Annotated in this window: 56 protein-coding genes and 1 tRNA gene (1 of these 57 running past the window's edge); 29 read left to right on the top strand and 28 right to left on the bottom strand. The window is 63.8% G+C overall.

All coding sequences use genetic code 11. The features are described 5' to 3' along the window. From HV823_RS00285 to argH, 4 genes are all read right to left on the bottom strand, one after another. Window positions 1-1,272 carry the beginning of a TIGR02302 family protein gene (locus HV823_RS00285; protein ID WP_425487617.1) on the bottom strand. It extends 1,356 nt beyond the left edge of the window, so the window shows 1,272 of its 2,628 coding nt (coding positions 1-1,272); it begins with the start codon at window positions 1,270-1,272; the stop codon falls past the left edge of the window. A gap of 188 nt (window positions 1,273-1,460) precedes the next feature. Next, window positions 1,461-2,729, bottom strand: coding sequence for a diaminopimelate decarboxylase (gene lysA / locus HV823_RS00280; protein WP_176947752.1), 1,269 nt, complete (start codon window positions 2,727-2,729; stop codon window positions 1,461-1,463). A gap of 12 nt (window positions 2,730-2,741) precedes the next feature. After that, complete coding sequence (gene lptM, locus HV823_RS00275) at window positions 2,742-2,921, bottom strand: LPS translocon maturation chaperone LptM (RefSeq protein WP_176947751.1); 180 nt, start codon at window positions 2,919-2,921, stop codon at window positions 2,742-2,744. A 116-nt stretch (window positions 2,922-3,037) separates the two neighbouring features. Next, window positions 3,038-4,441: an argininosuccinate lyase gene (gene argH, locus HV823_RS00270; protein WP_176947750.1), complete on the bottom strand. Its 1,404-nt coding sequence runs from the start codon at window positions 4,439-4,441 to the stop codon at window positions 3,038-3,040. 25 nt (window positions 4,442-4,466) lie between these two features. On the opposite strand from argH, the gene tlpA reads away from it, so the two are divergent. After that, window positions 4,467-5,153, top strand: a complete 687-nt coding sequence (tlpA, locus tag HV823_RS00265; protein ID WP_176947749.1) for a thiol:disulfide interchange protein TlpA — start codon at window positions 4,467-4,469, stop codon at window positions 5,151-5,153. A gap of 24 nt (window positions 5,154-5,177) precedes the next feature. On the opposite strand, the gene HV823_RS00260 is transcribed toward tlpA, so the two are convergent. The 11 genes from HV823_RS00260 to HV823_RS00210 form a co-directional block, all read right to left on the bottom strand. Continuing rightward, on the bottom strand, window positions 5,178-6,200 hold the full coding sequence (locus HV823_RS00260) for a sulfate/molybdate ABC transporter ATP-binding protein (protein ID WP_176947748.1): 1,023 nt from the start codon (window positions 6,198-6,200) through the stop codon (window positions 5,178-5,180). Then, the gene (gene cysW, locus HV823_RS00255) at window positions 6,197-7,093 is read right to left on the bottom strand and encodes a sulfate ABC transporter permease subunit CysW (RefSeq protein ID WP_176947747.1); all 897 of its coding nucleotides are present in this window, start codon (window positions 7,091-7,093) and stop codon (window positions 6,197-6,199) included. The genes HV823_RS00260 and cysW overlap by 4 nt, the downstream gene beginning before the upstream one ends. Window positions 7,094-7,097: 4 nt before the next feature. Further along, window positions 7,098-7,925, bottom strand: a complete 828-nt coding sequence (cysT, locus tag HV823_RS00250; protein ID WP_176947746.1) for a sulfate ABC transporter permease subunit CysT — start codon at window positions 7,923-7,925, stop codon at window positions 7,098-7,100. A gap of 67 nt (window positions 7,926-7,992) precedes the next feature. Then, window positions 7,993-8,976: a thiosulfate ABC transporter substrate-binding protein CysP gene (gene cysP, locus HV823_RS00245; protein WP_176947745.1), complete on the bottom strand. Its 984-nt coding sequence runs from the start codon at window positions 8,974-8,976 to the stop codon at window positions 7,993-7,995. A gap of 159 nt (window positions 8,977-9,135) precedes the next feature. Next, window positions 9,136-10,014 carry a 3-hydroxybutyryl-CoA dehydrogenase gene (locus HV823_RS00240; protein ID WP_176947744.1) on the bottom strand — a complete coding sequence of 293 codons (879 nt, stop codon included), beginning with the start codon at window positions 10,012-10,014 and terminating at the stop codon, window positions 9,136-9,138. Window positions 10,015-10,145: 131 nt separating this feature from the next. After that, the gene (locus HV823_RS00235; protein WP_176947743.1) at window positions 10,146-11,075 is read right to left on the bottom strand and encodes an electron transfer flavoprotein subunit alpha/FixB family protein; all 930 of its coding nucleotides are present in this window, start codon (window positions 11,073-11,075) and stop codon (window positions 10,146-10,148) included. 189 nt (window positions 11,076-11,264) lie between these two features. Next, window positions 11,265-12,014: an electron transfer flavoprotein subunit beta/FixA family protein gene (locus HV823_RS00230; protein WP_176947742.1), complete on the bottom strand. Its 750-nt coding sequence runs from the start codon at window positions 12,012-12,014 to the stop codon at window positions 11,265-11,267. A 188-nt stretch (window positions 12,015-12,202) separates the two neighbouring features. Further along, a complete protein-coding gene (locus HV823_RS00225) occupies window positions 12,203-12,988 on the bottom strand; it encodes a rhomboid family intramembrane serine protease (protein ID WP_176947741.1) in 786 nt (261 codons plus the stop codon). Window positions 12,989-13,019: 31 nt separating this feature from the next. Continuing rightward, complete coding sequence (locus tag HV823_RS00220; protein WP_176947740.1) at window positions 13,020-13,598, bottom strand: cob(I)yrinic acid a,c-diamide adenosyltransferase; 579 nt, start codon at window positions 13,596-13,598, stop codon at window positions 13,020-13,022. 10 nt (window positions 13,599-13,608) lie between these two features. Continuing rightward, a complete protein-coding gene (locus HV823_RS00215) occupies window positions 13,609-13,812 on the bottom strand; it encodes a twin transmembrane helix small protein (RefSeq protein WP_176947739.1) in 204 nt (67 codons plus the stop codon). Between the two features lie 82 nt (window positions 13,813-13,894). Further along, a complete protein-coding gene (locus HV823_RS00210) occupies window positions 13,895-14,740 on the bottom strand; it encodes an SDR family oxidoreductase (RefSeq protein ID WP_425487616.1) in 846 nt (281 codons plus the stop codon). 106 nt (window positions 14,741-14,846) lie between these two features. Between HV823_RS00210 and HV823_RS00205 the strand changes: the two genes are divergently transcribed. Next, window positions 14,847-15,788 (top strand): YihY/virulence factor BrkB family protein, encoded by a 942-nt coding sequence (locus tag HV823_RS00205; protein WP_176947737.1) that lies wholly within the window; start codon window positions 14,847-14,849, stop codon window positions 15,786-15,788. Here the strand turns inward: HV823_RS00205 and gluQRS are convergent. Continuing rightward, window positions 15,735-16,658, bottom strand: coding sequence for a tRNA glutamyl-Q(34) synthetase GluQRS (gluQRS, locus tag HV823_RS00200; protein WP_176947736.1), 924 nt, complete (start codon window positions 16,656-16,658; stop codon window positions 15,735-15,737). The genes HV823_RS00205 and gluQRS overlap by 54 nt on opposite strands. A gap of 85 nt (window positions 16,659-16,743) precedes the next feature. On the opposite strand from gluQRS, the gene HV823_RS00195 reads away from it, so the two are divergent. Together HV823_RS00195 and HV823_RS00190 are read left to right on the top strand one after the other, a co-directional pair. After that, window positions 16,744-17,388: a DNA-3-methyladenine glycosylase family protein gene (locus tag HV823_RS00195; RefSeq protein WP_176948163.1), complete on the top strand. Its 645-nt coding sequence runs from the start codon at window positions 16,744-16,746 to the stop codon at window positions 17,386-17,388. A gap of 121 nt (window positions 17,389-17,509) precedes the next feature. Next, the gene (locus HV823_RS00190) at window positions 17,510-18,067 is read left to right on the top strand and encodes an HNH endonuclease (RefSeq protein WP_097141320.1); all 558 of its coding nucleotides are present in this window, start codon (window positions 17,510-17,512) and stop codon (window positions 18,065-18,067) included. 63 nt (window positions 18,068-18,130) lie between these two features. Here HV823_RS00190 and HV823_RS00185 read toward each other — a convergent pair whose 3' ends face one another. Next, entirely contained in the window at window positions 18,131-18,643 is a 513-nt protein-coding gene (locus HV823_RS00185; protein ID WP_176947735.1) for a disulfide bond formation protein B, read from the bottom strand. Between the two features lie 15 nt (window positions 18,644-18,658). Beyond that, window positions 18,659-19,246 (bottom strand): YqaA family protein, encoded by a 588-nt coding sequence (locus HV823_RS00180; protein WP_176947734.1) that lies wholly within the window; start codon window positions 19,244-19,246, stop codon window positions 18,659-18,661. Between the two features lie 215 nt (window positions 19,247-19,461). Between HV823_RS00180 and HV823_RS00175 the strand changes: the two genes are divergently transcribed. Next, window positions 19,462-19,546, top strand: a tRNA-Leu gene (locus tag HV823_RS00175). An 87-nt stretch (window positions 19,547-19,633) separates the two neighbouring features. Here HV823_RS00175 and HV823_RS00170 read toward each other — a convergent pair. Further along, a complete protein-coding gene (locus HV823_RS00170) occupies window positions 19,634-20,563 on the bottom strand; it encodes a LysR family transcriptional regulator (RefSeq protein ID WP_176947733.1) in 930 nt (309 codons plus the stop codon). A gap of 110 nt (window positions 20,564-20,673) precedes the next feature. On the opposite strand from HV823_RS00170, the gene HV823_RS00165 reads away from it, so the two are divergent. From HV823_RS00165 to HV823_RS00150, 4 genes are all read left to right on the top strand, one after another. Next, window positions 20,674-21,426, top strand: coding sequence for a 3-oxoacyl-ACP reductase family protein (locus HV823_RS00165; protein ID WP_176947732.1), 753 nt, complete (start codon window positions 20,674-20,676; stop codon window positions 21,424-21,426). A gap of 26 nt (window positions 21,427-21,452) precedes the next feature. Further along, window positions 21,453-22,049 (top strand): NADPH-dependent F420 reductase, encoded by a 597-nt coding sequence (locus tag HV823_RS00160; RefSeq protein WP_176947731.1) that lies wholly within the window; start codon window positions 21,453-21,455, stop codon window positions 22,047-22,049. Window positions 22,050-22,328: 279 nt separating this feature from the next. After that, window positions 22,329-22,820, top strand: coding sequence for an ion channel (locus HV823_RS00155; RefSeq protein WP_176947730.1), 492 nt, complete (start codon window positions 22,329-22,331; stop codon window positions 22,818-22,820). Between the two features lie 164 nt (window positions 22,821-22,984). Further along, on the top strand, window positions 22,985-23,608 hold the full coding sequence (locus HV823_RS00150) for a YjbE family putative metal transport protein (protein ID WP_176947729.1): 624 nt from the start codon (window positions 22,985-22,987) through the stop codon (window positions 23,606-23,608). A 40-nt stretch (window positions 23,609-23,648) separates the two neighbouring features. On the opposite strand, the gene HV823_RS00145 is transcribed toward HV823_RS00150, so the two are convergent. Continuing rightward, entirely contained in the window at window positions 23,649-24,863 is a 1,215-nt protein-coding gene (locus HV823_RS00145; protein WP_176947728.1) for an adenylate/guanylate cyclase domain-containing protein, read from the bottom strand. 157 nt (window positions 24,864-25,020) lie between these two features. On the opposite strand from HV823_RS00145, the gene HV823_RS00140 reads away from it, so the two are divergent. Together HV823_RS00140 and HV823_RS00135 are read left to right on the top strand one after the other, a co-directional pair. Beyond that, window positions 25,021-25,284 carry a BON domain-containing protein gene (locus HV823_RS00140; RefSeq protein WP_176947727.1) on the top strand — a complete coding sequence of 88 codons (264 nt, stop codon included), beginning with the start codon at window positions 25,021-25,023 and terminating at the stop codon, window positions 25,282-25,284. An 82-nt stretch (window positions 25,285-25,366) separates the two neighbouring features. After that, window positions 25,367-27,010: an AMP-binding protein gene (locus HV823_RS00135; protein ID WP_176947726.1), complete on the top strand. Its 1,644-nt coding sequence runs from the start codon at window positions 25,367-25,369 to the stop codon at window positions 27,008-27,010. Window positions 27,011-27,032: 22 nt separating this feature from the next. Here the strand turns inward: HV823_RS00135 and HV823_RS00130 are convergent, their stop codons facing one another. The 3 genes from HV823_RS00130 to secA form a co-directional block, all read right to left on the bottom strand. Then, entirely contained in the window at window positions 27,033-28,295 is a 1,263-nt protein-coding gene (locus HV823_RS00130; protein WP_176947725.1) for a GNAT family N-acetyltransferase, read from the bottom strand. 1 nt (window position 28,296) lies between these two features. Then, window positions 28,297-29,715, bottom strand: coding sequence for a lipopolysaccharide biosynthesis protein (locus HV823_RS00125; protein WP_176947724.1), 1,419 nt, complete (start codon window positions 29,713-29,715; stop codon window positions 28,297-28,299). A gap of 199 nt (window positions 29,716-29,914) precedes the next feature. Continuing rightward, complete coding sequence (secA, locus tag HV823_RS00120) at window positions 29,915-32,632, bottom strand: preprotein translocase subunit SecA (protein WP_176947723.1); 2,718 nt, start codon at window positions 32,630-32,632, stop codon at window positions 29,915-29,917. A 233-nt stretch (window positions 32,633-32,865) separates the two neighbouring features. Here secA and HV823_RS00115 point away from each other — a divergent pair, with 233 nt between their 5' ends. From HV823_RS00115 to HV823_RS00090, 6 genes are all read left to right on the top strand, one after another. Next, on the top strand, window positions 32,866-33,750 hold the full coding sequence (locus HV823_RS00115; RefSeq protein ID WP_176947722.1) for a peptidylprolyl isomerase: 885 nt from the start codon (window positions 32,866-32,868) through the stop codon (window positions 33,748-33,750). Between the two features lie 54 nt (window positions 33,751-33,804). After that, window positions 33,805-35,046, top strand: coding sequence for a bifunctional glutamate N-acetyltransferase/amino-acid acetyltransferase ArgJ (gene argJ / locus HV823_RS00110; RefSeq protein ID WP_176947721.1), 1,242 nt, complete (start codon window positions 33,805-33,807; stop codon window positions 35,044-35,046). Between the two features lie 13 nt (window positions 35,047-35,059). After that, complete coding sequence (locus HV823_RS00105; protein ID WP_246300583.1) at window positions 35,060-35,869, top strand: GNAT family N-acetyltransferase; 810 nt, start codon at window positions 35,060-35,062, stop codon at window positions 35,867-35,869. Beyond that, complete coding sequence (gene mutT / locus HV823_RS00100) at window positions 35,869-36,285, top strand: 8-oxo-dGTP diphosphatase MutT (protein ID WP_176947720.1); 417 nt, start codon at window positions 35,869-35,871, stop codon at window positions 36,283-36,285. The genes HV823_RS00105 and mutT overlap by 1 nt, the downstream gene beginning before the upstream one ends. Before the next feature lie 179 nt (window positions 36,286-36,464). Next, entirely contained in the window at window positions 36,465-36,776 is a 312-nt protein-coding gene (locus tag HV823_RS00095) for a hypothetical protein (protein ID WP_176947719.1), read from the top strand. A 68-nt stretch (window positions 36,777-36,844) separates the two neighbouring features. After that, window positions 36,845-37,015, top strand: coding sequence for a Flp family type IVb pilin (locus tag HV823_RS00090; protein WP_176947718.1), 171 nt, complete (start codon window positions 36,845-36,847; stop codon window positions 37,013-37,015). Window positions 37,016-37,045: 30 nt separating this feature from the next. Here HV823_RS00090 and HV823_RS00085 read toward each other — a convergent pair whose 3' ends face one another. Continuing rightward, window positions 37,046-37,921, bottom strand: a complete 876-nt coding sequence (locus tag HV823_RS00085) for a methyltransferase domain-containing protein (protein ID WP_176947717.1) — start codon at window positions 37,919-37,921, stop codon at window positions 37,046-37,048. A 114-nt stretch (window positions 37,922-38,035) separates the two neighbouring features. Between HV823_RS00085 and HV823_RS00080 the strand changes: the two genes are divergently transcribed. Genes HV823_RS00080 through HV823_RS00060 form a run of 5 tightly spaced genes read left to right on the top strand, consistent with a single transcriptional unit; the run spans window position 38,036 to window position 40,971 of the window. Then, window positions 38,036-38,776 carry a ComF family protein gene (locus HV823_RS00080; RefSeq protein ID WP_176948161.1) on the top strand — a complete coding sequence of 247 codons (741 nt, stop codon included), beginning with the start codon at window positions 38,036-38,038 and terminating at the stop codon, window positions 38,774-38,776. Between the two features lie 41 nt (window positions 38,777-38,817). Next, window positions 38,818-39,075, top strand: a complete 258-nt coding sequence (gene grxC, locus HV823_RS00075; RefSeq protein WP_176947716.1) for a glutaredoxin 3 — start codon at window positions 38,818-38,820, stop codon at window positions 39,073-39,075. 14 nt (window positions 39,076-39,089) lie between these two features. Further along, the gene (locus HV823_RS00070; RefSeq protein WP_176947715.1) at window positions 39,090-39,947 is read left to right on the top strand and encodes a carbon-nitrogen hydrolase family protein; all 858 of its coding nucleotides are present in this window, start codon (window positions 39,090-39,092) and stop codon (window positions 39,945-39,947) included. After that, entirely contained in the window at window positions 39,944-40,372 is a 429-nt protein-coding gene (locus tag HV823_RS00065; RefSeq protein WP_176947714.1) for a DUF1178 family protein, read from the top strand. The genes HV823_RS00070 and HV823_RS00065 overlap by 4 nt, the downstream gene beginning before the upstream one ends. 2 nt (window positions 40,373-40,374) lie before the next feature. After that, window positions 40,375-40,971 (top strand): DUF3291 domain-containing protein, encoded by a 597-nt coding sequence (locus HV823_RS00060; protein WP_246300582.1) that lies wholly within the window; start codon window positions 40,375-40,377, stop codon window positions 40,969-40,971. 38 nt (window positions 40,972-41,009) lie between these two features. On the opposite strand, the gene ubiG is transcribed toward HV823_RS00060, so the two are convergent. From ubiG to HV823_RS00045, 3 genes are all read right to left on the bottom strand, one after another. Beyond that, window positions 41,010-41,759: a bifunctional 2-polyprenyl-6-hydroxyphenol methylase/3-demethylubiquinol 3-O-methyltransferase UbiG gene (gene ubiG, locus HV823_RS00055; RefSeq protein WP_176947713.1), complete on the bottom strand. Its 750-nt coding sequence runs from the start codon at window positions 41,757-41,759 to the stop codon at window positions 41,010-41,012. Between the two features lie 139 nt (window positions 41,760-41,898). Continuing rightward, window positions 41,899-42,300 carry a YybH family protein gene (locus tag HV823_RS00050; protein ID WP_176947712.1) on the bottom strand — a complete coding sequence of 134 codons (402 nt, stop codon included), beginning with the start codon at window positions 42,298-42,300 and terminating at the stop codon, window positions 41,899-41,901. Window positions 42,301-42,444: 144 nt separating this feature from the next. Next, window positions 42,445-43,311 (bottom strand): LysR family transcriptional regulator, encoded by an 867-nt coding sequence (locus tag HV823_RS00045; protein ID WP_176947711.1) that lies wholly within the window; start codon window positions 43,309-43,311, stop codon window positions 42,445-42,447. Window positions 43,312-43,413: 102 nt separating this feature from the next. Between HV823_RS00045 and HV823_RS00040 the strand changes: the two genes are divergently transcribed. The 7 genes from HV823_RS00040 to clpB all read left to right on the top strand — a co-directional run bounded on the left by HV823_RS00040 (window position 43,414) and on the right by clpB (window position 53,388). Next, a complete protein-coding gene (locus tag HV823_RS00040; RefSeq protein ID WP_176947710.1) occupies window positions 43,414-43,656 on the top strand; it encodes a hypothetical protein in 243 nt (80 codons plus the stop codon). 119 nt (window positions 43,657-43,775) lie between these two features. Then, window positions 43,776-45,050 carry an aspartate kinase gene (locus tag HV823_RS00035; protein WP_176947709.1) on the top strand — a complete coding sequence of 425 codons (1,275 nt, stop codon included), beginning with the start codon at window positions 43,776-43,778 and terminating at the stop codon, window positions 45,048-45,050. 69 nt (window positions 45,051-45,119) lie between these two features. Further along, window positions 45,120-47,387 carry a phosphoenolpyruvate--protein phosphotransferase gene (gene ptsP / locus HV823_RS00030; protein ID WP_176947708.1) on the top strand — a complete coding sequence of 756 codons (2,268 nt, stop codon included), beginning with the start codon at window positions 45,120-45,122 and terminating at the stop codon, window positions 47,385-47,387. A gap of 124 nt (window positions 47,388-47,511) precedes the next feature. Next, entirely contained in the window at window positions 47,512-48,594 is a 1,083-nt protein-coding gene (gene prfA, locus HV823_RS00025; protein WP_176947707.1) for a peptide chain release factor 1, read from the top strand. Between the two features lie 3 nt (window positions 48,595-48,597). Then, entirely contained in the window at window positions 48,598-49,461 is an 864-nt protein-coding gene (prmC, locus tag HV823_RS00020; RefSeq protein ID WP_176947706.1) for a peptide chain release factor N(5)-glutamine methyltransferase, read from the top strand. A gap of 344 nt (window positions 49,462-49,805) precedes the next feature. Then, on the top strand, window positions 49,806-50,471 hold the full coding sequence (locus HV823_RS00015; protein WP_176947705.1) for a DUF4167 domain-containing protein: 666 nt from the start codon (window positions 49,806-49,808) through the stop codon (window positions 50,469-50,471). A 313-nt stretch (window positions 50,472-50,784) separates the two neighbouring features. After that, complete coding sequence (clpB, locus tag HV823_RS00010; RefSeq protein ID WP_176947704.1) at window positions 50,785-53,388, top strand: ATP-dependent chaperone ClpB; 2,604 nt, start codon at window positions 50,785-50,787, stop codon at window positions 53,386-53,388. Between the two features lie 94 nt (window positions 53,389-53,482). Here the strand turns inward: clpB and HV823_RS00005 are convergent, their stop codons facing one another. Then, on the bottom strand, window positions 53,483-55,420 hold the full coding sequence (locus tag HV823_RS00005; RefSeq protein ID WP_176948159.1) for a M23 family metallopeptidase: 1,938 nt from the start codon (window positions 55,418-55,420) through the stop codon (window positions 53,483-53,485). Window positions 55,421-55,847 lie beyond the last annotated feature (427 nt).

Genomic DNA, 55,847 nt, shown 5'->3' with positions numbered 1-55,847 from the left:
TCCGGCGGCATCTTGTGCAACGAGCGTGATGCGGACGCGCTTGCCGGCCAGCGGGTGCTCACTCAGGTTGCGGCTCGTCGTACCCTTCGCGTCACGCGCGTTGCGGCGAGGAAGGTCGAGGCGATATTCCGGCGCCGGGTACAGGGGGCGCGCGTCCTTCGCCGGCTCGTCAACCGGCACGATTTCCGCACGGGCTTGCTGAATGCCGTAATCGTCCTTGGCGATGAAGCTGATCTCGAGCGCCGAGGCGACCGTCCTGCGGGGCACGCCGTCAAAGGCGATCTCGGGGACGTGGTCGGGTATGACGCTGAAGGCCCATTCCCGGCCGTCGAGCGACAGGGTGCCGTCCCTCAGGATCTTGTAGCGCAGGGTCTTGGGCTGGTTGTCCACAGCTTGCGGCGGCTCGGCGTTTGCGGGAGCGGCGGTCGTGGTCTTGCCGCCGGCCTCGGGCTTCTCGCCGTTGGTCTCCGGCTGTTCGGGGCGGATGACGGCTGCCTCTTCGCCGTCCGGCCGATAGATGACGTCGCCCGTAAGGTCGCCGCCGGTTACCCGCACGGTCAACTCGCTGAATTGCGGTATCCGCAACGGTCCTTCCGCCGGTTCCGCGGTGCCGGTCAGGAACATCGGCGCACGACCGGTATGGGCCGGCGGAGTGACCCAGGCGTCGATGCGGACGTCAGGCCTGTCCTCTGTCGGCTGGTGCAGGTGGACGACGTCGGTCAGAAGGCCGGCACGGTTGGAGTACGAGAACGCGAAGGCGATGACGACCAGCAGGACCGGGATCGCGCGGAGACCGTACCGGTCGAAGCGCGCAATATCGGGGCGCGGCAGGCCGGACTGGAGCGATCCGATCGTCCGGGCCATGCGGATCCGGTGCTCGCGCCAAAGCGCGTCGGCGACGGGCCCGCCGCCGGCGGGATGATCCGCCTGCACCTGGATCGCCTGATGGGAGAGGCCGTTTCGCTGCTCAAGCATCCGGTCCGCTTGATCGGACTGCGGCCAGGCGGCGTGCCGCAGCCGGGCGGCCAGCACTGCGAGCGCGAGTGCAAAGCCGCCGAGCGTCGCAAGATGCAGCCATGCCGGCACGTAGCGGAAATAGCCGAACCAGGTCAGCGCAAGGAAAGTCGCGACGAGAAGTGCCACCGGCAGCAGTTTCGGCAGGAGGCGTTCAGTGAACAAGACCGCACGCGCCAGCGCGCGCTTGCGGCGAAGGCGTGCCGCAAGGCTGCCGCTATGATCCATGCCGGAGGCGTTTTCGGCGTCTTCGTGCATTCATCCTCGATTCGCGCAGGCTTGCAGACGGCACGCTACGCGGCCATTGAACCCCAAGGATAACATCCTTTGTGGCGAAGGCGAGGGCGCGCGCAAAATCGTGATCACTTTGCGGAGAGGGGACGGAGGATATGCGATCCGCCCGGCCGGAGCGGTCGCCCGGCCTGACGCCCTCCTCACACCCTGCCTCAGGCGAGCCAGTCCGGCACGGAATCGAGGCCGATAAGCTCTTCGTAGGTCCGGCGCGGGCGGATGACGTGGAATTCGCCGCCCCTGACCAGGACCTCGGGCACGAGGAGACGCGAATTGTAGGTGCCGGCCTGGACTGCGCCATAGGCGCCGGCCGAACCGACCGCGATGAGTTCGCCCGGCTTGGGCATCGCCATCTCGCGGTCGAGCGCGAGATAGTCGCCCGTCTCGCACACGGGGCCGACGACGTCGGCGCGGATACGCGGTGCGTTGGCGGCGGAAATCACGACCGGGCGGATCTCGTGCCAGGCCTCGTAGAGCGTCGGCCGGATCAGGTCGTTCATTGCACCGTCGACGATGACGAAGGTCTTCTCGCCGCCGTCCTTCACATAGATGACTTCCGTCACGAGAATGCCGGCATTGCCGACGATCAGGCGGCCGGGCTCGGTGACGATCCGGCAATCCAGGCCCTGAAGCTCGTTCTTGACGATCTGCGCATAGGCATCGGGGAGCGGCGGGGGAGAATTATCGCTCCTGTAGGGAATGCCGAGGCCGCCGCCGACATCGACGTGATCGATCGTGTGGCCGTCGGCACGCAGCGTCTGCACCAGTTCCCGCAGAAGCCGGAAGGCATCCTCGAAGGGCTGCAACTCGGTGATCTGGCTGCCGATGTGCATGTCGATGCCGGTCACCTTGATGCCCGGCAATTCGGCGGCGCGGGCATAGACGGCACGCGCCCGTTCCCAGGTGATGCCGAACTTGTTTTCCTTCTTGCCGGTCGAGATCTTGGCGTGGGTACGCGCATCGACGTCGGGATTGATGCGGAAGGAAACATGGGCCTTTTTGCCGGCCTTCACCGCGCGGGCGTTCAGAACCTCCAGTTCAGGTTCCGATTCCACGTTGAAGCAGTAGATGCCGGCTTCCAGCGCAAGGTCCATTTCCCGCGGGGTCTTGCCGACGCCGGAAAACATGATGCGCTGCGCCGGCACGCCGGCTGCGAGCGCGCGCCGCAGTTCCCCTTCGGAGACCACGTCTACGCCGGCGCCGAGGCGGGCAAGCGTCTTCAGCACCGCCTGGTTGGAATTGGCCTTCATGGCGTAGCAGACCAGTGCATCCACGCCTTCGAAAGCCTTGGAGAACACCTTGAAATGGCGCTCCAGCGTCGCGGTCGAGTAGCAGTAGAAGGGCGTGCCGACCGCCTTGGCGATTTCCGGAACGGGCACGTCCTCCGCATAGAGAACGCCGTCGCGATATTCGAAATGGTTCACGTGTCTGTTCCGTCAGAGAAGCGGGTCGAGCAGGAAGGGCCTGTCCTCGACCTGCTGTTTCTTGCCCTTTTCGGCCGGCTTGCTGGATGCCGCGCCGGGCACTTCGAGATCACCCTTGCGGCCGCAGGCCGAAATCACCGTCGCCGAAAGAACAAGGACGAAGGCCAGCCTGGCAGTGGTCTTGAATGTCATGCGGTTCGCGGCTCCGAAAGCGGTCTCGATTGGGTGTGCAACACTTAGCAGAAGCGGGATGCGTTTGTGCACCCTGATTCTTCTCATGAATCGCACAAGCGGTGATCCGTCGCCGTTCAGTTGCGCTCGCGCCACCAGGCGATCTGCTGGCGGACGTTTGCCGGCGCGGTTCCGCCGAACGAGGTGCGGCTTGCGACAGACGCCTCGACGGTCAGCACGTCATAGACCTTTTCGGTGATTGCGGGATTGATCGCCTGCAACTCGTCGAGCGAGAGCGCGGATAGCTCGCACCCCTTCTGCTCGGCCAACGCCACTGCGCGGCCGGTGACGTGGTGAGCATCGCGGAAGGGAAGGCCGGCCTCGCGCACCAGCCAGTCGGCCAGATCGGTCGCCGTCGAGTAGCCCGAACCGGCGGCTGCCTTCATCCGGTCGGTGCGGACCGTCATGTCGCGAACCATGCCCGTCATGGCGGCGATCGCAAGCTCCAAGTTCTCGGCGGCATCGAAGACCTGCTCCTTGTCCTCCTGCATGTCCTTGGAATAGGCGAGCGGTAGGCCCTTCATCACCGTCAGGAGAGCGACCAGCGAGCCGTTGATGCGACCGGTCTTGGCGCGCACCAGTTCGGCTGCGTCCGGGTTCTTCTTCTGCGGCATGATCGAGGAACCGGTCGAGAACGCGTCCGACAGGCGGATGAAGCCGAACTGCGGAGTCGACCAGATGACGATCTCCTCGGCGAGGCGCGACAGGTGCGTGGCGGCGATCGCGGCGATGGAGAGGAATTCCAGCGCGAAGTCGCGGTCGGACACGGTGTCGATCGAGTTGCGGGTCGGTTCGCGGAAGCCGAGCGCCTTGGCGGTCATGTGGCGGTCGATCGGGAAGCCGGTGCCGGCAAGGGCGGCCGCGCCGATCGGGCTCTCGTCCATGTGTTCGATCGCATGGCGCACGCGGGCCCGGTCGCGCCCGAACATCTCCACATAGGCCATGCAGTGGTGACCGAAGGTCACGGGCTGGGCGGTCTGCAGGTGGGTGAAGCCGGGCATGACGGTCTCGGCATGCTCTTCGGCGCGGTCGAGGAAGGCGGCGATCAGCGCCGACAGCATCTTCTCCGTCTTCTGCAGCTCTTCCTTCACCCAGAGGCGGAAATCGAGCGCCACCTGGTCGTTGCGCGAGCGGGCGGTATGCAGACGACCGGCGGCGGGGCCGATCAGGGTCGCGAGCCGCGCCTCGACATTCATGTGGATGTCTTCCAGCTTGCGGGAGAATTCGAACGCGCCGCTTTCGATCTCCGACAGGATCTGCTGAAGCCCTGCGACGATCTTGTCCTTGTCATCGGCGGAAATGATGCCTTTATGGGCGAGCATGGTCGCATGCGCGATCGAGCCGCGGATGTCCTGGGCATAGAGCTTCTTGTCGAAGCCGATCGAGGCATTTATCTCCTCCATGATCGCATCCGGGCCCGAAGCGAAACGGCCACCCCACATCTGGTTCGAGGACTGGGTCTCAGATTTTTCGTCAGCCATGGGATTGCCTATCCTGGAGAATGAAATGACAGTCGAGAAGAAGCCTGGCCGCCCGGCCAGAAAATTAATCGCGGTGGCCGCGCTTGCCGGAATCCTCGCCGGTGCGGCAGCGGTATACGTGATGGAGAGCGGGTCTGGCAATGCCGGGCAGGATGCGACGGCTGCGGCCGGCGGCAAGCAGTGCCCCCTGGCGCGGGACACGGCTGCGGCACTGACGCCGCTGTTTGCCGGACAGGTCGCCGCGATGATGGCGGTGGACGAACCCCGCCCGCTGCCGGCACTCACCTTCGAGGGTCCCGACGGGCAGAAGCGCACGATCGAAGACTTCGCCGGCAAGACGCTGCTGGTCAATCTGTGGGCGACCTGGTGCGTGCCGTGCCGCGAGGAGATGCCGGCGCTGAACGCGCTGCAGAAGGAGCTCGGAAGCGATCGCTTCGAGGTCGTGGCGATCAACATCGACACCGGGACCGACGAGAAGCCGAAGGCCTTCCTCGATGAAACGGGGGTGCACGACCTTGGCTACTATCGCGATAGCTCGATGGGCGTCTTCAATGCGCTGAAGAAGGAAGGGCTCGCCTTCGGCCTGCCTGTGACGCTGCTGATGGACGAGAAGGGCTGCCTCGTCTCCGCGATGAACGGTCCCGCCGCCTGGGACAGCGACGATGCCAAGGCGTTGATCCGGGCCGCCGTCGCTGCGTCCCCGGACGCCTGACACCTGCCGCCTGACGGGTGGCAATCAGCCGTTCTTGTAGATGCGCGGCCGGCGGATGTCGATGAAGCCGGCCTCGCCCTTGCGGTGGGGGAATTCCGGCGCGGTATCGAACTCGATCGACTGGCCGCCGGTGGTCTTGGCCAGCACGCGGCGTGAATCCGGCCGGTCCAGAACGCGGACGATTTGCGCCGGCACGCCGTGGCCGTCCTCGCGCCAGGCCACGTCGGCTGGGCGAAACAACACTTCCGCCGTTCCGTCTGCCATACCCGCCGCATCATAGGCCACGTCCTGCACGTAGGCCATGCCGTCGCGTATGGTCGCCGGCAGGCTGTTGGCGTCGCCCAGAAAACGCATGACGAAGGCGTTTTCCGGATTTCGGCAGACCTCCTCGGGCGTGCCCTGCTGGACGATCGTCCCCTTGTCGAGAATGACGACGCGGTCGGCAAGGTCGAGCGCTTCTTCCTGGTCGTGGGTGACGAAGAGCGTGGTAATGCCCAGTTCGTCGTGGATCTTGCGCAGCCAGCGGCGAAGGTCGCGGCGGACATTGGCGTCGAGCGCGCCGAAGGGCTCGTCGAGCAGGAGCACACGCGGATCGACGGCAAGTGCGCGCGCGAGTGCGACGCGCTGGCGCTGGCCACCGGAGATCTGGCCCGGGAAACGCTCGCCGAGACCGGAAAGCTGCACCAGCGCCAGAAGCTCCTCGACCCGTTTGCGGATGGCCTCGGGCGAGCGCTTTACCTTCGAGACCTTCATGCCGAAGGCGATGTTTTCCGAAACGGTCATATGCGGGAACAGCGCGTAGTGCTGAAACACGAAGCCGACGCCGCGCTCGCGCACGGGAATGTCGGTCGCGTCCTCGGTCCCGAAATAGATATGGCCGCCATCGGCATATTCGAGGCCGGCGACCATGCGCAGGATCGTCGTCTTGCCGGAGCCGGACGGGCCGAGCAGGGCGAGCAGTTCGCCGCTTTCGATGTCGAGCGACACGCCATGGACGGCGCGGAAGGTGTCGAAGGTCTTGACGACGTTGTCGAGGCGGATTTTCAAGGCTTGACCTCCGAAAGGCTATCGTTGCCGGCAAGGGAAGCCGGGCGGCTGCGGCGACCCGCACCCTGCCGCTCCAGGGCCACCTTCACCACCAGGGTGATGACGGCGAGCGTGGCGAGGATCGAGGCCGCGGCGAAGGCGCCGACGGCGTCGTAGTCATGATAGAGAAGTTCGATGTGCAGCGGCAGCGTGTTCGTCTGGCCGCGAATATTGCCCGAAACCACCGAGACGGCGCCGAACTCGCCCATCACGCGCGAGTTGCAGAGCACGACGCCGTAGAGCAGCGCCCACTTTATGTTGGGCAGCGTCACCGTGAAGAAGGTGCGCCAGCCGCTTGCGCCGAGCGAGGTTGCCGCTTCCTCCAGGTCGCGTCCCTGCGCCTGCATCAGCGGGATCAGTTCGCGCGCGACGAAGGGGGCGGTTACGAACATGCTGGCAAGCACGATCCCCGGCAGCGCAAACATGATCTTCAGTTCGGCTGCTTCCAGCACCGGGCCGAACAGGCCCTGCAGGCCGTAGACGAAGAGATAGGAGACGCCTGCGACGATCGGAGAGATCGAGAAGGGGATTTCGATGACGATCAGAAGCAGCCGCCGGCCGGGAAAGTCGTGCTTGGTGATCGCCCATGCGGCGGCAATGCCAAAGGCGGTGTTGATCGGCACGGCGATCAGGGCGGTCATCACCGTCAGCATGATCGCGTGCCGCGTATCCGGCTCGGCGATCGCGGCGGCAAAATAGGGCAGGCCCTTGGAAAATGCGTGGGACGCGATCACGGCCAACGGTGCGATGACGACGACCGCCACGAAGAAGAGAACGATGCCGATGAGTGCGCGGCGGAAATTCGGGGCATCGCCGATACGCGGCGGGCGGCGGCCGGAGAGGTGCTTTGCCATCAGGTCAGTTTCTCACGGTATAGCGAAGGGCGCGCGCCTGCAGCAGGTTCGTCACGGCGAGCATGACGAAGGCTGCGATCAGCATGACGGAAGCGATCGCGGCGGAGGCCGGGTAGTCGTATTCTTCCAGGCGGATGAAGGCCAGAAGGGCGGTGATCTCCGTCTCGAACGGCTGGTTGCCGGCGATGAAGATGATGGCGCCAAACTCGCCGAGGCTGCGGGCGAAGGAAAGTGATACGCCGGCGAGGAGGGCAGGCGTCAGAAGCGGCAGGACGACGCGGGCGAAGATCGAGAGATCGCTGCCGCCCAGCGTCTGCGCGGCTTCCTCCAGTGTCGGGTCGAGTTCCTCCAGCACGGGCTGGACGGTGCGGACGACGAAGGGAAGGCTGGTAAAGGCCATGGCGATCATGATGCCGAGCGGTGTATAGGCGACCTTGATGCCGAGCGCGGACAGTGGCCCGCCGAACCAGCCATTGACGGCAAAAAGCGTGGTCAGAGAAATGCCGGCGACGGCGGTCGGCAGGGCGAAGGGCAAGTCGACCAGCGCATCGATGATGCGCCGGCCGGGGAAACGGTAGCGCACCAGCACCCAGGCCAGCGCCAGACCGAAGACGAGGTTGAAGACGGTCGCGACGAAAGCGCAGGAGATCGTCACGACATAGCTCGCCACCGCCCGGTCCGACGAGATGATGCGCCAGTAGTCGGCCGGGCCGAGGCTGGCTGCCTTGAAGACGAGTGCTATCAGCGGCAGGACGATGATGATCGCCGCATAGACAAGCGTGATTCCCAGCGAGAGTGGCAGGCCGGGCAGAACGCGCCGTTTCACTATCATCGTCCTTTCGCAAACGAAGGACCGGCGGGTTTTCGCCCGCCGGCCCGGATCGACACTGATGTGGTGTTTATCGGTTGCCGTAGATGCTGTCGAGGATTCCGCCTTCGGAGAAATGCTCCTTGGAAACCTCCGGCCAGCCGCCGAAAACGTCTTCAACCTTCACGAGGCGAATCTCCGGAAACTGGTCCTTGAATTCGGCTGCGACCTTTTCGTCCAGGACGCGGTGGCCGAACTCCGCGGCAATCTTCTGGCCTTCCGGCGCATAGAGGAAGTCGAGATAGTTCTTTGCCAGTTCCTGCGTGCCGTGCTTCTCGGCGACCTTGTCGACGATGGCGACGGGGAACTCGGCGAGCAGGCTGACGGAGGGAACCACCTGCTGGAAATTGTCGGTACCGTACTGCTTGGCGATCGCCTTCGTCTCGGCCTCGAAGGTGATGATGACGTCACCGATCTCGCGCTCGACGAAAGTGGTGGTGGCGGCGCGTCCGCCGGTGTCGAAGACCGGGACGTTGTCGAAGATCTTGGTGACGAATTCCTTCACCTTTGCCTCGTCGCCGCCGAACTTCTCTTTCGCGTAGGCGGTGGCGGCGAGATAGGTGTAGCGGGCGTTTCCGGAGGTCTTCGGGTTGGGGAAGATCACCTTCACATCGTCACGGGCGAGGTCATCCCAGTCCTTGATGTTCTTAGGGTTGCCGGCGCGAACGAGGAAGGACGGGAAGGAATAGAACGGCGAGGCATTGTTCGGGAATTTCTTCTGCCAGTCCTCGGCGACGAAGCCGTTCTTGACGAGGAAGTCGATGTCGGTGACCTGGTTGAAGGTGACGACGTCGGCCTCGAGGCCTTCGACGATCGCGCGCGCCTGCTTCGACGTGCCGCCATGCGACTGATCGACGGTGACGCCGGGATGCTGCTTGACGAAGGCCTCGTTCTCCGCGGCAAACAACTCGCGGGCGATGTCGTAGGAGGCGTTGAGGAGCTTGTCTGCAGCGTTTGCCGAAAGCGGGGCCGCCAGGGCCGCGAGCGCGGCACCGATCAGAAGAAGGCGCTTCATTGTGATGTTTCTCCGGAAGGCATGTGCGTTGTCTGTCAGCAAACTAGCGGGGAGAACGCGGGCTTCCGAGAAATCAGTCACCAATCACGGGCGCATACGGCGAAAATCTTTTCGCTCCAGGCGTGCCGGCGAAAATGCGCGACGTAAACGGAGCGGGTATCAGCGGGTGGGGACGGGCACTTCGCCGCGGTAGTCGTAGAAGCCGCGCCCGGACTTGCGTCCGAGCCAGCCGGCCTCGACATACTTCACAAGCAGCGGACAGGGTCGGTACTTGGAGTCCGCCAAGCCTTCATAGAGCACCTGCATGATCGAGAGGCAGGTGTCGAGGCCGATGAAGTCCGCAAGCTGGAGGGGACCCATCGGGTGGTTGGCGCCGAGCTTCATGGCGGTATCGATAGCATCCACCGTTCCCACACCCTCGTAGAGCGTATAGATCGCCTCGTTGATCATCGGCAGCAGGATGCGGTTGACGATGAATGCCGGGAAGTCTTCGGCAACGGTAACCGTCTTGTCGAGGCTCGCCACGAATTCCTTGGCGGTCTTGAAGGTCTCCTCTTCGGTGGCGATGCCGCGAACCAGTTCCACCAGCTTCATGACGGGGACCGGGTTCATGAAGTGGATGCCCATGAAACGCTCGGCACGGTCGGTCGCGGAGGCAAGCCGGGTGATGGAAAGCGAGGAGGTGTTGGTGGCGAGGATCGCGTCGGCCTTCAGGACCGGGCAGACCTGTCCGTAGATCTTGCGCTTGACGGTTTCGTCTTCGGTCGCGGCCTCGATGACGAGGTCGGCCTGGGAGAGGTCATTGACGTCGTTGGAGCCCTTGATATGCGACAGCGCGCTCTTGCGCTGCTCGTCGGTCATCTTGCCGGAGGATACCTGCCTTGCCAGATTGCCGTGGATCGTCGCAAGGCCCGCCTCGATGCGCTCCATCGAAAGATCGTACATCTGGACCTTGTAGCCGGCAGAGGCGCAGACATGTGCGATGCCGCAGCCCATCTGGCCCGCTCCGACGATACCGACATTCCTGATCGTGCTCATTTTCCGCTCACCGACTGGCCGAAGCCCAAAAGAAAACCGGGCCGACGAATGTCGACCCGGTGAAGTGATAATGGGGTGCGACGTTTTTTGCCAGCGATTATTCGTCGCCGGTGCCGCAGTCGCGCAACCGCTCAGAGTGCCTTTTCGAGTTCCGGCAGGGCCTCGAAGAGGTCTGCGACGAGGCCGTAGTCGGCGACCTGGAAGATCGGCGCCTCCTCGTCCTTGTTGATGGCGACGATGACCTTCGAATCCTTCATGCCGGCGAGATGCTGGATGGCGCCGGAAATGCCACAGGCGATGTAGAGCTGCGGGGCGACGACCTTGCCGGTCTGGCCGACCTGCCAGTCGTTCGGCGCGTAGCCTGCGTCGACGGCAGCGCGCGAGGCGCCGACGGCGGCACCGAGCTTGTCGGCCACGGGCAGGATCACTTCCTTGAACTTCTCCGCCGAGCCGAGCGCGCGGCCGCCAGAGATGATGATCTTGGCCGACGTCAGCTCGGGGCGGTCCGACGAGGACAGCGCATCGCCGACATGGCTGGACAGGCCCGGATCGGCGGCGGCCGAAACGGTCTCGATGGCAGCCGAGCCGCCTTCGGACGCGGCGGCGAAGCTTGCCGTGCGCACGGTGATCACCTTCTTTGTATCGGTCGACTGCACCGTCTGGATGGCGTTGCCGGCATAGATCGGCCGCTTGAAGGTATCGGGCGAAACCACCTCGACGATCTCCGAGACCTGGGCGACGTCGAGCAGCGCTGCCACGCGCGGCATCACGTTCTTGCCGACCGAGGTGGCGGCGGCGAGGATCGCGTCATAGGCGCCGGACAGCTGGACGATCAGGGCCGCCAGCGGTTCGGCGAGGTTGTTTTCGAGGCTTGCGTCCTCGGCGACGAGCACCTTGGAGACCCCGGCAAGCTTGGCCGCCTGGTCGGCCGCAGCCTTTGCGCCTGCACCGGCGACGAGGACATGCACGTCGGAACCGATTTTCGTTGCCGCCGTCAGCGCCTTGGCGGTCTGGTCGGAAAGATGGGCGTTGTCGTGATCAGCCAGAAGAAGAATGGCCATGATGATGTCTCCCTATCTGTTTGCGCTCAACGGTTCCCTTCGGACCGGCGCGCGACAATCTTGTTCATCCCGTCATGCCGGACTTGATCCGGCATCCAGCGCGCGCAAGTCCTTGCGCGCAGAGGGTTCCCTCGCGCCGCCGACGCGGCGCGGCTGGATCCCGGCGCAAGGCCGGGATGACGGAGGGTGTCAAAGCACGCCGGCTTCGGTCTTCAGCTTCTCGACCAGTTCGGCCACCGACTTGACCTTGACGCCCGCCTTGCGGCCCGAAGGTTCCTCGGTCTTGAGCACCTTCAGCCGCGGCGCGGTGTCGACGCCGAAGTCGGCCGGGCTCTTCTTGTCGAGCGGCTTCTTCTTCGCCTTCATGATGTTGGGCAGCGAGGCGTAGCGCGGCTCGTTCAGGCGCAGGTCGGTGGTGACGACTGCGGGAAGCTTGACCTCGATCGTCTGCAGGCCGCCATCGACCTCGCGGGTGACCTTGGCCTTGCCCTCGCCGAGCTCGATCTTCGAGGCAAAGGTGCCCTGGGCCCAGCCGAGCAGCGCCGACAGCATCTGGCCGGTCTGGTTCGAATCGTCGTCGATCGCCTGCTTGCCGACGATGATCAGGCCGGGCTTTTCGGCTTCGGCCACACCTTTCAGGATCTTCGCCACGGCGAGCGGCTCGACGGCGTCGTCCGTCTCGACCAGCACGGCGCGGTCCGCCCCCATGGCAAGGGCCGTGCGCAGCGTCTCCTCGGCCTTGGCCGGGCCGATCGATACGACCACCACTTCCGCAGCCTTGCCGGCTTCCTTCAGCCGAAGCGCTTCTTCAACGGAAATCTCGTCGAACGGGTTCATCGACATCTTCACGTTCGCAAGCTCGACGCCCGAACCATCCGCCTTCACGCGGATCTTCACGTTGTAGTCGACGACCCGCTTCACGGGGACCAGAATTTTCATGGCTTCTCCTTCCAATGCCCGGGTGGGAAATTGCGCCATCCCGTCGCGGTCCGATTGTCGGTTGGCGACATCGATACGCGTTTTTTGCCCAAGTTCAATTCTTTCGACGGGCTCTTGCGGAGAAACCTGTGCCATTGATTGACGTGCACATCAACGTCAATCAATGGCACATATCCCACGCAAGGGAATCATCTGCCCCAGCGGATGGGCGGGACGGAGGAGGTTTGGCGCTTCTCCAACGCCCGTGTCGGGGTCGCTTCCTTATGTTGCACCGCGTTGGGCGTCACGACGGTACGGTCGAACAGCGGCACGCCGCGCCGCCTCAGGAAGACCACGAGAACCCCGCCGGCAATGATGCCGCCGACATGGGCGCCCCAGGACACGCCGCCGCTCGGATCGAGGAACAGCATGTAGAACTGCTGTCCGACCCAAAGGACCAGGGGAACGGCTGCCGGCAGCGGCAGGGGAAAGCGGAAGAAGACGAGCACCCAGACGCGTACCTTCGGATGCAGCAGTAGATAGGCTGCCACCACGCCGGAAATCGCCCCCGACGCGCCAATCAGTGGCGCTTCCGAGGCGGGCTGGATCAGCCCGTGGACGAGCGCGCCGGCTGCAGCGCAGGCGAGGTAGAAGACGAGAAAGCGGAAGTGGCCGAGTGCGTCCTCAACATTGTCCCCGAAGACCCAGAGAAACAGCATGTTGGAGGCGAGGTGCAGGAAATCGGTATGGATGAAGGCATAGGTGATATAGGTCGCGTCTTCCGGTACGAGCACGAGTCCCGGCTCAAGGTTGGCATAGCCGAAGACGACGGCCGGGATGTATCCGAGCCCGACCACGGTTTCGTCGGAAAACGCCTGGCTTGCCGCAAGGCCCGCCACCAGCCACACCGCCACCTTGACCAGGATCAGGCCGATCGTGACGTATTGCGCCTTTATGTACTTCAGCGAGTTCCTGTCATGCAACGGTATGAACATGCGGCCCCATCCCCTCGGCTTGCTTCAGCCCCTACCTGTTCTGGCCCGGCACCCAGAGAACGTCGATCGCACCCTTGTCATTGATCCAGCGGGCGGCGACGAAGAGAAAATCGGACAGACGGTTGATGTAGGCAATAGCCTCCGGTGAGACAGTCTCGCCGTCGATCGCATCGAGCTCGACGATCCGCCGCTCCGCGCGCCGGGCAACCGTCCTTGCCACGTGCAGCGCCGCGGCACCTGCCGTTCCGCCGGGAAGCACGAAGGAGCGCAACGGCGACAGGTCCGCATTCAGCGCGTCGATCTCGTTTTCGAGCCTCTCGACCTGTGTCTTGACGATGCGCAACGGCTCGTATTGCAGCACCTCGCCGGTGTCGGGCGTCGCCAGGTCGGCGCCGAGATCGAAGAGGTCGTTCTGGATCCGCATCAGCATGCGGTCCAGATCGGAAAAGCCTGCGGTATGCTGGCGTGCAGCGCCCACCAGCGAATTGGTCTCGTCGACCTCGCCATAGGCCTCGACGCGCGCGTCGTATTTCTTGCGGCGCGGGCCGGCGACCAGGCCCGTCGTGCCGTCGTCGCCCGTGCGGGTGTAGATCTTGTTCAGCTTGACCATGGAGCAAACCTCAGGACGGCCGGCCGCCGCCGGTCACCCACAGCGTCAGCATGATGAGCACGATGGCGACCGCCTGCAGGACGATTCGCATCTGCATGAGCTTGTTGGATTTGTTGCCGCTGCCGCCCTTGAGCATGTTCGCCAGGCCGCGAATCAGCACGATTGCAACAAGGCCCATGACGAAGAGCGTGAGATAGGTAAGAATTGTTGACATCTGTCGAGAATCCGCTGTTGCGAGAGTTATGTCCAGAAATTGTTTTGTGTGCTCGGAAGCTGTTTGGTTGGCCGTGTGCCACTCATCCGAGCCTGCCGATAATGCGATAGAACAACGCCGCCGGTAGCAGCTTCTTCAGAAGCGCCCCTTTTTTCGCGGGCGAGGTGACGATGTAGTGCGGACGCGCCGTTCTGGCTTCGAGTGCATGTCTGAGGACGCGATAGACCGCGTCCGGACCGAGCTTGCCGGGCGAAGGCCTGCTTTCGCCGCGCAGACGGCGCATCTGCCGTCGGTATTCCTCGGCGTGGACCGAGTGTTCCAGATCTATGTTTCGCTCGATGTGGGCGACGGCATTCGCGGTGAAACGAGATTCGATCGGGCCCGGTTCGATCAGGCTGACCTGGATCCCGGAGCCTGCAAGCTCCATTCGCAGCGTCAGCGACAGACCCTCGAGTGCGAACTTCGATGCATTGTAGGCGCCGCGCCAGCGATAGGGCACGATGCCCAGAATGGAGGAGCACTGCACGATGCGGCCGTGGCCCTGTCGGCGCATTGCCGGGATGACGCGGCGCGTCAGGTCATGCCAGCCGAAGACGTTGGTCTCGAACTGCTGGCGCAGTGCCTGAACGGGCAGGTCTTCCACGGCGCCTGCCTGCCCGTAGGCGCCGTTATTGAACAGCGCGTCGATCCGTCCACCAGTGCGCTCAAGGACCGAATCGACGAGCGCTTCGATCGAGCCGCCATCGGTATAGTCCATGATGAAGGTCTCGATGCCTTCGGCTTCCAAAGGGGAGCGGTCCGCTTCGTTGCGGACCGTGGCGAAAACGCGCCACCCGTCCGCCTTGAGCGCGCGTGCGCAATGGGCACCGATGCCGGAGGAACACCCCGTGACGATGATCGTTCTAGCCGTGGAAACGAGTTCTGCCATTTGCATTTCCTGTACAAATTCAGTTTCGTTTCCCATATTCACCGGGCGCTGACAATTGCGCCAAAAAGACCGTCCCGATCGGGAGGGCCAGCAAACGGGATGAGAAATGCCGACCGCTCTACGCCTCGTCTACAAGGTCGTGTTCGATGCGATCTGGCATTTCACCGAAGACGACGGCTGGGCAATGGCGAGCCACGTGGCCTTGTCGACGCTTCTTGCCATATTTCCTTTCCTGATTTTCGGCACGGCGCTTGGCACCTTTCTGGGCGCCGACCAGTTTGCCGACACCGCCGTCCACCTCATCTTCGATACCTGGCCGGCGTCGATCGCCGATCCGATCTCGCGCGAGGTCGTTGCCGTGCTGACGATCCCGCGCGGCGGACTGGCGACGGTGTCGGTGCTGGCGGCGGCGTATTTCGCGTCCAATGGCGTCGAGGCGCTTCGGGTGTCCCTGAACCGGGCCTACCGTGTCACCGAAACGCGCTGGTGGTATGTGACGCGCCTGGCAAGTCTCGGCTTCGTCGTGCTCGGGGTGGTCGCGCTGGCGGCGATCAGCATCGTGCTCGTCGCGGCGCCGCTGGCCGTGCGCGCGACGGACCAATGGATTCCCTGGCTCGGCTATGTTTACTCGCTGGTCCTGGAATGGGGTCTGTTCGGCACCCTGATGGTGCTTTTCGTCGGACTTCTGATCGCGCATCTGTGGCTTCCCGCCGGCCATCGCCGGATTGCCGACGTGCTGCCCGGGATCGTACTGACGCTCGCGGCCTGGACGATCGGCGCCTATGTATTCGCCTCCTACCTCGCCGCCTTCTCGACCTATGTAAAGACCTATGCGGGCCTGGCGTCGATCATGATCGCATTGGTCTTCCTCTATATCGTCGGGGTGATCTTCATCCTCGGGGCTGAGATTAACGCCGCGCTTCTGAAGTACCGCGTCAAGCACCTCATCCTCGATCGCATTCGCGGCAGGAAAGCTGTCGGGGACGAGCCGGCCTCAATCGAGGACGAGGCCATCGCGCGCGAGCAGCAGGCAGAGGTCCGCCGGTAGCAGCCCCTTCTCGCGATAGGCGGCAATCCCGGTGTCGCGGTTGCTTTTCGAAAGCTTCCGCCCGTCTTCGCCCAGTACCAGCCCGTGATGACGGTAGACGGGCTGGGGCAGGCCGAGCAGCACCTGCAGCAGCCTGTGGACCGACGTTGCATGGAAGAGGTCCTGGCCGCGCACCACATGGGTGACGTGCTGCGCCGCGTCGTCGAGCGAGACGGAGAGGTGGTAGCTCGAAGGGGCGTCCGGTCGCGACAGGATGACGTCGCCCCAGCGCTGCGGTTGCGCCATCACCTGCCCGGTCTCCCCCTCGGGGCCGGCACCGGTCTCCTGCCATTGCAGCGGGTGATCGCCGAGCCGGGCTTCGGCTGCAGCAATCGCGGCATCCATGTTGAGCCGCCAGGCGTGCTGCCGCCCGTCTTCGATCCACTGCCGCGCAAGGGCCGGATCGAGATCGCGCTGTTCGATCGGATAGCATGGCGCGCCGTCCGGATCGCGCGGCCAAGGCCTTCCCGAAGCCTCGCTGGCGGCGACGCGCTCTCGCACTTCGCCACGGCTGAGAAAGGCGGGATAGGCGAGCCCGCGGCCGATCAAGTCCTCCAGCGCATGCTGATAGAAGGGGAAGTGGTCCGACTGGCGCCGGACCGGACGCTCCCAGTCGATCCCGAGCCAATGCAGGTCTCTATAAATCGCGTCTTCATATTCTGGCCTGCAACGCACGGTATCGATATCCTCGATGCGCAGCAGGAGGCGCCCGTCGCAAGCCGCGGCCATGTTGCGGTTGAGGATGGCGGAATAGGCGTGGCCGAGATGCAGGAGCCCGTTCGGGCTCGGGGCAAAACGAAAGACGGCTTGCTTTGACAACGGCGAATCCATCAGATTTTCATGCACGAAACCGGCGCGGCCGCCAATGGGGCGGCAGGGGCGAAACGCGGTTCGACGCGATGGGAATGCCATGCAACTGCACATGATCCGAACGCAGGCGGACGTTGCCGCCGGCCTGGTCGACCTGGCGCTGCTCGATGCGCGCCTGTTCCAGGTCATCGACAAGGCAGGCCCGGTGCCGCTTCGCCGGCAAGATCCCGGCTACCGCGGGCTTGCAGGCATCATCGTGTCGCAGATGGTCTCGCGCGCCAGCGCGGACGCCATCTGGCGCAAGCTCGAACAGATAGCTGGCGACATCACCCCGCATCACGTGCTCAGCCTGACGGAGGCGGACAACCGCGCGGCCGGGCTGTCGCGTGCCAAGGCGGAGACGCTGCGGCGGGTGGCGGAAGCCGTCGACCGCGGCGACGTCGACCTCGATGCCATCTGCCACATGGATGCGATGGCCGCGATCCGCTCGCTAACCTCGATCAAGGGAATCGGGCGGTGGACGGCGGAGGTCTATCTGCTCTTCTGCGCCGGTCATCCGGATATCTTTCCATCTGGCGATATTGCGCTTCAGAATGCGGTCGCGCACGCGCTTGGCCTGCCGGTGCGGCCTTCGCAGGTCGAACTCGACGAAATTGCGCAGCTCTGGTCGCCCTGGCGGGGGGTCTCGGCGCGGCTTTTCTGGGCCTATTATGCGCGCGAAATGCGCCGCGACGGCGCTCCGATCGGCTGAGCCTTCCCGAAAGGGTTGCAAAGGGCTAAAAGCGTCCGGCGCTTTTTCTTTCCGGCTTCACAATGCTGTAACAACGGGCCTAATATAGAGGTGCAGATGCCGAATCGGTCAGGAGAATCACTTGACGATTTCAGTTTCCCCACAGGCCCTGCCGGCGCTCGTTTTGAACGCTGACTACAGGCCTTTGAGCTATTACCCCTTGTCGCTGTGGTCCTGGCAGGACGCGATCAAGGCGGTCTTTCTTGACCGTGTGAACATTATTGCCGAATACGAGCACTCGGTGTCCTCGCCGAGCTTCACGATGCGCCTGCCGAGTGTCGTCAGCCTCAAGACCTACGTGCAGCCTTCGCGCCATCCGGCGTTTACCCGCTTCAACGTGTTTCTGCGGGACAAGTTCGAGTGCCAGTATTGCAGTTCGCCTGATGACCTGACCTTCGACCACGTCATCCCGCGCGCCCACGGCGGTGAGACGACCTGGTGCAACGTGGTCGCCGCCTGCTCGCCGTGCAACCTGCGCAAGGGCAGCAAGCTCCCGAAGCAGGCGGGGATGTTCCCACACCAGCGGCCCTATCAGCCGACGGTTCAGGATCTCCACAACAACGGCCGGCTGTTTCCGCCCAACTACCTGCACGAAAGCTGGATGGACTATCTCTACTGGGATGTCGAGCTGCAGCCCTGAACAGGGCTGGCATCCGTTCACCGATCTGGCTTCACCTTCATGGCGCCAGGTTGCGGCTTTGGCTTAGCTCTTCTTCGTCGAAATACCCTTGAAGGCGATCGCGGCCAGGATCAGGCTCGCGATGACGTTCCAGCCGGCGAAGGAAAGGCCGAGGAAGCGGAGCGATGCCTCGGTGCAGGACGGCGGCTTCTTGGCGTCGAGATCGCCGAGCAGGTCACCGGCATTCTGCGTGACCCCTTGCGCGGTGGTGGCGCAGGTCGAGGGCCCTTCCCAGAAGCCCCATTCCGCTCCGGCGTGATAGACGCCGAGCCCGGCGCCGACCAGCATCATGACGCCGGCGACGAGGAGCAGCGCGCGGGTCAGCCAGGGCGGGCCGCCGAGCGCGGCGGACAGGGTCGCAAGCAGCGCAACGGGGATACCGTAGTAGTAGGGCAGCCGCTGCAGCAGGCACAGCGCGCAGGGAATATAGCCGCCGATATGCTCGAAGCCGAGCGCGCCGCCAACCGTCGCCGCCATGCCGACGGTCAGGAGAAGGGCGAAGGGAAGGGCGGAGCGGTTGGCGAGGGCGATGGACATGATTTGGGTCTCGGTTCAGGCAACGTAGCGGTATGCTGCATAGAGTGCGATCAGCAGGCCGGCGCCGACGCCCGCGATGAGGCCGAGCTGCTTCTCGATGAAATCGCGAATCGGTTCGCCGTAGCGCCGCAGCAGCCAGGCGAGGAAAAAGAAGCGGGCGCCGCGCGCCAGGATCGCAGATACGATGAAGAGGCCGAGATTGATGTTGGCCGCCCCAGACAGGATAGTGACCACCTTGATCGGAGGCAGGTGCGCCAGCCCCGAGGTGACCAAAAGGAGCACTAGCGTCTCGTAGCCGACCGAGGCGCGCAGCGCGTCGAAGGCGTCGAGCTTGCCGTAGAACTCCAGCACCGGCTTTGCCACCGCCTCGAAGGCGTAGTGACCGAGATACCAGCCGGCGATGCCGCCCAGCACGGATGCGACGGTTGCGACGAAGGCGTAGCGCCACAGGCGTTCCGGCCGGGCGAGGCCCATCGGCAGGAACAGGACGTCGGCGGGAATGAGAAAGACCGAGCTTTCAACGAAGGCAATGACGGCGAGCCATGCCTCTGCCGATTTGCGTGCGGCGAGCGACATGGTCCAGTCGTAAAGGCGGCGAAGCATGAACGGGTCCCGGTTCGAGGATATGCGTTTTTACCAAGTCCGCCTCCTTTGTAAATGACTGTGCGGCCGGAGTGTGGCCGAGATGGCGGTCGGCGGTGGATGAGCTCATGCGCATGAAGCGTCGCGTATGGCGATCCTTCCCGCACAGTTGCACGTTACCGGCTTGCGCGGCACGGCGCCCGCGTGGTAGACGCGCTTTCGTCACCTGCTGCGATGCCCCATTGGCGGAACTGGTAGACGCGCTCGACTCAAAATCGAGTTCCGAAAGGAGTGCTGGTTCGATTCCGGCATGGGGCACCAAAGACCGAAAGCGCCATTGATAGGCGGCATCGGGCCAGGAGCAGGTCGTTCCCTTGGTTGTGTGGAATGTGCCGCCACAAGCGGGCGTCAACCCAGCGTCCCTGCAAATCGCTCTGCCCACTTCTCGCGTTGAAAGACGGCGCTTATGAAATCGATGAACACGCGCGTTTTTGCGGGTAGCAAGGTCCGGTTCGCATAGTAGATCGAAATGGGGCCAGCATCGGCGTACCAAGCGGGTATCAGCCGGACAAGCTCGCCGCTCTCCAGATACGACAGGGCGTCAGGCTTGGCGATCATGGCGACACCAAGACCCAGAACCGCGGCGGAGCGCATTGCGGCCGGGTCGTTGACGACGATCCTTTCCTTCAGCGCCGCTGGCTGCTCTTCGCCTGCAAAGTTTCGCATCTGCCATTGTCGAATTCGACCTGTCCGCGTCGAACGCATGACGATCCCGTCCAGCTCAATCAGGCCGGATGGGTCGTGAGGCGGAACGCGGTCCTGCATGTATGACGGCGAGGCAACCGCGATGATGTGGGCCGAGGCCAGCGTCTTTGCGATGATGCCCGGTGTCAGTTCGAAGCCGCCACCGATCGCCGCGTCGTATCCTTCTGCGATCAGGTCCACCTGACGGTTCTCGAACGTCCATTCCGGCCGGATAAGCGGGTATCGGCGCATGAACTCGGGCAAGGTAGGGAGAATATACTCAACTCCGAAGGCCGGACTCATGCTGAGCCTCAGCACGCCTGCGGGTTCGGCCTGCTCGTTGGACGCCTCGGCAATCGCACCTTGAAGGCTCTCCAGGTGATCACGGACCGAATGAAGGAAGCGCTCGCCCGCCTCCGTAAGCGTCAGGCTCCGCGTACTGCGCTGGAACAGTCGGAGCTTCAAATTGGATTCGAGCGTGGCGACGTTCCTGCTGACCGCCGCCGGCGTCAATCCCAGTCTGCGGGCTGCCGAAGAGAAGCTTCCAAGTTCCGCGCTGCGGACGAAGGACTCCAGATTTGCCAGTGTTTCCATGACCCATCTTTCAATGATTGCTTGAAATTAATAACAATCAATTATGTCTAATAATAGAGTAATAGAAGGCGATATTCACTCCATAGAAACGAAGCAATGGAGTGATCGCAATGACCAACACCTCTCTGAAACTCGCCGGGAAGACCGCTCTCGTCACCGGCGGCTCGCGCTCTATCGGCGCAGCCATCGCAACGCGCCTTGCGGCAGATGGAGCCGCAGTCGCCATCACCTACAGCGCCTCGCCGGAAAAGGCAGCCGCAGTCGTAAAGGAAATCGAACAGGCAGGCGGTCGCGCCATCGCCATCCATGCAGACTCCGGAAACCCTGAATCCGTACGGGTCGCGGTGGCCAAGACAGAGGAGACGTTCGGCTCCATCGATATCCTCGTCAATAATGCCGGCATCGCACTTGGTGGTCCGATCGAGGACATAAAGTTCGAGGACTACGAGCGCATGATCGCGGTCAACGTGACGGGTGTCTTCGTCGGCACGCAGGAAGCTGCACGCCGCATGAAGTCGGGCGGTCGCATCATTCATATCGGTTCGTCCATGGTCCGCTATGCGGCTTTCCCGACGGCCTCGCTCTACACCCTGACGAAGGGAGCGGTCGCCGGTTTCAATCGCAGCCTGGTCCGCGATCTCGGTCCCAAGGGCATCACCGTGAACACCGTGCATCCCGGTCCGACCGACACCGACATGAATCCCGACGGAGGACCCGTCTCGAAGATCGTCGGCCCCGGCATGGCGATTGGCCGCTACGGCAAGGACTATGAGGTCGCCAGCGTCGTGGCCTATCTGGCCAGCCCGGAGGCTGCCTTCGTGACCGGCGCTGACATCGTCGCCGACGGCGGCTTCACCGCCTGATTAGCAATCCAACCTGGAGACTACCAATGTCTATCGGCATCATTGGAGCTGGCGAGATCGGCTCCGCAATCGCCCGCGCGCTTGCCCAAAATGGCATCGCCGCGACGATCTCCAACAGTCGTGGTCCCGACACGCTTCGGGACTTCGCACGCGAACTGACACCACACATCACGGCAGGCACCATCGAGGATGCGGCCAAGGCCGATCTCGTGCTGGTCGCCGTGCCGTGGTCGAAGTTGCCCAAGGCATTGGCGGGTCTTCCTGATTGGGCCGGGCGCATCGTGATCGACGCCAATAACCCGATCGAGCGTCCGCTCTTCCGGCCGGCCGAACTTGACGGCCGTCTGTCAACGGAAGTGTTCGCTGACCTGGTGCCCGGCGCTCGTGTCGTAAAGGCGTTCAACCATCTCCCTCCGCATCTGCTCTCCGGTGATCCGCGCGCCGAGGGTGGAAGCCGCGTCCTCTTCTACTCGGGGGACGATGCGAGGTCGAAGGCCGAAGTTGGTGCACTGATCGCCAAACTGGGCTTCGCGGGGATCGATCTCGGTCCGGTCTCGGTCGGTGGAAAGCTCGTGCAGTTCCCGGGCGGTCCGCTCCCCGCGCTCAACCTCGTGAAGTTCTAATGAAGAGAAAATTGCCGGGAGCGATAACCCTTGCTTCCGGCAGCCCCGTAAGCCGCTTCGGGCGAGGCCGGTGGCGGACGGCAGGAAGCATTAGATATTAGCTGGACGCGAGCCGTTCGGGCCGGTGACTGAGACCTGTTCCGGCCCGTTGATTTCGAAGGAGAGCCTGCGGATGCATCAGTCACGGCACCATTACGCCGCACGAGGACGGCTCGTCTTGAAGACATGATCGGGGACACGCTATCGTCCCCGCGAGTTTGGACCGAAGGAATTCAGACGATGGACGCGCTTTCAACCCCCAATCCGATCCTGGAGGTCATCCTGGGAACCTTGACGATGATTGTCGTCATCTTCGTACACGGGGCCGGCATCCGAACGATAAACCGACGATTCAACAGGGCGTGGGTTCACGTCACCGGCACCACTGCCCTCTGGCGGCTCGATCTGCTGCTCGCCATCGCCATCGGATCCCTCGCCACCCTGCATTTTGCGGAAACGTTGCTCTGGGCCACTCCGCTGGTGTTGCTGGGCATCGTTCCGAACCTTCGAGACAGCTACTATTTCGTTCTCCAGAGCTATACGACGCTCGGCGACGGGACGGTCAGATTGCCCGACGACTGGCGGCTGATCGGTCCGATCGTCGCCATGTCGGGCCTGTTCACCTTCGGATGGACGGTGAGCGTGCTGGTAAACATCATGACTGCTTTCGGCAAGGCAGACAGGGAACGGGCCGAACGGCAAAAAGGCGTGGTTCCTGTGGAAGTCGAATAGCGGCCGCAGAAAGGTAGTAGCCGGTCAAGCGGGGCGATGGCGATGAAGCAGACCCTTGCCCGCCGAACCTCACGTCAACAGACGGGTCGTTGCACAAGCTTACTTGCGCCGGATTCCTCGCGGTTCTACTGCTTGCGCGGGGCATTCCTCATAAGGCATCCTCCATGGAAATCTTTACGTCCGCAGGCCTTCTGGCGCTCCTGCAGGTCATCATGATCGATCTGGTGCTCGCGGGGGACAACGCGGTCGTGATCGGACTTGCCGCCGCCGGCCTTCCCGCAGCACAGCGCAAGAAGGCGATTTTCGTCGGCATCATTGCCGCCACGGTCCTGCGCATCGGGCTCGCCAGCGTTACGGTCCAGCTGCTCGACATCATCGGCCTGCTTCTCGCGGGTGGGATTCTGCTGTTGTGGGTCTGCTGGAAGATGTGGCGGGAACTGCGTGCCGTGGTTGGCGGCGACGGCGAGAGCGCGGTGGCGGATACGGTGTCCGCGCCAAAGAAGTCGTTTCTGCAGGCGGCCACGCAGATCGTCGTCGCCGACGTTTCGATGTCGCTCGACAACGTGCTGGCCGTGGCGGGAGCGTCGCACGAACATCCGACCGTACTCGTGATCGGGCTGGTCCTTTCGATCGCCATGATGGGTATTGCGGCGAACTACATTGCCCGCCTTCTCAGCCGCCACCACTGGATCGCCTATGTCGGCCTCGCCCTCATCCTCTACGTCGCCCTGCACATGATCTATCGCGGAGCGGAGGAAGTGTGGCCGCATGTGGCCGCAGCACTCTGAAGCGGCTGCGTCAAGCAAGGCGGTGCTGCCGAATTTTCGATCAGCGTCGCTCCGGGTCGATGGTGAACAGTTCGGTTGCGCGGCCGACGCCGCGCAGCGCATAACGGCCGAGGGAGACCATGTCGGCCGACCGCTCCGGCGGGCAGGCGTCGACGAAATCGCGCGACATCAGGACGTCCCGATCGACTGAGGTGCAGAGCGACGAAATGCGGCTGACCTGGTTGACGCAGGGCCCGACCACGGTGAAATCCAGCCGGCCGCGGCTGCCGATGTTGCCATAGAGGACGTCGCCGACGTGGAGGCCGAGATAGACCTCGGTTGCGGGCATGCCCGCGGCAAGGCGCCTGGCGTTGAGTTCGGAAAGGTTGCGGTGCACGGCGCGCTCGGCGTCGAGCGCTGCCACGCAATCGGCCTGCCGGTCGCCGGAACGGAAGATCGCCAGCACACCGTCGCCGATCAGCTTCAGTACGCTGCCGCCGTGGTCGTGGATGGCACCGACCACGAGTTCGGCATAGTCGTTCAGGAACGGAATGATGTGCTCGGGCTCCGTCCGGTCGGAAATGCTCGTGTAATTGTGCAGGTCGGAAAACCAGATGACGGCCTCGATCTTCTCGACCTCGCCGCGGTTGATGCGGCCGCTGACGACCTTCTCGCCCGCATCGCGCCCGAGATAGACCTCCGCGAGCGTGCTGATGATGCGGATCGACGAGGCGCATTTGATCGCAAGCGCCAGCGTCGGCACGAGAATGCGCAGGGCGCGCAGGTCGTCGTCGCTGAACCCTTCCGCCGCGCGGGTCGACCAGCTGGAAAAGAACGCGTCCATTTCGCCAACGCGGCCACCTTCTGTGAAGCGGTGGATCATCGCCAGGTAATCCGTGTGCCCGGCCGCCTTGAGTTCCGGCATGTTTGCGTAGTCCGTCGCCGCGCCCCTGGCAAAGGGGCGGTGGACTTCGTCGACGTCCGTCGTCATGAGATGGTAGAAGACCGAAGACTGCCAGGCCTGCCGGCCATGGTCGTCGCTGATCGTCTCGTATTCGCGCACCGGCTCCATTTCCAGATCGGCGCTGTCCCAATGAAAGGACCGTCCCTCGAAATCGGGGTGCAGCGTGTCGATGATCGCCAGCGCGCGACCGATCCGAAGGCCCTTGTCGTTGCAGCGTTCGCAGAAGCCGGCGATCAGTGCGCCCTCGTCTGTGCCCTGATAGCCCTCCCGGGAAAGCCAGAGGGTGATTTCGTGCAGGTCGCGATCTTTCATGAGGCTTTGCTATGCTTGAAGTGTGGGAATGCCCTTGACGTGGCAGGATTACAGGAAAAATCCCGATTGTATATCTGCTCCCGGCTGCTCTGCGGGGCGAATGCCGCGGGTAGTGCCCTGCTGGAACCGGTCGCAACGGCAAACGACGGAGGAACACATGGTGTTCAAGGAAGGTACGTTTCACGGCGAGGTGCCCGAGCACTTCGACGGGCCGCATCCGGCTCTTCTCGAAACGGCGGTGGCCGATGCACTCGCCGCAGCCGGCACCATCGATCCCTCCGACGTGGCCGTGACCTGCGAGAACGGGACGGTGTTTCTGACCGGGCGCGTCGGTTCGTTGGAGGAAATCGAGCGCGCCGTCGCCATTGCCGCCTCGGTCGCAGGCGTCAGGGCCGTGGAATCTAAGCTCTCCGCCGGCTGAGGTGTCGCGCCGGTCGTGCGCGCCATTGCCGCCCGGTGGGGTGAAATGCTAGTGCAATGCAGCGAGGGAGACGCATTGCACCATGCTTGCCGAACGGTCGACATACGAGGAGCTTTGCCGCGATTTCCGCTGGCAGATGCCGGAACGCTTCAATATCGGCACTGCGGTTGCCGACGTTTGGGCCGCGAGGGAGCCGAACCGGGTTTGCCTTCAGCATTTCTCGCCGGACGGCAAGCACCTCAGCATGACCTATGGCGCGCTTGCGGCGCGCTCGTCGGCGTTCGCGCGCGGGCTCGCTGAAAAAGGCATAAGACCCGGAGACCGGGTGGCGATCCTGCTTCCGCAGGGCTTCGAAACGGTGATCGCGCATCTTGCCATCTACAAGCTCGGGGCGATCGTGCTGCCATTGGCCCTGTTGTTCGGCGCCGATGCGCTGGCGTTCCGTCTTCGCGATGCGGGCGCGCGCGCCGTGGTCACCAACGCCTTCGGCTTCGAGCGCCTGACGGGCATTCGCGACAGTCTCGAGGCGCTGTCCCTTGTCGTCGTGACCGAGGGCGAGGTGCAGGCCGGCGCGATTTCCCTTGCCGCGATGGAGACGGTGACCGGTGAACCTTTCGTCCCGGTGGACAGCGGGCCGGACGACCCGGCACTGATGATCTACACGTCAGGCACCACCGGGCCACCCAAGGGGGCGCTGCATGGCCATCGCGTGCTTCTGGGCCACGTGCCGGGCTTCCAGATGCACCACGAGTTCCTGCCGCAGCCGGACGATCGGATATGGACTCCCGCGGACTGGGCCTGGGCAGGCGGTCTCCTGAACGTGCTCCTGCCTGCGCTGCTGCTCGGCGTGCCGGTGGTCTCGTCTCCGGGGCAGAAGTTCGATCCGCACATGGCCTACCGGATCATGGCCGAGATGGGGGTGCGCAACGCCTTCATCCCGCCGACCGCGCTGCGCCTGATGAAGAGCGTCGAGGATCCGCGCCAGCGCTACGACCTGAAGCTGCGGACCATCGGCACCGCGGGCGAGGCGCTCGGACGGGAGACGTGGGACTGGGTGCGCCGGACGCTCGGGATCACCATCAACGAGTTCTACGGCCAGACCGAGTGCAACATCGTCATCGGCTCGATCGGCAAGCTTGGCGTGTCGCGGCCGGGGCCGATCGGCAAGCCCGTGCCCGGGCATGTGGTCGCCATCATCGACGCGGAGGGCCGGGAACTGCCGCGCAATACTGCCGGGCAGATCGCGGTGCGGCGGCCGGATCCCGTCATGTTCCTGCGCTACTGGAACGACGAGGGCGCCACCGAGCGGAAATTCATCGGAGACTGGATGACAACCGGTGACCTCGGACACATGGACGACGAGGGCTACATCACCTTCATCAGCCGCGACGACGACGTCATCACCTCGTCCGGCTACCGCATCGGCCCGAGCGAGGTGGAGGATTGTCTCGCAAGCCACCCCGCGGTGCAGCTTGCGGCCGTGGTCGGAAAGCCAGACCCGGTGCGAACCGAGATCGTCAAGGCCTACGTCCTGCTCCGCCAGGGATTTGCCGCCAGCGAGACGCTGGCGGCCGAAATCAGTGGTTGGGTCAAGACGCGGCTGTCGATGCACGAGTATCCGCGCGAAGTGGCCTTCGTCGACACGCTGCCGCTGACGACGTCAGGTAAGGTCATCCGGCGGTTTCTGCGCGAGCAAGCCATGGCCGAGGCGCAAGCCGGAGCCTGATCGCTCCCTGATCCCGCAGGTTCTAACGTTTGGCCAGCGCGCGGATCTTGTCGCGCAACAGACGGGCGACGTTGCGGGTGTTGCGATAGAGGTGCAGTTGCGTTGCGACCTGGCGCACGTCGCGGTCGCGGTTCTGTTGAAGGCCGATGACGAGCGTTCCCATCTCCTCGCGCTCCTCCCAGAACCGGCTCATGACGGGATGGTCCGGTACGGCGCAGGAATCGGAGCGGACGATGTTGGCGTCGTCCAGATGCCACTCGGTCAATTGCGCGACCAGCAGCTTGCCCGGCGAGAAGCGGGCGAAGCTCTCGTCATAGGCCGTCTTCCAGGTGTAGGCCTCGCCGCCGGCGAGGAAGACGATCATCGAGGCGATGGCCTTGCCATCGAAGTCGAGGGTGTGGATGCGGACGCTGTCGGTCTCGGCGAGATTGGTTATGGCCTCGCGCGCAAACGCCGCGCGGTAGCGATCATTGATCATCGCGGTGCGGCCGCGGCCCTTCCAGCCGGCGGCTTCGAGCAGCAGGAACTGTTCCATCCGCAGGCGGATTTCGGCAGGCTGGCGTGCGACGTGGTAGCTGACGTTGCCGGTCATCTCCAGCTTGCGCCATTGGCGCTGCAACTCGCGGAAATGCTGTGGCGATATCGCACGCTTGAGATAGGTCTGACCGTCGAGCAGGCTTTCGAGCATCGGCCGGCGGTAGGTGTTGGCGACCGTCAGGGGCAGGTTGCGCCCGATCGCGACGGCACGGGCAAGGGCTGCGAACGGGCCGTTGAGGCGCAGGTCTGGCAGGACGAGGATCGGTGGCAGGCCGTTGCCGGCCTCCGCCAGTCCCTCGTAGAGGTTGTCGATCGTTTCCGCCGCCTCTTCGGCATCGACGAGCGGAGTGCCGAGCGGGCCGAACGGATTGGACCAGGCCCGGATGATGCCCGTTCCAACGGAAAAGCCGGGACGCTCCACCGAGAACGGCATCAGGAAGCGTATCCGGCTGCGGCGCGCGTCCTCGTCGCGGATCAGCGACAGGCGTACCGTGCGGTCCTCCAGCCGTGGCATGGCGGGAGCGAGGAAGCGACCGGTGAAGAAGACGTTCGGCTCCAGCGCGCGATTGGCGAGAAAGTCTAGCTCCTGCTGCAGTTCATAGCCGGCGATCGCCGGATAGAACGAGAGCGAGCGGCCGGGGCGGCCGATGGGGATGCGATGGTCGGCTGCCGGCGCCTGTGGTGCGGCGGCGGGAATGGCGCCGTGCGCTCCCAGTGCCTCGTTTCCGGATCCCGAGATGAAGGTCATGTCATTCCGTCCTGTCTCGTCGTGCCGCAACCGTTGCCGGACTTGCAAACGCGAAGATGGTTATGCCGAGCATGCGCCGCACGGCGGCATAGAGAAGGGCCGCTTCGATCGCCATGGCGCCCGCCGTGGCAATCGCCGCCCCGTCGATACCGAAGGGCGGGATCAAGGCGACGTTGAGGCCGATATTCGCCGCGAGCGCCACGGCATAAAGCACCATGCAAAGCTTCTGCTGCCCTGCCATCATCAGAAGCACCTCGCCGGGGCCGACCGAGGCCTTGGCGAGGATGCCGACCAGCAGGATGACCATGACCTCGTAGCCGGCCGTAAATGCGGGGCCGAACAGCGAAAGCAGGAAATGCCCGACCAGCAGGACCCCGAGGCCGACGGCAAGCGAGGGCCAGAAGCTCCAGCGCACCGTCTCGCCGGCGAAGGCGGCAAGGCCCTCGCGGTCGCCCTGTCCGTAGAGGGAGGCAAATCGCGGTGCGGCGGCGGCCTTCACGGCGAACAGTACGAAATGGACGAGCGCCATCGTCTTGGCCGCCGCATAGTAGATTGCGACACTTTCCGGATCGAGGACGAGGCCGACGACGACGACGTCGGAATTGGTCAGAAGGAAGCCGAAGCCCTCGATCAGGAAGATCGGCAGCGACATCCTGATCCAGGTGGAGAACTCGACCCGCCGTGGCCCGTGGCTGTAGGTGCGATGGAGGCGGCGGCCAACGTCGAAGAACTGGACGAGCGAGGTCAGGTAGGTCGCTGCCAGCGCGGCCGCCATTGCCGTCTGCGCGATGTGTTCGGCGCCTGCCGTCACCGCAGCCACCATGAACACTAGGATGAGGAGCGGGCGGACGATGTAGGTCGGGCTGAGTGCTGCGATCGCCCAGCTGTGCGCCCGAGCGGTTCCCTCCAGCACGTCGCCGAGCGCGATCATCGGCAGGCAGAAGATGCCGAGGAAGACCGGGACGACATAGAAGCTCTCGATGCGATCCTGCAAAAGCCACAGGGCGAGAAGCCCGACGGTTGCGAGCGCGGTGGCCGAGAGCATCGAGAAGGTGCGCGCCGCCGACGTCAGTCCTCGGATCTCCGGATGCGCATTCTGCGCGCTGTAATGCGGCAGGAAGCGGATGACGGTCGAGTGAAATCCGAGGCAGGAGAGATTGCCGAAGATGATCACCAGAACCCAGACGAAGACGAAGATGCCGTATTCGAACTCGCCCATCATGCGCGCCATGATGATCTGCGAGATGAAGGCGATTGCAGCACTCGCCACGCGGATGGCAAAGGCGATCAGGGCCATTCGCTGGGCGAGGTTGTGGGGTTCGTTGCCGGAAAATGCCTCGGCAAGCTGTCGCGTGACGGGGGCAACCCTGCGGCGCAGACCGTTTGGCAGCAGTTTTTCCGCCGACTGAATCACCGCCATGAACACAGGAACCCGCACACTACGCAAAACAAAAAATACAGGCGTAGTCATGCCAGATCACGGTTAACAAACCGTGGGCGAGTGCTGCGAGAGATCGCGTCGGGCGAGGATATCCACCGCCGACCACTGTGCGGCGGGCAGGTGGAAACAATGATGCCGCCCGAAGGCGGCATCGAAACTTTCAATCAAGCGGGACGCCTCAGACCTGTTCGAAGGCGCCGTGGCAGTGCTTGTACTTCTTGCCCGAACCGCAGGGGCACGGCTCGTTGCGGGCCACCTTGCCCCAGGTCGTGGGGTTCTGCGGGTCGCGATCCTGCGGGTCGACGCCGACAGCAAGGAAGCCGCCCTCGTTGAAATCGTCCTCGCCGGTCGAGCCGTCGATATGATGGCCTTCCATTTCCGGAAGTGCCGGGGCGGGGGCCTCTGCGGCCTCGCGGACCAGTTCGACACGCATCAGTTGCGCGGTGACGGTCTGGCGCAGGTTGGCCAGAAGCGCCTGGAAGAGCTCGAACGCCTCGCCCTTGTACTCCTGCAACGGGTCGCGCTGGGCGTAGCCGCGGAAGCCGATGACCGAGCGCAGGTGGTCGAGGTTGACGATGTGCTCGCGCCAGAGGTGGTCGATTGTCTGCAGCACGACCGACTTTTCGACATAGGCCATGATCTGGGGGCCGAAGCGCTCGGCACGCTCGGCAGCGGCCTGGTCGGCGGCTTCCATGACGCGCTTGAGGATGTCGGCCTCGTCGATGCCTTCCTCGGCAGCCCACTGTTCGACAGGCAGGTCGAGATTGAGATACTGGCCAACGCCGTTCTTCAGGCCGGCGACATCCCACTGCTCGGCATAGGCGTTTGCGGGGATATGCAGCTTGACGAGGTTTTCGATCACCTCGTGGCGCATGTCCTCGACGATCTCGGCGATGCTCTCGGCATCCATCAGCTCGAGCCGCTGCTCGAAGATCACCTTGCGCTGGTCGTTCAGAACGTCGTCGTACTTCAGAAGGTTCTTGCGGATGTCGAAGTTACGCGCCTCGACCTTCTTCTGTGCACGTTCCAGTGCCTTGTTGATCCAGGGATGGACGATCGCCTCGCCTTCCTTCAGGCCAAGCTTCTGCAGCATTCCGTCCATGCGGTCGGAACCGAAAATGCGCATCAGATCATCTTGCAGCGACAGGTAGAACTTCGAACGGCCGGGGTCGCCCTGGCGGCCGGAGCGGCCGCGCAGCTGGTTGTCGATGCGGCGGCTTTCGTGACGCTCGGTAGCCAGCACGTAGAGGCCGCCGGCAGCGAGCGCCTGTTCCTTCAGCTGCTTGATCTCTTCGACGATCGCCTGCTTCTTCGCATCGCGCTCGGGGCCTGCCTCCATGTCGGCGAGCTCGCGCTCCAGCCGCATTTCGACGTTGCCGCCGAGCTGGATGTCGGTGCCGCGGCCGGCCATGTTCGTGGCGATCGTGACGGCGCCGGGCACGCCCGCCTGGCTGACGATATAGGCTTCCTGCTCGTGATAGCGGGCGTTGAGGACCTGGAAGTCCTTCACGCCCGACATCTTCAGCCGCTCGGCGAGGTATTCCGACTTCTCGATCGAGGTCGTGCCGACGAGGATCGGCTGGCCGCGCTTCTGCGCGTCCTTGATCTCCTCGATAATCGCCTTGTACTTCTCCTCGACGGTCCGGTAGACCTCGTCGTCCTCGTCCTTGCGCTTGATCGGCAGGTTGGTCGGGACTTCGACCACTTCGAGGCCGTAGATGTTGCCGAACTCTTCGGCTTCCGTCGAAGCCGTGCCGGTCATGCCGCCCAGCTTCTCGTACATGCGGAAGTAGTTCTGGAAGGTGATGGAGGCCAGCGTCTGGTTCTCCGGCTGGATCTGCACCTTTTCCTTGGCTTCCAACGCCTGGTGCTGGCCTTCCGAATAGCGGCGGCCCGGCATCATGCGCCCGGTGAACTCGTCGATGATGACGATCTCGTCGTTGCGGACGATGTAGTCCTTGTCACGCGTGAAGAGCTTGTGGGCCTTCAGCGCGTTGTTGATGTGGTGGACGATCGCGACGTTCTCGACGTCGTAGAGCGACTCGCCCTTCAGCAGGCCGGCGGTGCGAAGCAGGCCTTCCAGCTTCTCGGTGCCGACTTCGGAGAAGTTCGCCGAGCGCTGCTTCTCGTCGATCTCGTAGTCCTCTTCCGACAGCATCGGGATGAAGGCGTCGATGGTAATGTAGAGATCGGAACGGTCGTCGAGCGGGCCGGAGATGATCAGCGGCGTGCGGGCTTCGTCGACGAGGATCGAGTCGACTTCGTCGACGATCGCGTAGAAGTGGCCGCGCTGGACCATCTGGGCGCGATCGTACTTCATGTTGTCGCGCAGGTAGTCAAATCCGAGTTCGTTGTTCGTCGCGTAGGTGATGTCGCAGCCATAGGCGGCCCGACGCTGGTCGTCGTCGAGGCCGTGTACGATCACGCCGGTCGTCAGGCCGAGGAAGCCGTAGATCTTGCCCATCAGGCCCGCATCGCGGGTCGCCAGGTAGTCGTTGACGGTGACGACGTGGACGCCCTTGCCGGCAAGGGCGTTGAGATACACCGGCAGTGTCGCGACAAGCGTCTTGCCTTCACCGGTCTTCATTTCGGCGATGGACTTCTCGTGCAGGATCATGCCGCCGATCAGCTGCACGTCGAAGGGGCGAAGGCCGAGCACGCGGATCGCCGCCTCGCGCACCACCGCGAAGGCGGGGATCAAAAGATCGTCCAGCGTCTTGCCGTCTGCGAGCTGCTTGCGGAACTCGACGGTCTTTGCGGCGAGCTGCTCGTCCGACAAAGCCTTGGTTTCGGCTTCGAGAGCGTTGATTGCGTTGACTCTGTCCTTGTAGGAACGGACACGGCGCTCGTTGGACGAGCCGAACAGTTTGCGGGCGAGGCCGCCGAGGCTGACCATCGGGATGGTCCTTTCTTCTCTGTCGAAGGCGCTTCGTTGGGCCGACGATGGTGCGTGCAAACCACTTGAAACGCCCGGAAACGTTCTGGACGCAGGATTGCGTGACAGATAAGAGGGGGGTCGAATGATGTCAACGGCGCATTCGGTTACACAACCGCCACATTCCGGTGCTGTTGAACCGATTGAGAGCCGATTTCGATCCGAGATTGGTGGACCCTGAAAGGTTTATGAGAATGTTCAAATATAACAAGCTCGCAGCCGTTGCGCTGATTGCGATCGCGGCGGCTCATGGCGCGGCCTCGGCACAGGACGCCACTGATCCGGTCGTGGCGAAGGTCGGCGGCGTCGAAGTCCGCCAGTCCGAAATCGACCTCGCGACCGCAGGCCTCGATCCGCAGCTGGCAAACCTGCCGCCGGAGCAGAAGAAGGTCGCCGCGCTCTCCGCAATCATCGACGTGAAGGTGCTTGCAGCCGGCGCCACCAAGGAAGGCCTTGAGAACGACGAGCAGTTCAAGCAGCGCGTTGCCTTCCTGACGGAGCGCGAACTGCACAACGCCTACTTCAAGAAGCACGTCGTCGATGCCATCACCCCGGAAGAGGTGAAGGCGCGTTACGAAAAGGAAATCGCAGCGATCGAGCCGCAGGAAGAAGTGAAGGCGCGCCATATCCTGGTCAAGACCGAGCAGGAAGCCAAGGACGTCATCGCGGCACTGGACGGCGGCAAGGACTTTGCCGAGCTCGCCAAGGAAAAGTCGACCGATGCGGCCGCCGAGGGCGGCGATCTCGGCTATTTCACCAAGGGCCGGATGGTGCCGGAATTCGAGGTGGCGGCGTTCGCACTCGAAAAGGGCGCCTATACCAAGGAGCCGGTCAAGACGCAGTTCGGCTACCACGTCATTCTCGTCGAGGACAAGCGCAAGCAGGCGCCCCCGACGCTGGAGCAGGTCGAGCCGCAGGTCCGCCAGCTTCTGATGCGTGACAAGTACGTCGCGCTTCTCGACGCTGCCAAGGCTGCTTCGAGCGTGGAAATCGAAGACCCGGCCCTGAAGAAGGCCTACGACGAGATCAACAATCCTCAGCCGGCGGCAGAGACCCAGCCCGCCGAAGAGAACAAGTAGTCCTGCCAATGACCCGCCCTCGTGGCGGGTCTTCCATTGCTTACGGGAAGTCTCATGTCCGGTTCCATCTCTCCGCTCGCTCCCAAATCCTATGCCGAGATGCTGCCCGTCCGCGGCGTGCGCATGGCGACCGCCGCCGCCGGCATCAAGTATATGGGACGCACCGATGTCCTGATGATGGTGTTCGACGAGCCGGCCTCGGTCGCCGGCGTGTTCACGCGTTCCAAGTGCCCGTCGGCGCCGGTGGATTTCTGCCGGGCCAATCTTCCGGCGGGCAGGGCGCGTGCGGTCGTGGTCAATTCCGGCAACGCGAACGCGTTCACCGGCAAAAAGGGACGCGAATCGACGGCGATGACTGCGGCTGCTGCCGCCAGCGCGGTTGGCTGCAGCGAAAGCGAGGTTTTCCTCGCTTCCACCGGGGTCATCGGCGAGCCGCTGGATGCGACCAAGTTTTCCGGCGTGCTCGATGGGCTTGCCGTATCGGCGACCGACGACTTCTGGTTCGAGGCAGCCAAGGCGATCATGACCACCGACACCTATCCGAAGGTCGCTACGCGCGCCGCCCGGATCGGTGAAGTGACCGTCCGAATCAACGGTATCGCCAAGGGAGCAGGCATGATCGCGCCCGACATGGCGACCATGCTTTCGTTTGTCGTCACCGATGCCGATCTTCCGGCCGCAACACTGCAGGCGCTGCTGTCGGAAGGCGTCGAGCCGACGTTCAACTCGGTGACGGTGGACAGCGACACTTCCACATCCGACACGCTGATGCTCTTTGCGACGGGCGCGGCCAGGGCGGATGGGCAGAAACCCGTCTCCGGTCCCTCCGATCCGGCGCTGGCCGATTTCAAGGCGGCGCTGAACGACCTTTTGAAGGACCTTGCGCTGCAGGTCGTGCGGGACGGCGAAGGCGCCCGCAAGATGGTGGCAATCACCGTCGAGGGTGCGGAGAGCGACACTGCCGCCAAGCGCATCGCGCTCTCCATCGCCAATTCGCCGCTCGTCAAGACGGCCGTCGCCGGCGAGGACGCCAACTGGGGCCGTATCGTGATGGCGGTCGGCAAATCCGGCGAGATGGCTGACCGCGACCGCCTGGCGATCTGGTTCGGCGACGTCCGCGTGGCCGTGAACGGCGAGCGTGATCCCGACTATTCGGAGGCCGCGGCTTCCGCCGTGATGAAGGAAGAGGACATAGCCGTCCGCGTCGATATCGGCCTCGGTTCGGGCAAGGCGACGGTCTGGACCTGTGACCTCACCAAGGAATACGTCGAAATCAATGGCGACTACCGCAGCTGAAGATCGGGATGCAATGACTGTGACCGATACCGCCATCCTTCGCTTCAGGGAGAAGAATGCCATGGCCGATCTGGCAAGCGTTCGCCGGCTTGAAGCGGTCGGCTTCCGCGCCTGGCCGGCAGCTTCCACCCAGTATGACGGGAGCTGGCTGATCCGGCTGAATGCCGGCCATCCTTCCAAGCGGCTGAACTCCGTCAATCCGCTCGACCCCTCCGACGTCCGCGACATGGCGGTGCGGCTCGAGAAGGCCGCCAAGCGCTTTGCTGATTACGGTCGCCCATTGCTCGTGCGGCAGACGCCGCTGACGCCGCCGGCCCTCGTCGAACTGATGGACCACGAGGGCTGGGGCCGCGTGGGCGAGACGGCGGTGATGGTCGCGGATCTTTCGGAGCCTTTAAGCATGGATCCCGATGGGCTGGAGCATCTTCCAAGCCGCGACGTCGGCCGGTTCGTCGATGCGCGCATTCGCGTGTCCGGCGACGACCCGACACTGAAGCCGGGACTGACCGAGATCATCAACGCGATCATTCCGGAGGCGGGGCTGTTCATCTTCGAGGATCCGGATTCGGGTCCCACGGCGGTGTCGCTCGCTATCCACGACAACGATCTCGCGGGTATCTTGCAACTGGCCGTCGCCCCGCAGTCGCGTGGACGCGGCACCGGTACGGCGATCCTGCATTCGTCGATGCGCTGGGCAAGGTTGCGCGGCGCCAAGCGCGTGTGGGTGCAGGCCGAACTCGACAACGAGCCGGCGGGCGCGCTCTATCGGAAGGCCGGTTTCAGCGAAGTCTACCGCTACATCTATCGCGGTCCGGTGGCATGATGACCGAGACAAGCTCGCGCCGGATCCTCCTCGTCGCCGCCTGTGCGCTGATCGATGCCGACGGGCGCATCCTTCTGGCACAACGACCGGAGGGCAAGTCGCTTGCCGGATTATGGGAATTTCCCGGCGGCAAGGTGGAGCCCGGTGAGACGCCCGAGGAGACGCTGATCCGCGAACTGCAGGAAGAACTCGGCGTGACCACGAAGGTCGCCTGCCTGGCGCCGTTGACCTTCGCAAGCCACAGCTACGATGATTTTCATCTCCTGATGCCGCTGTATGTCTGTCGCCGGTTCGAGGGAACCGCGCATGGCCGCGAGGGGCAGGCGGTGAAATGGGTCAAGCCGAAAATGCTGCGCGACTATCCGATGCCGCCGGCCGACGAGCCGCTGATCCCCTATCTGATGGACCTGTTGTGATTTTGGATCACTTCGGCGCCTTTTCGGCCGTTCGTTAATCGAACGTTTATTCCCTTGCTCCTAAAATGACCCCGCTGGCGCGTGCTGCCCTGATTTTGCGCGCGGCAGGCAAGGCATTTGAGCAGGCGCAAGCATCCCGGATGCAGCGCTGGTAGGATGTCCCATCGAGAGACAAGACAATGCGCGACGACGAATTCTGGAAAGCGGTACAGGACAAGGATCTTACGTCGGTTCCCGGCAACGGCCGCATCGGCGTGCTCAATCTTGCGCTTCTGTTCGGCACGGCGGCGATCGCACTGGCGCTTGTACTGGCGCCTGTTCTTTCCTCGCGGACGAACACGCGCATGCTGGCACAGTCTCCGGAAAACTTCGACATGATGTCGACCGGGTCGGTCCCCCAGCGCAGCGAAGGCAAGCGCTACACGGTTCGCCGGAGCGTGTTGCAGGAAATGCCTGGTGCCATCTGCATCGTCGGCGAAAACGGCTGCTGAGACGGGCGTAGCATTCACCATCCACGGCGTGCGCGCCGGGACGTCAGAGTACAACGAGCGAGGTCGTAATGCGTGTGCTGAAAGCTCTGATGAAGGATCGTAGCGGGGCAACGGCCGTGGAATACGGCTTGCTGGCGGCACTCATATCCATCGGTCTTCTTGGTGGCCTCAGCGCCTTCCGCGACCAGCTTATGAACGTGTTCATCACGATCCGCGATGCCATCGTGAATGTGGGCTGATCTCGAGGAACGACACTTCACAGCAAACGGTCAGTCGAGCGTCTTCGCCTTGAGCGCGTCGGCGAGGCGCGTCTTTGCCGAACCGGGCTTCAGCGGCTTTTGCTGGCTCTCGTGCGGTGCCCATCCCGACAGGTAGATGATCGAGAAGTTGGCGCGCACGCGGCCGTCCGGATCGGAATAGCGTTGCGCATAAAGTTCCGCTGCCCGCAGGAAGAACGAGCGCCCCAGCGGTTTGCGGCTGCGGGCCGTGAGCGGGTTTGCCATGCCCATGGCGCGCAGGTCGCGCATCAGCTCAAACAGCGAATCGTAGCGGACGGTATACGTCTCCTTGTCCGTCACCGGCAGGGCGAAGCCGGCGCGTTGCAGAAGGGCTCCTATGTCGCGGATGTCGGCGAAGGGGATGACGCGCGGGCTGGCTCCGCCCGTCATCTCGACCTCCGTCTGCAGCAGCACGTCGCGAAGTTCCTGCAGCGTGTCTGCGCCCGGGACGGCGGCGAGAAAGAGGCCGTCCGGCTTCAGCGCGCGGCGGATCTGGACGAACATGCCGGGCGTGTCGTTGGTCAGGTGCAGTGAAAGCGGCGATACGGCCAGATTGATCGACGCCGGCTCCAGCGGCAGCTGTTCCAGCGGCGCTGTGGCGAAGGCGTCCCCCGGGGCCGCAAACGCGGCATGGGTCTCGATGCGGGTGACCTTTCCGATCTTGCCCGTCGCAAGGAGCGCGCGCGCGGCAAGGCCGGTATAGCCGTGAATTTCTGCCGCCGTTTCGAACTGGCGTTCGACAACGGCCAGCCGTTCGGCCAGCTCCTCTGCGGCGATCTTCAGCAGGAAATCCGCCGGCGGCGTCTCCGATCTGAGCGTGCGAAGACGGTTCTTTTCAACCAGGGCTTGATCGAAGATCGCTTCCAAGGAACATTCCATTCGTTCGATGCGCTGAGGGGCGTGTCTCGCCTGCAAAGGCGGTATGGAGATAGGAATGTCAACCGCGTGAGGCAAACCGATCCCGGCAATTTTCGAAAGGCCATGCTGGGCCGCATGCGCGAGGCGGCGCGGGGAGCGCTCGATTTCGTCTATCCGCCTTGCTGCCCGGGCTGCCAGGTGATCCTGGGGCGCCACGCCGGCATCTGCGCGCGGTGCTGGTCCTCGCTAAGGTTCATCGAGCGGCCCTATTGCGAGGTGCTCGGCCTTCCTTTCGCGCACGACCTCGGCCCCGGCATCCTGTGCGCCGACGCCATCGCAGATCCGCCGCCGTTTACGCGTCTGCGCTCGGCGGTCGTGCATGACGGGCTCGCCCGCAATCTGGTGCACGGCCTGAAATATCGCGACCGCACCGATCTGGCGCCGATGATGGCGCAGTGGATGGTGCGGGCTTCGGACGGTCTGATCGCGGACTGCGATGCCGTCGTTCCGGTACCCCTGCATCGCTATCGCCTGCTGGCGCGCAAGTTCAATCAGGCCGCCGAGCTCGCGCGGGCGATCGCGTGCCAGACCGGCAAGCCCCTCGCCGCAGGCCTGCTTCAGCGCAAGCGGCGGACCCGGCAGCAGATCGGCCTCAGCGCAAACGCACGGCGGGAGAATGTGCAAGGCGCGTTCGCAGTTGCGGAAAAGGACAGGGTCGAGCTGGCCGGCAAGCGGATCCTTCTTGTCGACGATGTCTATACGACGGGCGCGACGGTTGCCGCGGCGACGCGGGCCCTGATACGCGGTGGGGCGGGCGAGGTCCGCGTTTTGACCTTTGCAAGGGCTCTTTCGGACCATATATGAAGGATAAAGGAACCCGCCAATCGCTTATGGAGAATGCTGTAATGGCTTCGGTCGACATTTATACGCGGCAGTTTTGCGGATATTGCAGCGCCGCGAAGAAGCTGCTGGAGACGAAGGGCGTCGCCTTTACCGAGTTCGACGCTACCAATGCACCGGAGCTTCGCCAGGAAATGATCCAGCGCGCGAACGGCAAAAGCACGTTCCCGCAGATCTTCATCGACGGCGAGCATGTCGGCGGTTGCGACGACCTGCATGAGCTCGAGCGTGCCGGCAAGCTGGACCCGCTGCTGGCGGCGTGAGGGATAGAGAGACGATGTCCGTGAGAATCGCCGCCGTCCAGATGTGCTCCGGTATCGATCCGGAGGCGAATGCCCGGTCGATGGAGCGCCTCGTTCGAGAGGCCGTCGCCCAGGGCGCGATATATGTCCAGACACCGGAAATGACTGGGGCGGTCCAGAAGGACAGGGCCGGGCTGAAAGCCGTCCTCCGGGCGGAGGACGACGACCTGATCGTGCGCAAGGCGGCAGAGCTGGCGGGCGAACTCGGCATCCATCTTCATGTCGGCTCGACCGCAATCGCGCTTTCGGACGGCAAGGTCGCAAACCGCGGCTTCCTGTTTGCACCGGACGGGCAACGGATCTGCTCTTACGACAAGATCCATATGTTCGACGTCGATCTGGACAACGGCGAAAGCTGGCGCGAGAGCGCGGTTTACAGCCCGGGCAATGTCGCCAAGGTCGCGGACCTCCCCTTCGCCAAGCTCGGTTTTACCATCTGTTACGACGTGCGGTTCCCGGAACTGTTCAAGGCCGAGGCGAAGGCGGGCGCACAGATCATTTCCGTCCCCGCCGCCTTCACGCGGCAGACGGGTGAGGCGCACTGGGAAACGCTGCTGCGGGCGCGTGCAATCGAGAACGGCGTCTACATCATCGCGGCGGCACAGGCGGGCGTTCACCAGGACGGCCGCGAGACGTTTGGCCATTCCATTATCATCGATCCGTGGGGCAGGGTGGTCGCATCGGCCGGCGGAACCGGCGAGGCTATCGTCATTGCCGAAGCGGATATCGGTGCCGTCAAGGCAGCGCGCGACCGGATACCGAACCTCCGGAACGGGCGGGCCTTTTCGGTCGAGGAGATCGCACAGTCCGGAACAGGAGGCGTTGCCGCGTGATTCGCTACGACCTCATCTGCGACAATGCCCACGAATTCGAGGGCTGGTTCGGCTCCTCGGAAGATTTCGGCCGCCAGCAGGAGCGCGGGCTCGTCAGTTGTCCGTCGTGTGGTTCGCCGCGCGTCAGCAAGCGGCTGATGGCGCCTTCGGTCTCGACTGCACGCAAGAAGGAAGAGCGGCGGCATGCCGTCATGACTGCGCACGACCAGCAGGCGATGGACAAGCTGCGCGAGATCGTTGCGACGATCAAGGCGAACGCGGAAGATGTCGGCGACCGCTTCCCGGAAGAGGCGCGCAAGATCCACTATGGCGAAAGCGAGCAGCGTGGACTGATCGGGCGTGCCACGGCCGAGGAAGCGCGGTCGCTGATCGAGGAGGGGGTGGAGATCGCCCCGCTTCCGGTCCTGCCTGACGATAAGAACTAGCGATGGCGCCTCATCGTCCCGCGCCGAGCCATCATCTCGCGATGTATAATTTCGGGCTGCATGTGGACGAATACGAGAGTCCGGCCGTGCAAGGCTTTCGCCTGCGGGAGGCGGCCAATTTCGCGGCGGCGCAGAAGGCCAAAGGCTTTGTCGGCCGCTCCGGATATGCCGGTGTCGAGGGGCCGGAAAGCTGGGGCGAGCAGGTTTTCCCGCGCTTCATCGCGGCGAGCGGCTTCGATAGCGGGCCGTCGTCCCTGTCGCTCTGGCACGACCTGGAATCGCTGATGGCATTCTCCTACAATGGCGTCCATGCCGACGCGCTGAAGCATGCGCGCCACTGGAACCGCAAGCAAAGCTGGCCGCCGCTGGTGTTGTGGTGGGTCGACGCGGGCACGCGGCCAAAATGGGCCGATGGGGTCGCACGGCTGGAGCATCTGCACGACAAGGGTCCCAGTCCCGTCGCCTTCACATTCAAGGCTGCGTTCGACCCGTCCGGTGGGGCTGTCGTCATCGACCGTGGCCGTGTGCGGCAACTCGCCGAGGCCAATGCACGTGATCAGGCTGACCTGCTGGCGCACGTCCACTCCCTGAAACCCTGAGATGGCGATGGCAACGGTTCAGCCGGCCCGCGCCGAGCTCAGGCCTTTGCGCGGCGTGCGACCAGCATGTAGTTGACGTCCATGTCCTTGGACAGGTTCCACTGGTTGGAAAGCGGATTGAAGAAGACGCCGGTACGATCGGTCACCGACAGGCCTGCGGCCTGGAGCGGCTTTTCGATCTCCTCGGGGCGCACCAGCTTTTCATACTGGTGGGTGCCCTTAGGCAGCCAGCGCAGCACGTTCTCCGCGGCGAAAATCGCCAGGGCTGCCGCCTTGAGGGTGCGGTTGATGGTGGCGACGAACATCATGCCGTCCGGGCGCACCATGGAGGCGCAGGTGGTAAGGAAGAAGTCCACATCGGCGACGTGTTCGACCACTTCCATGTTCAAGACGATATCGAAGCTCTCGCCGGCTTCGGCCAAAGCCTCGGCTGTCACCGCGCGATAGTCCACCTCGACACCGCTGCCGGCCGCATGGGTCTTGGCAATACCGATATTCTTCTCCGAAGCGTCGGCACCGACGACGATGGCACCCATGCGCGCCATCGGTTCGGACAGCAGGCCACCGCCGCAGCCGATGTCGAGCACACGCAGGCCTTCGAGCGGAAGATGGGCTTTCGGATCCCGGCCAAAGTGCGCCGAGGCTGCATCGCGGATGTAGGCAAGGCGAACCGGATTGAACTTGTGCAGCGGACGGAATTTTCCGTTCGGATCCCACCATTCCGCAGCCATGGCCGAGAAACGGTCCACTTCGGCCTGGTCGATGGTCGTGCGCGCAGTCTCGCTCATGGCGGCTCCTTTTCCTTCCGCTCCTGAAGTCGGACGGTTGGGCGTTGAAGTCAAGTCCGCCGCCGACATTCGCATTGCCCAGGACGGGGCTGCGTGGTTCTGCCGCGTGTCGTTGGTCCGGATTTGGTGAAGAACATTTTCAAGCCTTGTCGGCAAGATCAGCGTGCCGGTGCACCAGTTGCCATCGGCCGTTAGAACGGCGGAAGATTTCGGTGACGCGAAGGCGCATCGGTACGGGGTCGGGGAGGCCCTTCAGGCGTGCGGTGGCATTCTGGTAGCCGACCCAATAGCCGAATTTGCCGTCGTGGCCCATGTGGATGATCTCGATGTCGCTCTCGCCGCCGGGATCGAAGGAGGCGGCATCGTCCACGTAACGGGCGAGTACCTCGTCTGCCCCTTCCACCACCGTTCCCCGTGGGTGGAAGAAGCTTGCGGGCGACGTTGCGGCGGCGATCGCCTCTAGCGGGCCGGCATCGCCATTGATGTAGGCGCGGGCAACTTCCTTACGTTTCTGGATGAAGGCGTGGAAATCGTCGGACATGGATGCGTCTCCATTCGGCTCGTCCCATCCGCGTCGGCACGAGTTCCGGTTCGTTCGGCTCGCCCACGCGTCGAGGCAATCTTCCGTCGTTCCGCCGACCGATGCAACCTCTCGCCCGCTGTGGCGAAGAATGACGGCTGCCTGTTATCCCAGGGCGCTCGGCTGGAAGGCTGCCCGGATGACCTCCATCATGCTGGTGATAGCAGCACTCGACCGATGCGGATTGAGTTTCAGCACCACGCGTGACGAATCCACCGGCGGGAAACCGTCGTCGCGGGTAAGTTCCCGCGCGGCGGGCGGGATATTGCTGCGGGCCAGGGGAGCGATGGCGAGCCCCGCCGTCACGGCCGTTGCAAGCCCGCTGCAGGTGTCGCAGCTGAACGCCTCGCGATAGGGAATCGTATGCTGCTGCAACGAACGGAGCGCGAAATCGCGAAACCAGTCGGAGTTTCGATAAACCGCGATCGGCACCGGCCGTAACAGGTGCAGTTCGTGGGCGCGCGACGTCACCCAGACGGTGGGGTCGACGCAAAGCACGTCGCCGCTCTGGGTGCCGCGCCAGTCGAAGACGACGGCGAGGTCAAGCTCGTCGTTCTCCAGCGCCTTGGCCTGCTGTGCCGAGTGTCCGCAAAGCACGGTGACCTCGGTGGCGGGATGGCACTCGGCAAAAGCCGCCAGCGCCCGCGGCAGCACCGTCTGCGTATACTCCTCCGGGATGCCGACACGGACCGGTCCGTCCAGAGGCTTGGACCGCATGGCGGACGCTGTCTCGTCGATCAGGCCGACGATGCGCTGTGCATAGGGAACGAGACGCCGCCCTTCCGCGGACAAGGTCACGCCGCGCGGCCCGCGCTCGAACAGCGGTGCGCCGACGGCTTCCTCCAGCCGCTTGACCTGCATGCTGATTGCGGACTGGGTGCGGCCGAGCATGGCGGCGGAGCGCGTGACGTTCCCCGTGTCCGCTATGATCAGGAAGGCCCGAAGAAGTTCGCTTTCAAGCGGCAGCGACATGTTTGCGGCGCCATCTGTTTTTCTGATGGCTGCATCATAACTATTCGTTTGTGGAATGTCTATCGCAGGGGAACCATCGAGCTTCCTGATGGGGAGGCGCGTGTGAGCAAGTGGCGATGGACGTGGAAGTCATGCCTCGACAGATTTGAGGATCGGCTGCAGCGGGCGCGCAACGATGCGGCCATGCGGCACTTCGTGTCGGTGCTGATCGTGCGCGGGGACAGACGCCTTCTTGCGGATGCCGGTCTGGATGGGCAAGGGCGGCCCGATCGCCCGCAGAGCTGCAAGGAAAAGCCAGTGTATCGCGGGCAACCTGTCGCCGAGTGGGCGCGCCGGTACGGCTGAGCGTACCGCAGCTTGGCCGACCGCCAACAAACCCGCCATTGCGCCCCGCCCCCTCTTCGGTTAAGAGACGCCGCGACTTTCCGCGCGTCTGCGCGACCCACCAGTACCGGTAGACAGATATGGCACGCATCGTGATGAAATTCGGCGGAACTTCCGTCGCTGACCTGGACCGCATTCACAATGTCGCGCGCCACGTCAAACGCGAGGTCGATGCGGGTCACGAAGTGGCCGTCGTCGTTTCGGCGATGTCGGGCAAGACCAACGAACTCGTCGGCTGGGTGCATGGCATGCCGAAGGCGACGGGCGCAAGCTCGCCCTTCTACGACGCGCGCGAATACGACACGATCGTCGCCTCCGGCGAGCAGGTCACTTCCGGCCTTCTGGCCATCGCTTTGCAGTCAATGGGTATCAACGCCCGCTCCTGGCAGGGCTGGCAGATCCCGATCAAGACGGACAACGCGCACGGTGCGGCGCGGATCCTCGACATCAACGGGGACGAGATCATCCGCCGCATGGGCGAGGGCCAGGTCGCCGTCGTTGCCGGCTTCCAGGGAATCGGCCCGGACAACCGCGTCGCCACGCTCGGCCGCGGCGGTTCGGATACGTCTGCGGTGGCGATTGCGGCAGCGGTGAAGGCAGACCGTTGCGATATCTATACCGACGTAGACGGCGTCTACACGACCGACCCGCGCATCGAGCCCAAGGCGCGCCGCCTGAAGAAGATCGCCTTCGAGGAAATGCTGGAAATGGCGTCGCTGGGCGCCAAGGTTCTGCAGGTGCGCTCGGTCGAGCTCGCCATGGTGCACAAGGTGCGCACCTTCGTGCGCTCGTCCTTCGAGGATCCCGATGCGCCGGGCATGGGCGATCTTCTGAACCCGCCCGGTACGCTGATTTGTGATGAGGAAGAGATCGTGGAACAGGAAGTCGTAACCGGCATCGCCTATGCCAAGGATGAAGCGCAGATTTCGCTCCGGCGCGTCGCCGACCGCCCGGGTGTTTCGGCTGCGATCTTCGGCCCGCTGGCCGAGGCCCACATTAATGTGGACATGATCGTCCAGAATATTTCCGAGGACGGTTCGAAGACCGACATGACCTTCACCGTCCCCTCCGGCGACGTCGAGAAGTCGCTCAAGGTTCTGGAAGCGGCGAAGGAGAAGGTCGGTTTCGACGTGATCCAGCACGAGACGGGCCTGGTCAAGGTCTCCGTCATCGGCATCGGCATGCGCAGCCACGCAGGTGTGGCCGCCTCGGCCTTCCGGGCGCTGGCCGACAAGGGCATCAACATCAAGGCCATCACCACCTCGGAAATCAAGATTTCCATCCTGATCGACGGCCCCTACGCGGAACTCGCAGTACGGACTTTGCATTCCGTCTACGGTCTCGATAAGAAGTAATCGACCGGATTCGTCGGGCAGATTCCCGACGGCTTTACGGGTGGGTTCATTTTCGGGAGACGCCACGCGATGAGAGATCTCTCCGCGGGTCCGCGCGTCCTTCTCAAGCGGCTGCGCGAATTGATGGCGGAGCCGCTCGAGCCACAGGAGCGCCTGGACCAGATCGTGCGCCAGATCGCACAGAACATGGTCGCGGAAGTATGCTCCGTCTATGTGCTTCGCTCGGACGGTGTTCTCGAACTCTACGCCACCGAGGGCCTCAATCCCGGCGCCGTGCACCTTGCGCAGCTGAAAATGGGGCAAGGCCTCGTTGGCACGATCGCAGCTTCGGCGCAGCCGCTGAACCTCTCGGATGCGCAATCGCATCCCGCTTTCCGCTATCTTCCAGAGACCGGTGAGGAGATCTATCACTCCTTTCTCGGTGTGCCGATCCTCAGGACCGGGCGCGCGCTCGGCGTTCTCGTCGTGCAGAACAAGGCGAGCCGGACCTATCGCGAAGATGAGCTGGAGGCGCTTGAGACCACTGCGATGGTCATCGCCGAAATGGTGGCAACGGGCGAGCTGAAGAAACTGACCAAGCCCGGCCTCGAACTGGACCTGTCGCGTCCGGTATCGATCGACGGCGCCGGTTTCTGCGAAGGAATCGGGCTCGGCTACGTCGTGCTGCACGAGCCGCGCATCGTCGTCACGAACCTTCTCAACGAGGATTCGGAACACGAGCTGGGCCGTCTGGCGGAAGCGCTCGGGTCCTTGCGCATCTCGATCGACGACATGTTGTCGCGCCGCGACGTGCCGGTGGAGGGCGAGCATCGCGAGGTGCTGGAGACCTACCGCATGTTCGCCCATGACCGCGGCTGGGTACGCAAGCTGGAAGAAGCGATCCGCAACGGCCTGACGGCGGAGGCCGCCGTCGAACGGGTGCAGAGCGAGACCAAGGCGCGGATGATCCGCCTGACGGACCCCTATCTGCGCGAGCGCATGCACGATTTCGACGACCTTGCCAACAGGCTGCTGCGCCAGCTGACGGGCTATGGCGCCAAGCTTTCAGCCGCAAGCTTCCCCGGCGACGCGATCGTCGTTGCCCGTGCCATGGGTGCTGCCGAATTGCTCGACTATCCGCGGGAAAACGTCCGCGGTCTTGTGCTGGAGGAGGGGGCCGTCACGAGCCACGTCGTCATCGTGGCGCGCGCCATGGGTATCCCGGTCGTCGGGCAGGCTGCCGGCGCGGTGGCGCTGGCGGAAAATGGCGACGCCGTCATCATCGACGGCGACGAGGCGAAGGTTCACCTGCGCCCGGTCCAGGACCTGCAGCGATCCTACGAGGAGAAGGTGCGGCTGCGCGCCCGGCGGCAGGCCCAGTACCGTGCGCTCGTCGCAGTCGATCCGGTGACCAAGGACGGAAAGCAGATCAACCTGCAGATGAATGCCGGACTTCTGGTGGATCTGCCGCATCTCGCCGAATCGGGGGCGCTGGGCATCGGCCTGTTCCGTACCGAGCTGCAGTTCATGATCGCCTCTACCATGCCGAAGGCGGAGGAGCAGGAAGGCTTCTACCGCAGCGTCCTGAAGCAAGCGGCTGGACGGCCGGTGACCTTTCGCACGCTCGACATCGGCGGCGACAAGGTGGTGCCCTACTTCCGCGGCACGGACGAGGAAAACCCGGCGCTCGGATGGCGGGCCGTGCGCCTCTCGCTCGATCGGCCCGGGCTTTTGCGGACGCAACTGCGGGCGATGCTTCGTGCCGCCGCCGGTGGCGAACTGCGGCTGATGGTGCCGATGGTGACGGAGGTTGCCGAACTTCGGGAGGTGCGCGGGCTCCTGCAGAAGGAAATCGAGCGGCAGTCGAAGATCGGCGAACAACTGCCGAAGAAGCTGCAGTTCGGTGCGATGCTGGAAGTGCCGGCGCTGCTCTGGCAGCTGGACGAACTCATGACGGAAGTGGACTTCGTATCCGTCGGCTCGAACGACCTGTTCCAGTTCACCATGGCGGTGGACCGGGGAAACGCGCGCGTGTCCGACCGCTTCGACATTCTCGGCCGGCCGTTCCTTCGCGTCTTGCGCGATATCGTCCGGGCCGGCGAGCGCCATGCAACGCCCGTCACCCTTTGTGGCGAGATGGCCGGCAAGCCGATTTCGGCGATGGCGCTGCTGGGTCTCGGCTTCCGCTCGGTTTCCATGTCCGCGACGGCACTCGGGCCGGTCAAGGCCATGCTGCTCAGCCTCGAAGCCGACAAGCTGGGCGTCGTGATGGAAGAGGCTTTGAACGACACCCGGCCGGTTCGTTCGGTACGGCAGATCCTGACGGACTTTGCCGCCGAGAACGGAATTCCGCTTTAGCGGCACCCATCGCGATCGGCCAACTTGTCAGCCGGCCTCAATCGCCCGATCATCAACATCCGCGCTGTCATGAAACACCCGATCCGGTTTTCTGGCGTGCGCGGCGGAAATCTGGAGTTCTACGGTGGCGAAGCTTCCGGTCGAAAAAATGCGGGAACTGGAGCGGCGCTTCGGCGAGATCGAAGCGCGCATGTCTGCGGGGCCGGATTCCGATACGTATGTCAAACTGGCATCGGAGTATTCGGAACTGCAGCCGGTCGTGACGAAGATCCGCGAGTACGAGAAGGCCGGCAGCGAGATTGCCGATCTGGAGGCGATGCTCGCCGACAAGGGCACCGACCGCGAGATGCGCGACCTTGCCGAATTGGAGTTGCCCGACCTGAAGGAGCGGATCGAGAAGCTGGAGCAGGACATGCAGATCCTTCTCCTGCCCAAGGATGCGGCCGACGAAAAGAGTGCGATCGTGGAAATCCGCGCTGGCACCGGCGGCTCCGAGGCGGCACTTTTTGCCGGCGATCTCTTTCGTATGTACGAACGTTTCGCCGCTGCGAACGGCTGGAAGGTGGAAGTGCTCTCTGCCAGCGAGGGCGAGGCGGGTGGCTACAAGGAGATCATCGCCACAATCTCGGGGCGCGGGGTGTTCGCCAAGATGAAATTCGAATCCGGCGTGCATCGCGTCCAGCGCGTGCCCGAGACGGAAGCGAGCGGACGCATCCACACGTCGGCTGCGACCGTTGCGGTGCTTCCGGAGGCCGAGGATATCGACATCGAAATCCGCCCGGAAGACATTCGCATCGACACCATGCGCTCGTCGGGTGCTGGCGGCCAGCACGTCAACACGACCGACTCCGCTGTGCGCATAACCCATCTGCCGACCGGCCTCGTCGTAACAAGTTCCGAGAAATCGCAGCACCAGAACCGCGCAAAGGCCATGCAGGTGCTGCGGTCGCGGCTCTACGACATGGAGCGTCAGCGGGCGGAGAGTGAACGCTCGGCCGACCGCAAGAGCCAGGTGGGGTCCGGCGACCGCTCGGAGCGCATCCGCACCTACAATTTCCCGCAGGGTCGCGTCACCGATCACCGCATCAACCTGACGCTCTACAAGCTCGACCGGATGATGGAAGGCGAGATCGACGAAGTGGTCGATGCGTTGCTGGCGGACTATCAGGCCGGCCAGTTGGCGCAGCTTTCCGAACAGCGGGGCTGAGGCGTGCCCGGCGCGCTTCTATCCGACGTCCTGGCCCAAGCGCGGCGTCGGCTCGCCGATGGCGGAATTGCGGATGCGGCACGCGAGGCCCGCCTGCTTGTCGGCGGCCTTCTTGGCCTCGAGCCGGCTGCGATGATCTCCGGCGGAGCGCGGGTGATCGACGAGGCGCAGCAGGGGATCGTCGCCGCTGCAATTGCCCGCAGGCTTGGCCGGGAACCCGTTTTCCGGATCCTCGGGCGGCGGCCGTTCTTCGGGCTGATGCTTTCGCTGTCACCCGAGACGCTCGAGCCCAGGCCGGATACCGAAATCCTGGTCGAGCGGCTCATTCCTGTGGCGGAGCGGATCGTCGCGGCGAAGGGAAGTTGCCGCATCCTCGATCTTGGCACGGGTACCGGGGCGATCTGCCTGGCGCTGGTCGAAGCCGTGTCCGGCGCGGTGGGTACGGGAACCGATATTTCGGAAGGCGCCCTTGAAACGGCGCGGGCGAATGCCCAGCTTAATGATCTGTCGGATCGGTTCGAAGCTCTGAGGAGCGACTGGTTCACCGCCGTGAGCGGTCGATACGACATTATCGTTTCCAACCCGCCCTATATTCGCTCCGCCGTGGTCGATGAACTGGCCGATGAGGTGAAGCGTTTCGATCCCAGGCGGGCATTGGACGGTGGCGGCGACGGGCTCGATGCCTACCGCGCCATCGCCAATGGGGCACATGCGCATCTGGCGCCCGGCGGCGTGGTAGGCCTGGAGATCGGTTTCGACCAGCGCCAAGCGGTGACCGAACTGATGCTGGCAAAGGGTTTTCGCCTCGTGGAGGCGGCAAGCGACCTCGGTGGAAACGACCGTGTTCTCATTTTTGCCGGTATGTAGGCTACGACAAGGGCCGCAAGTGCACAAATTCCGCTGCCAACGCAGAAGGGTCGCAAAGAAAAGGCTTGGAATCAGCGGTGAAGCGGGATAGGTTGCCCCTACGCACAGGGCAAGGTCATGGGAAACAGATTCGCTCTGCAATGACCGACGCGAAGCTTCCTCTCAAAGAAGAGTTGCTGGGGTTAGAAGCTGCTCTGTGCAGGTACCTGTCAATTTGACGTTCAGCGGCGACAGGACCACCGAAGGGCGTGGTGTGTTCTCCGACGAAATTTGTCCGGGTCTGCTTGTGCGGCCGGGCGGTGTAAATACACGATCATCAAGACCAGAGTTCAGGTGAGTGAAATATGAGGCCAGGACAGCAAAACAAGCGCGGCCGCGGGCGTAACAACAACAATAACAACAACAACAACAACAGCAATTTCCGCAAGGGCGGCGGCAATCCCCTGACCCGGACCTACGACAGCTCCGGTCCGGACGTGAAGATCAGGGGCACGGCTCAGACGATTGCGGAGAAATACGCAGCGTTGGCCCGCGATGCCCAGAGTTCCGGCGACCGGGTGATTGCGGAGAACTATCTTCAGCACGCCGAGCACTATAATCGTATCATCCTGTCTGCCCAGCAGCAGATGCAGGAGCGCCATCAGCGCGACGATCGCCAGGACTTCAACGATCGGGACGGCTTTGACCGCGAGGACGATGATTTCGCTGCGGATGATGCACCCGTTGCTGCACCTGCCGTGCCTGCATCCGCGCCGCTACCGGCCGCAGCGGCTGCGCCCGAGCCCGTCGCGGTTGCCGAGCCCGTAATCGACGGCACCGGCCCGCAGCCGGTCATCGAAGGCACGCCGGCAGAGGTGTCGCTTGAAGAAGAGGCATCGGCGCCTCAGCCTTCGCGCCGCCGCAGCGCCCCCCGTCAAAGGCGCCCGCGTCGCACCGAAGCCCAGAAGGCTGGGGAAGAAGCGACGGATTCGGGCGAAGGCCCGGTGCTGGAGCCAGCGGCTTCCGAGTGAATTTCCATCGCGCCGCCGGTATTCGGCGGACGACTGGCCCGATTGAAACGGCCGCCTGCAACGCTGTGTTGGGGGCGGCTTTTCTTTTGTCTTTCCTCTGCTTCGAGGTTGGGCCTGCCGGCCTGGCAAAAAGTCTGCGGCGGAGGCGGGCGCCTCCCTTTAATTCGGTTGCCGCCTCCCCATATTCCGTGTGCAGTTGACATGCTTCAATGCCATGCAATCTCGCAATTGACAGGTTTGCCGAGAACGGGAGCCTGATCCTGAATCGCCGACCGGTGCCTGAGCGGGCCGGTCGAGACATGGAGGTCGTCATATGAATATCGATAAATACTCAGAGCGCGTTCGCGGGTTTTTGCAGTCCGCACAGACCAAGGCGCTCGCCGATGGCAATCCGCAATTCACACCTGAGCACATCCTGAAAGTTCTGCTCGACGACGAGCAGGGCATGGCAGCGTCGCTGATCGCGCGCGCCGGTGGCGATGCCAAGGAGGCACTGCGGGCGACGGAAGCAGCGATTGCCAAGCTTCCCAAAGTGAGCGGCGGCAACGGTTCGCTCTCGCTTGCGCAACCGCTTGCACGCGTTTTCGCAACCGCCGAGGATGCGGCCAAGAAGGCGGGCGACAGCTTCGTCACCGTGGAGCGCCTGCTTCTGGCGCTGGCGATCGAGAAGTCGGCAGCCACCGCCGACATCCTCGCCAAGGCTGGACTTTCCCCGCAGGCTCTCAACCAGGTCATCAATGACCTGCGTAAGGGCCGCACCGCCGATACCGCCAATGCCGAACAGGGCTTCGACGCGCTGAAGAAGTACGCGCGCGACCTGACAGCGGATGCGCGTGAGGGCAAGCTCGATCCGGTGATCGGCCGCGACGATGAAATCCGTCGTGCCATCCAGGTCCTGTCCCGCCGCACCAAGAACAATCCCGTACTGATCGGCGAGCCCGGCGTCGGCAAGACCGCGATCGCCGAAGGGCTGGCGCTGCGTATCGTCAACGGCGACGTGCCGGAGAGCCTGAAGGACAAGCGGCTGATGGCGCTCGACATGGGCGCGTTGATCGCGGGCGCGAAATATCGCGGTGAGTTCGAGGAACGGCTAAAAGCCGTGCTCAACGAGGTTCAGTCGGAGAACGGCGAGATCATCCTGTTCATCGACGAGATGCACACGCTCGTCGGTGCCGGCAAGGCGGACGGCGCGATGGACGCGTCCAACCTCCTGAAGCCGGCGCTTGCCCGCGGCGAGCTGCACTGCGTTGGCGCGACCACGCTCGACGAGTACCGCAAGCATGTCGAGAAGGATCCGGCGCTCGCACGGCGCTTCCAGCCCGTCTTCATCGAGGAGCCGACCGTCGAGGATACGATCTCGATCCTGCGCGGCCTGAAGGAGAAATATGAGCAGCATCACAAGGTGCGGATTTCCGATTCCGCCCTGGTTGCGGCTGCGACCCTCTCCAACCGCTACATCACCGACCGGTTCCTGCCAGACAAGGCGATCGACCTGATGGACGAAGCGGCGGCCCGCCTCCGTATGCAGGTGGATTCCAAGCCGGAGGAACTCGACGAGCTCGATCGGCGGATCATTCAGCTGAAGATCGAGCGCGAGGCGCTCAAGAAGGAGACCGACCGGTCCTCGCAGGACCGGCTGGAAAAGCTCGAGGTCGACCTGACCGCCCTGGAAGAGCAGGCCGCCGCATTGACCGCGCGCTGGCAGGCTGAGAAGAGCAAGCTCGGCCACGCCGCCGACCTGAAGAAGAAGCTCGACGAGGCCCGCAACGAACTGGCGATGGTTCAGCGTAGGGGCGAGTTCCAGCGTGCCGGTGAATTGACCTATGGCGTCATTCCGCAGCTCGAGAAGGAGCTGGAAGATGCCGAGGCGCAGGACAAGGGCGACCTCGATCCGATGGTGCAGGAGGTCGTCACTGCCGACAACATCGCGCATGTGGTGTCCCGCTGGACCGGAATCCCGGTCGACAAGATGCTGGAAGGCGAGCGTGACAAGCTGCTGCGGATGGAAGACGAGCTCGGCAGGTCGGTTGTCGGCCAGGGCGATGCCGTGCAGGCGGTATCGCGTGCCGTTCGCCGTGCGCGTGCCGGCCTGCAGGATCCGCACCGGCCGATCGGCTCGTTCATCTTCCTCGGCCCGACCGGCGTCGGCAAGACCGAGCTGACCAAGGCACTCGCGCGATTCCTCTTCGACGACGAGACGGCGATCGTGCGCATGGACATGTCCGAATACATGGAGAAGCACTCCGTGGCCCGGCTGATCGGCGCACCTCCCGGCTATGTCGGTTACGAGGAGGGCGGTTCGCTGACCGAGGCGATCCGCCGCCGGCCCTACCAGGTCGTCCTGTTCGACGAGATCGAGAAGGCCCATCCGGACGTCTTTAACGTGCTGCTGCAGGTGCTCGATGATGGCCGCCTGACCGACGGCCAGGGCCGCACGGTCGACTTCCGCAATACGCTGATCATCATGACGTCGAACCTCGGGGCCGAATATCTGGTCCAGCTCGGAGAGAACGATGACAGCGAGAAGGTTCGCGACGAGGTCATGGCGGTGGTGCGCGGGCATTTCCGTCCGGAGTTCCTCAACCGTGTCGACGAGATCATCCTGTTCCACCGCCTGCGGCGGCAGGAAATGGGGGCAATCGTCGATATCCAGCTCGGTCGTGTCCGGCAGTTGCTTGCCGAGCGCAAGATCACGCTGGAGCTGGACGAGGACGCCACCCACTGGCTGGCCGACAAGGGCTACGATCCCGTCTACGGCGCACGGCCGCTGAAGCGGGCGATCCAGAAGTACCTGCAGGATCCGCTGGCCGAGAAGATCCTCTCGGACGAGATTCCGGACGGCTCGACGGTGAAGGTCACTTCCGGGTCCGACCGGCTGCTCTTCCACACGGCGGGCAGCAAAAGCAAGGCGGCCTGAGGCCGTCGGCACGATATGGAAAAAATATGGCGCGCGGAGCGGATCCGCGCGCCTTTTCATTCAAACAACAAAGGGCCTGCGCGTCCGGAAGCGTTTACTTGGCTGCGACTTCGGCGTCATCCGCCGTGCGGCCGAGGAGGTCGTCGATGCGCTTGCGTTCGACCTGAAACTGCGCCAGCGCTTCACCGTCGAGCGACTTGCCGCCCGGCAGTCGAATTTTCAGCGGGTCGACCTTGTTGCCGTTGACGATCATCTCGTAGTGAAGATGCGGACCGGTCGAAAGGCCGGTGGTCCCGACCCATCCGATGACCTGGCCCTGCCGAACCTTGCCTCCGACCTTGACGCCCTTGGCGATCGCGCTCTGGTGGTTGTAGGACGACACATAGCCGTTGGCGTGGCGGATCAGGGTCTGGTTGCCGTAGCCACCGGAGTCCCAGCCCGCCTTTTCCACGGTGCCGTTGCCGGCTGCGATGATCGGCGTGCCGCGCGGTGCCGACCAGTCCACGCCGGTGTGCATACGGGAAAAGCCGAGGATCGGGTGACGGCGCATGCCGAATCCTGAACGGAACTTGCCGTTCGGTACCGGATTGCGCAGGAGGAACTGGCGAATGCTCTTGCCGTCCTCGTCATAGTAGTCGATCGCGCCGTCTTCAGGATCCTGGAAACGATAGACCCGCGTCTCGCTGTCGCCGAAGCGGGCATCGATGAAGAGCAGTTCCGAATCCTCCGTCGCGATCCCGGTGTCGTCGGCGACGGAGAAGAAGGCTTCCAGCGTATCGTTCGGCCGCAACTGCGCCTGGAAATCCACGTTGCTGGCCAGGATCCGGATCAGCTGTGCTGTCATGCCCTGGCTCATGCCGTAGGACAGCGCCGCGCGATAGATGCCGTCGTAGACGCGCGGCAGGTCGCGGCCGCTGGCGATCACCGGGCGACTGTCGCCGTCGAAGGCGGTCGCTACCGCCGAAAGCGGGGGCGGCTCCGCGCCCGGAATGAAACGTCCCTTGTCGTCAAGTGCTACAGTCGTGACGTGCCTGCCGCCGGAGTAGACCGACGCCCGCACGATGTCGGCCTGCTTGCCCTTCTGGATGACGCAGATGCGCAGCACGTCGCCCTGCGCAAGCTCGGCGCCGCCCAGCACGCCTTCGAAATAGCGCGACAGGTCCACCGCCTGCGCCTTGCTGTAACCGGAAGCGGTCATCAGCGCGACGATGTCCTGCGCCCGCCGGACCGGAATGACGTCCTCGGCATATTCGGGGTCGTCGTCCGTGCGCGTATCGAAATCGGAGACGCTCATGTTCTCCTCGACGACGCGCGCCGTCAGCCCCTGCAAAAGGTCGAGGTCGCCGGCATCGGAGGCAAAGCGCTGCGGGTCGACATAATAGAGGGAAGCGATCTGCGTGCTGCCGTCGGTGAGCGCCGAACCGTTGGTACGCACGTTCTCTTCGACTTCGTCCACGGACATCTGGTCGGAGAAGGCAAGTGCGGATCCGCCGGAAGGGAACTCCCCGCTCTTCAGGGCGACTTCGGATTCGACGTCGGAACCGTAGATCGTACCGGTACGGGCAACCGGCTGCTCGTCACGTCCGCCGTCGGAGAATATCGCGAGGGGATCGAACGGCGGATAGTCTTCCACAGACGGGCTGCTTGCCGCCAGCGCCATCGTCACATGGGCGAAGGGCTTGCGCCGGACGACTTCCTTCTCGCCGTCATGGATCATGGTCGAGACGTCCATGATCTTCTTGTCGGCGGGCTTGGCGACCATGGTGGGATCGAGAATGCGCTGGCCACGCTTGGCGGCACTTTCGGCATGGGGGACGTGGTCCTGCGGTTCCAGCGCCGCATAGGCCTCGGCGGGAATCGCCAGTTGCTGGCGGCCGTCGAGGGCTGCAAAGAGCGCGACCCCCATCAGTATGGAAGAGGTGATGCCGGTAAGGAACGTACCCGAGAGCCAGCGTAGCGAAATCTCGCGCCGGTCCGGGGCGCGCCGGCCATCCGCCAGCAGGGGCGGCTCGTCGCCGAGCGTGCGGATCATGTTCCTGTCGGTCGTCGTCATGCCGATCGCGTTTGTCCCGTGTCGTTGCGTCGCCGTGGCAGCGGCCAGAAGATGTACGTGTTGCAGGGCCAAGTCAAATCGGCGCCGGGATATACAGCCCTGAATCGCTTCCGCGCGCGTGCCCGCTCCGCTCATGACGGTGCCAATGTGAATAATTGAAGGCATAGTCGTGTGTTTCGGGTTGTTTTGGTCCTGTTTGAGAATTTTGGGGTGTTGGAATTCTGGAAAACCGGGGTTTTGGATTTGGTTTGGGGAAAAATTTCAAAAAACTGTCATTTGGGCTGTTGACTTGTTTTGTGTTGGGCCGTAGAAACCGCCTCACCAACGAGGGCGGCGGCGCTGCTGGCGACCGACGAACTCGCTCTAAGGTTCTTCTAGGAGATGCGGGCACATTGAAGCCGACAGG

Source organism: Mycoplana rhizolycopersici, assembly GCF_013378445.1.
Taxonomy (GTDB): Bacteria; Pseudomonadota; Alphaproteobacteria; order Rhizobiales; family Rhizobiaceae; genus Mycoplana; species Mycoplana rhizolycopersici.
This window is presented reverse-complemented; position numbering and strand designations above follow the sequence as displayed.

What these genes read in the sequence shown, in the direction of transcription:
- lptM (WP_176947751.1), bottom strand. Translation starts at nt 2,921, where the DNA reads ATGACATTCAAGACCACTGCCAGGCTGGCCTTCGTCCTTGTTCTTTCG.
- argH (WP_176947750.1), bottom strand. Translation starts at nt 4,441, where the DNA reads ATGGCTGACGAAAAATCTGAGACCCAGTCCTCGAACCAGATGTGGGGT.
- tlpA (WP_176947749.1), top strand. Translation starts at nt 4,467, where the DNA reads ATGACAGTCGAGAAGAAGCCTGGCCGCCCGGCCAGAAAATTAATCGCG.
- cysW (WP_176947747.1), bottom strand. Translation starts at nt 7,093, where the DNA reads ATGGCAAAGCACCTCTCCGGCCGCCGCCCGCCGCGTATCGGCGATGCC.
- cysT (WP_176947746.1), bottom strand. Translation starts at nt 7,925, where the DNA reads ATGATAGTGAAACGGCGCGTTCTGCCCGGCCTGCCACTCTCGCTGGGA.
- cysP (WP_176947745.1), bottom strand. Translation starts at nt 8,976, where the DNA reads ATGAAGCGCCTTCTTCTGATCGGTGCCGCGCTCGCGGCCCTGGCGGCC.
- HV823_RS00240 (WP_176947744.1), bottom strand. Translation starts at nt 10,014, where the DNA reads ATGAGCACGATCAGGAATGTCGGTATCGTCGGAGCGGGCCAGATGGGC.
- HV823_RS00235 (WP_176947743.1), bottom strand. Translation starts at nt 11,075, where the DNA reads ATGGCCATTCTTCTTCTGGCTGATCACGACAACGCCCATCTTTCCGAC.
- HV823_RS00230 (WP_176947742.1), bottom strand. Translation starts at nt 12,014, where the DNA reads ATGAAAATTCTGGTCCCCGTGAAGCGGGTCGTCGACTACAACGTGAAG.
- HV823_RS00225 (WP_176947741.1), bottom strand. Translation starts at nt 12,988, where the DNA reads ATGTTCATACCGTTGCATGACAGGAACTCGCTGAAGTACATAAAGGCG.
- HV823_RS00220 (WP_176947740.1), bottom strand. Translation starts at nt 13,598, where the DNA reads ATGGTCAAGCTGAACAAGATCTACACCCGCACGGGCGACGACGGCACG.
- HV823_RS00215 (WP_176947739.1), bottom strand. Translation starts at nt 13,812, where the DNA reads ATGTCAACAATTCTTACCTATCTCACGCTCTTCGTCATGGGCCTTGTT.
- HV823_RS00210 (WP_425487616.1), bottom strand. Translation starts at nt 14,740, where the DNA reads ATGGCAGAACTCGTTTCCACGGCTAGAACGATCATCGTCACGGGGTGT.
- HV823_RS00205 (WP_176947737.1), top strand. Translation starts at nt 14,847, where the DNA reads ATGCCGACCGCTCTACGCCTCGTCTACAAGGTCGTGTTCGATGCGATC.
- gluQRS (WP_176947736.1), bottom strand. Translation starts at nt 16,658, where the DNA reads ATGGATTCGCCGTTGTCAAAGCAAGCCGTCTTTCGTTTTGCCCCGAGC.
- HV823_RS00185 (WP_176947735.1), bottom strand. Translation starts at nt 18,643, where the DNA reads ATGTCCATCGCCCTCGCCAACCGCTCCGCCCTTCCCTTCGCCCTTCTC.
- HV823_RS00180 (WP_176947734.1), bottom strand. Translation starts at nt 19,246, where the DNA reads ATGCTTCGCCGCCTTTACGACTGGACCATGTCGCTCGCCGCACGCAAA.
- HV823_RS00170 (WP_176947733.1), bottom strand. Translation starts at nt 20,563, where the DNA reads ATGGAAACACTGGCAAATCTGGAGTCCTTCGTCCGCAGCGCGGAACTT.
- HV823_RS00165 (WP_176947732.1), top strand. Translation starts at nt 20,674, where the DNA reads ATGACCAACACCTCTCTGAAACTCGCCGGGAAGACCGCTCTCGTCACC.
- HV823_RS00160 (WP_176947731.1), top strand. Translation starts at nt 21,453, where the DNA reads ATGTCTATCGGCATCATTGGAGCTGGCGAGATCGGCTCCGCAATCGCC.
- HV823_RS00155 (WP_176947730.1), top strand. Translation starts at nt 22,329, where the DNA reads ATGGACGCGCTTTCAACCCCCAATCCGATCCTGGAGGTCATCCTGGGA.
- HV823_RS00150 (WP_176947729.1), top strand. Translation starts at nt 22,985, where the DNA reads ATGGAAATCTTTACGTCCGCAGGCCTTCTGGCGCTCCTGCAGGTCATC.
- HV823_RS00145 (WP_176947728.1), bottom strand. Translation starts at nt 24,863, where the DNA reads ATGAAAGATCGCGACCTGCACGAAATCACCCTCTGGCTTTCCCGGGAG.
- HV823_RS00140 (WP_176947727.1), top strand. Translation starts at nt 25,021, where the DNA reads ATGGTGTTCAAGGAAGGTACGTTTCACGGCGAGGTGCCCGAGCACTTC.
- HV823_RS00135 (WP_176947726.1), top strand. Translation starts at nt 25,367, where the DNA reads ATGCTTGCCGAACGGTCGACATACGAGGAGCTTTGCCGCGATTTCCGC.
- HV823_RS00130 (WP_176947725.1), bottom strand. Translation starts at nt 28,295, where the DNA reads ATGACCTTCATCTCGGGATCCGGAAACGAGGCACTGGGAGCGCACGGC.
- HV823_RS00125 (WP_176947724.1), bottom strand. Translation starts at nt 29,715, where the DNA reads ATGGCGGTGATTCAGTCGGCGGAAAAACTGCTGCCAAACGGTCTGCGC.
- secA (WP_176947723.1), bottom strand. Translation starts at nt 32,632, where the DNA reads ATGGTCAGCCTCGGCGGCCTCGCCCGCAAACTGTTCGGCTCGTCCAAC.
- HV823_RS00115 (WP_176947722.1), top strand. Translation starts at nt 32,866, where the DNA reads ATGTTCAAATATAACAAGCTCGCAGCCGTTGCGCTGATTGCGATCGCG.
- argJ (WP_176947721.1), top strand. Translation starts at nt 33,805, where the DNA reads ATGTCCGGTTCCATCTCTCCGCTCGCTCCCAAATCCTATGCCGAGATG.
- HV823_RS00105 (WP_246300583.1), top strand. Translation starts at nt 35,060, where the DNA reads ATGACTGTGACCGATACCGCCATCCTTCGCTTCAGGGAGAAGAATGCC.
- mutT (WP_176947720.1), top strand. Translation starts at nt 35,869, where the DNA reads ATGACCGAGACAAGCTCGCGCCGGATCCTCCTCGTCGCCGCCTGTGCG.
- HV823_RS00095 (WP_176947719.1), top strand. Translation starts at nt 36,465, where the DNA reads ATGCGCGACGACGAATTCTGGAAAGCGGTACAGGACAAGGATCTTACG.
- HV823_RS00090 (WP_176947718.1), top strand. Translation starts at nt 36,845, where the DNA reads ATGCGTGTGCTGAAAGCTCTGATGAAGGATCGTAGCGGGGCAACGGCC.
- HV823_RS00080 (WP_176948161.1), top strand. Translation starts at nt 38,036, where the DNA reads ATGCTGGGCCGCATGCGCGAGGCGGCGCGGGGAGCGCTCGATTTCGTC.
- grxC (WP_176947716.1), top strand. Translation starts at nt 38,818, where the DNA reads ATGGCTTCGGTCGACATTTATACGCGGCAGTTTTGCGGATATTGCAGC.
- HV823_RS00070 (WP_176947715.1), top strand. Translation starts at nt 39,090, where the DNA reads ATGTCCGTGAGAATCGCCGCCGTCCAGATGTGCTCCGGTATCGATCCG.
- HV823_RS00060 (WP_246300582.1), top strand. Translation starts at nt 40,375, where the DNA reads ATGGCGCCTCATCGTCCCGCGCCGAGCCATCATCTCGCGATGTATAAT.
- ubiG (WP_176947713.1), bottom strand. Translation starts at nt 41,759, where the DNA reads ATGAGCGAGACTGCGCGCACGACCATCGACCAGGCCGAAGTGGACCGT.
- HV823_RS00050 (WP_176947712.1), bottom strand. Translation starts at nt 42,300, where the DNA reads ATGTCCGACGATTTCCACGCCTTCATCCAGAAACGTAAGGAAGTTGCC.
- HV823_RS00045 (WP_176947711.1), bottom strand. Translation starts at nt 43,311, where the DNA reads ATGTCGCTGCCGCTTGAAAGCGAACTTCTTCGGGCCTTCCTGATCATA.
- HV823_RS00035 (WP_176947709.1), top strand. Translation starts at nt 43,776, where the DNA reads ATGGCACGCATCGTGATGAAATTCGGCGGAACTTCCGTCGCTGACCTG.
- ptsP (WP_176947708.1), top strand. Translation starts at nt 45,120, where the DNA reads ATGAGAGATCTCTCCGCGGGTCCGCGCGTCCTTCTCAAGCGGCTGCGC.
- HV823_RS00015 (WP_176947705.1), top strand. Translation starts at nt 49,806, where the DNA reads ATGAGGCCAGGACAGCAAAACAAGCGCGGCCGCGGGCGTAACAACAAC.
- clpB (WP_176947704.1), top strand. Translation starts at nt 50,785, where the DNA reads ATGAATATCGATAAATACTCAGAGCGCGTTCGCGGGTTTTTGCAGTCC.
- HV823_RS00005 (WP_176948159.1), bottom strand. Translation starts at nt 55,420, where the DNA reads ATGATCCGCACGCTCGGCGACGAGCCGCCCCTGCTGGCGGATGGCCGG.